Annotated in this window: 30 protein-coding genes and 2 pseudogenes; 28 read left to right on the forward strand and 4 right to left on the reverse strand. The window is 32.0% G+C overall.

The window, feature by feature from the left end; genetic code table 11:
- The 3 genes and pseudogenes from H527_RS0119890 to H527_RS0119900 form a co-directional block, all read left to right on the forward strand.
- Nucleotides 1–933, forward strand: a pseudogene (locus H527_RS0119890) (hypothetical protein); the annotation flags it as partial.
- A gap of 47 nt (nt 934–980) precedes the next feature.
- Nucleotides 981–15527 (forward strand): T9SS type B sorting domain-containing protein, encoded by a 14547-nt coding sequence (locus H527_RS0119895; RefSeq protein ID WP_162143836.1) that lies wholly within the window; start codon nt 981–983, stop codon nt 15525–15527.
- Between the two features lie 93 nt (nt 15528–15620).
- The gene (locus H527_RS0119900) at nt 15621–16577 is read left to right on the forward strand and encodes a PorP/SprF family type IX secretion system membrane protein (protein ID WP_027414264.1); all 957 of its coding nucleotides are present in this window, start codon (nt 15621–15623) and stop codon (nt 16575–16577) included.
- Between the two features lie 66 nt (nt 16578–16643).
- On the opposite strand, the gene H527_RS0119905 is transcribed toward H527_RS0119900, so the two are convergent.
- Together H527_RS0119905 and H527_RS0119910 are read right to left on the reverse strand one after the other, a co-directional pair.
- Nucleotides 16644–17042 carry a hypothetical protein gene (locus H527_RS0119905; protein ID WP_027414265.1) on the reverse strand — a complete coding sequence of 133 codons (399 nt, stop codon included), beginning with the start codon at nt 17040–17042 and terminating at the stop codon, nt 16644–16646.
- 113 nt (nt 17043–17155) lie between these two features.
- Entirely contained in the window at nt 17156–18307 is a 1152-nt protein-coding gene (locus H527_RS0119910) for a DNA polymerase III subunit (protein WP_027414266.1), read from the reverse strand.
- Nucleotides 18308–18554: 247 nt separating this feature from the next.
- Between H527_RS0119910 and H527_RS0119915 the strand changes: the two genes are divergently transcribed.
- The 4 genes from H527_RS0119915 to H527_RS0119930 all read left to right on the forward strand — a co-directional run bounded on the left by H527_RS0119915 (nt 18555) and on the right by H527_RS0119930 (nt 24856).
- On the forward strand, nt 18555–19739 hold the full coding sequence (locus H527_RS0119915) for a phosphoglycerate kinase (RefSeq protein ID WP_027414267.1): 1185 nt from the start codon (nt 18555–18557) through the stop codon (nt 19737–19739).
- Nucleotides 19740–19940: 201 nt separating this feature from the next.
- The gene (locus H527_RS0119920; protein WP_051316882.1) at nt 19941–21503 is read left to right on the forward strand and encodes a LysM peptidoglycan-binding domain-containing protein; all 1563 of its coding nucleotides are present in this window, start codon (nt 19941–19943) and stop codon (nt 21501–21503) included.
- Nucleotides 21504–21522: 19 nt separating this feature from the next.
- Nucleotides 21523–22515 carry a DUF4837 family protein gene (locus H527_RS0119925; protein ID WP_027414269.1) on the forward strand — a complete coding sequence of 331 codons (993 nt, stop codon included), beginning with the start codon at nt 21523–21525 and terminating at the stop codon, nt 22513–22515.
- A gap of 214 nt (nt 22516–22729) precedes the next feature.
- Nucleotides 22730–24856, forward strand: a complete 2127-nt coding sequence (locus H527_RS0119930; protein WP_027414270.1) for a Tex family protein — start codon at nt 22730–22732, stop codon at nt 24854–24856.
- Between the two features lie 143 nt (nt 24857–24999).
- Here the strand turns inward: H527_RS0119930 and H527_RS0119935 are convergent, their stop codons facing one another.
- A complete protein-coding gene (locus H527_RS0119935; protein WP_027414271.1) occupies nt 25000–25191 on the reverse strand; it encodes a Sec-independent protein translocase subunit TatA/TatB in 192 nt (63 codons plus the stop codon).
- A gap of 297 nt (nt 25192–25488) precedes the next feature.
- Here H527_RS0119935 and H527_RS0119940 point away from each other — a divergent pair, with 297 nt between their 5' ends.
- The 20 genes from H527_RS0119940 to H527_RS0120035 all read left to right on the forward strand — a co-directional run bounded on the left by H527_RS0119940 (nt 25489) and on the right by H527_RS0120035 (nt 45923).
- A complete protein-coding gene (locus H527_RS0119940; protein ID WP_027414272.1) occupies nt 25489–26361 on the forward strand; it encodes a M23 family metallopeptidase in 873 nt (290 codons plus the stop codon).
- A 6-nt stretch (nt 26362–26367) separates the two neighbouring features.
- Complete coding sequence (locus H527_RS0119945) at nt 26368–27867, forward strand: GH3 auxin-responsive promoter family protein (RefSeq protein WP_027414273.1); 1500 nt, start codon at nt 26368–26370, stop codon at nt 27865–27867.
- A 23-nt stretch (nt 27868–27890) separates the two neighbouring features.
- Nucleotides 27891–29585, forward strand: coding sequence for a DUF6909 family protein (locus H527_RS0119950; protein ID WP_027414274.1), 1695 nt, complete (start codon nt 27891–27893; stop codon nt 29583–29585).
- A 10-nt stretch (nt 29586–29595) separates the two neighbouring features.
- Entirely contained in the window at nt 29596–30603 is a 1008-nt protein-coding gene (locus tag H527_RS0119955) for a hypothetical protein (protein WP_027414275.1), read from the forward strand.
- A gap of 53 nt (nt 30604–30656) precedes the next feature.
- The gene (locus tag H527_RS0119960; RefSeq protein ID WP_035089265.1) at nt 30657–31628 is read left to right on the forward strand and encodes a type I phosphomannose isomerase catalytic subunit; all 972 of its coding nucleotides are present in this window, start codon (nt 30657–30659) and stop codon (nt 31626–31628) included.
- A gap of 8 nt (nt 31629–31636) precedes the next feature.
- The gene (gene rfbB, locus H527_RS0119965; protein ID WP_027414277.1) at nt 31637–32650 is read left to right on the forward strand and encodes a dTDP-glucose 4,6-dehydratase; all 1014 of its coding nucleotides are present in this window, start codon (nt 31637–31639) and stop codon (nt 32648–32650) included.
- 120 nt (nt 32651–32770) lie between these two features.
- Entirely contained in the window at nt 32771–33628 is an 858-nt protein-coding gene (gene rfbA, locus H527_RS0119970) for a glucose-1-phosphate thymidylyltransferase RfbA (RefSeq protein ID WP_027414278.1), read from the forward strand.
- A gap of 1 nt (nt 33629) precedes the next feature.
- On the forward strand, nt 33630–34178 hold the full coding sequence (rfbC, locus tag H527_RS0119975; protein WP_027414279.1) for a dTDP-4-dehydrorhamnose 3,5-epimerase: 549 nt from the start codon (nt 33630–33632) through the stop codon (nt 34176–34178).
- The gene (gene rfbD / locus H527_RS0119980) at nt 34171–35037 is read left to right on the forward strand and encodes a dTDP-4-dehydrorhamnose reductase (RefSeq protein WP_155837968.1); all 867 of its coding nucleotides are present in this window, start codon (nt 34171–34173) and stop codon (nt 35035–35037) included. The genes rfbC and rfbD overlap by 8 nt, the downstream gene beginning before the upstream one ends.
- Nucleotides 35038–35111: 74 nt before the next feature.
- Nucleotides 35112–35699, forward strand: coding sequence for an acyltransferase (locus tag H527_RS0119985; RefSeq protein WP_027414281.1), 588 nt, complete (start codon nt 35112–35114; stop codon nt 35697–35699).
- A gap of 133 nt (nt 35700–35832) precedes the next feature.
- Nucleotides 35833–36780: a Gfo/Idh/MocA family protein gene (locus H527_RS0119990; protein ID WP_027414282.1), complete on the forward strand. Its 948-nt coding sequence runs from the start codon at nt 35833–35835 to the stop codon at nt 36778–36780.
- Nucleotides 36781–36851: 71 nt separating this feature from the next.
- Complete coding sequence (locus H527_RS0119995; RefSeq protein WP_027414283.1) at nt 36852–38138, forward strand: lipopolysaccharide biosynthesis protein; 1287 nt, start codon at nt 36852–36854, stop codon at nt 38136–38138.
- Entirely contained in the window at nt 38139–38756 is a 618-nt protein-coding gene (locus H527_RS24755; protein WP_051316883.1) for an acyltransferase, read from the forward strand.
- A 21-nt stretch (nt 38757–38777) separates the two neighbouring features.
- The gene (gene hisH / locus H527_RS0120005; protein WP_027414284.1) at nt 38778–39386 is read left to right on the forward strand and encodes an imidazole glycerol phosphate synthase subunit HisH; all 609 of its coding nucleotides are present in this window, start codon (nt 38778–38780) and stop codon (nt 39384–39386) included.
- A gap of 3 nt (nt 39387–39389) precedes the next feature.
- Nucleotides 39390–40154 (forward strand): AglZ/HisF2 family acetamidino modification protein, encoded by a 765-nt coding sequence (locus H527_RS0120010; protein WP_027414285.1) that lies wholly within the window; start codon nt 39390–39392, stop codon nt 40152–40154.
- The gene (locus H527_RS0120015) at nt 40147–41283 is read left to right on the forward strand and encodes an N-acetyl sugar amidotransferase (RefSeq protein ID WP_027414286.1); all 1137 of its coding nucleotides are present in this window, start codon (nt 40147–40149) and stop codon (nt 41281–41283) included. Before H527_RS0120010 ends, H527_RS0120015 begins: the two co-directional genes overlap by 8 nt.
- Nucleotides 41284–41318: 35 nt before the next feature.
- Nucleotides 41319–42401 carry a non-hydrolyzing UDP-N-acetylglucosamine 2-epimerase gene (gene wecB, locus H527_RS0120020; RefSeq protein WP_027414287.1) on the forward strand — a complete coding sequence of 361 codons (1083 nt, stop codon included), beginning with the start codon at nt 41319–41321 and terminating at the stop codon, nt 42399–42401.
- Complete coding sequence (locus H527_RS0120025) at nt 42398–43534, forward strand: glycosyltransferase (protein ID WP_027414288.1); 1137 nt, start codon at nt 42398–42400, stop codon at nt 43532–43534. Before wecB ends, H527_RS0120025 begins: the two co-directional genes overlap by 4 nt.
- 704 nt (nt 43535–44238) lie before the next feature.
- Nucleotides 44239–44694, forward strand: a complete 456-nt coding sequence (locus H527_RS24135; protein WP_155837969.1) for a hypothetical protein — start codon at nt 44239–44241, stop codon at nt 44692–44694.
- 215 nt (nt 44695–44909) lie between these two features.
- Nucleotides 44910–45923 (forward strand): O-antigen ligase family protein, encoded by a 1014-nt coding sequence (locus H527_RS0120035; protein ID WP_155837970.1) that lies wholly within the window; start codon nt 44910–44912, stop codon nt 45921–45923.
- Between the two features lie 115 nt (nt 45924–46038).
- Here the strand turns inward: H527_RS0120035 and H527_RS0120040 are convergent, their stop codons facing one another.
- A complete protein-coding gene (locus tag H527_RS0120040) occupies nt 46039–47442 on the reverse strand; it encodes a PKD domain-containing protein (RefSeq protein ID WP_027414290.1) in 1404 nt (467 codons plus the stop codon).
- 502 nt (nt 47443–47944) lie between these two features.
- Between H527_RS0120040 and H527_RS0120045 the strand changes: the two are divergent.
- A pseudogene (locus H527_RS0120045) lies at nt 47945–48199 on the forward strand (hypothetical protein); the annotation flags it as partial.

Consider the following 48199-nt stretch of genomic DNA (forward strand, 5'->3'; position numbering starts at 1 on the left):
GCACGATTAGCTGAGCAAGAGCGATTAGAGCAAGAAGCTGCGAAAGCAAAAGAAGTAAAAGAAGAAGGTTTAGAAGAAATCAAAAAAGAATTAGATAATAGCAGTCGAATTACAGATAAAATATTTGCTCGTAGAGACTCCTTATTAAATACAAGTTTAAATGTAGATAAACGAGAATTTAGCAAGCTTTTAGAATCTCTTGTTAGTATGAATAATGATGCAGAAGAAGCTAAAAAAGAAGCTGATCCAGCTAGTTCTAAAAAATTAACTGCAAAAAACAGGTTCGTAAAATTTGCGGAAACATCTAGACCTGAGGCGCAAATAGCTACCAAGTTTATACCAGGATATCCAGAAGGATACTACTTAATTGGTAATGTATTTAAAGGAGGAGCATATGCAGATAAGTTTACTGGTACCTTAAAAGATCTTGGATTTAACGATTCTCAGATTATTCTTAACCCAGAAAACCAATTTCAATATGTAGCAATAGAAAGCTATAGCAATAAAGATGAGGCGACAGAAAAGTATTTTAATAATATTGATAATAGATATTTTGGAGATATGTGGATATTACATATTGCCAAAAGTAGAGTGGAGTCTTATAAAAAATTATTACAAGAAACACGATTAATTAAAGACACAGTAAAAGACGATACTGTATTGACCGAAAGCTTATCTTATATTGGAGGTCATAATATTGAAAACGGATATTATTTAATTACTAATATTTTCAAAAGAGAAAATTATTTTGAAAGAGGTATGGAGAAGTTACGATCATTAGGATTAGAACCTCAATATTTCAGGAACCCAAAAGACAACTATATATACGTATATCTTAAGAGATTAGATAGCCTTGATGAGGCTAAGCAAACCTTATTCTCTAACGTAAACAATTCGTATGATGGAGATCTTTATATATTGAAAATTCAATAATGTAAGAAAGAGATATGACGACTAAATACCCAAACACCCCGATGCTTATGAAACTTAGATTTAAATCTACTATCATTTTAGTGTTTTTAATGATAGGAACGCAGCTATTTGCTCAGGTTCCCTTTGATTCAGTTCCTAATAGTACTTTAAGAATTAATGGAGAACTTAAAATAATAGGTAATGCTATTGTAGGACTAAATCAAAGATTAAGTAATGACAATAACTGTTCTTCATCCTACGGACCTGTTTATACTCCAAATGATGATTATAATGGTACATGTTCAAATAATCAAAGAATCTTTGGTTATATAGATATAGATGGAGATCCAAGCACATTTAGTTCTAGTAGCGCAGACCTTATCTTAACTTCTGGATGTGAAAAAATAGCATATGCTGGATTATATTGGTCTGCATCTTATTTTGTACAGCGAAATCCTAATAATAATGATTATGTTCAATATACTGGGCTACCGCTTCCAGATAATAGACCTGATTTTAGAACTATTAAAATTAGACCTCCTGGAGGTTCATATATTACAATTCCTCCTTCTCAAACACAAGTTATTTATAATGGATACCGTAATACCGCTACAAACCCAAGCAATCGTGCAGCAGATGATATACCTTATGTATGTTATGCTGATGTTACTAGTATTATACAAGGATTAGGCACAGGAAATGCGAATGGCACCTATACTGTTGGAGATATGCGTGCTGCTACAGGACATTCAGGAAATAATGCAAATGGTATCTCAGGAGGTTGGGTATTAGTAGTAGCCTATGAAGATCCTAATCTATCTGCAAAATTTATTAGCACAAATAATGGGTATTTGGTAATTAGACCAGGGGGACCTCTTTTACCTTTTCAATATACTGGTTTTAACACTTTGCCAGCGCCACTACCAGTAAGAGCAAGGTATGCAATTGCTACTTTAGAAGGAGATAGGCGTTTTTCAGGAGATGAATTTGAGGTACAAAAACCAGATAATGATTGGCACCCTATTTTTACAACGCCTGCCAATCCTGATAATAATTTTTATGACAGTTCTATTTCTGTTAATGGTCAATATGTAACCACAAGAAACCCAGCTTCTAGAAATACTTTGGGTTTCGATGCTGATATTTTTAACATTGACAACCCTTCAAATACAATTATTGGGAATAGTCAAACAACAGCTAATTTTCGAACAGCTTCAGCTGGAGATAAATATAGTGTATTTTTCAATTCTTTTCAAATAGAAATTATTGAGCCAGAACTAACAGTAAAGAAAAGAGTATTAGATGTTAATGGTATAGATATAACAGGGCAACCAGTAAATTTTGCAGATCAATTATTTTATGAGCTAACCATAGAAAATCAAGGTAATGAAGCTATTACAGCTGCTTCTATTTTAGATGTTTTACCTGCAAATGTAGATTTTACTTTAGGGAGTATTACTACAAGTAATCCTGGTATAGTTGCTACACCCAATGGTACGAATAGAGAGATTGATATTACTATTGATGATGCTCTTATAGTACGAAATGGAGGAGTTCATACCGTTCGTTTTGGAGTTAGTGTTGTGGCTACTTGTGCAGATTTAAGAGATGCTTGTTCTAATGAAATAAATAATACCGCCATTTCTACCTATACCGGGATAGAGTCTGGTATTACAAAAACAGGAGAAGAAAGTATTTTGGATCAGGATGCTTGTCAATCAGATATTATAGGTTCCTCTAATGTTTTGATTAATAATGGTATATGTTTTACAGAAACTCAACCTGCATTTATTTGTACAGGATCTTTAACCCTTACTGCAGGAGCTGGTTTTACAAGATACGAATGGGTTAATGCAAATAATCCAGGAGTGATTATTGGGACTAATAGAGAATTGGTAGTTACTGTTGCAGGAACCTATATAGTAACGGAGTTTGGAGCACCTACTTGTCAGGATTCTCAACAAACTTTTGAAGTCGATGCTTTTAATACGATACAGCATCCTGTAGTAGATATAGTAAATGGTTTAGATTCGAATCCTAATGTAAACGGTAATTTACGTACATGTACGGTAACAGGAGAAGAATTACCAGAAATATTTTTGTGTGGTACAGGCACTAGTCTAAATATACCTATAAATTTTCCAGTAGGCACCACTGTTGTTTGGGAACGTATGGATCCAGCAGCTTGTCCTTCTGTAGTTAGAGACCCTGATTGTCCTACTATAGATGCAGCTTGTAATGGAGATTGGGTACAAGTAAGTACAGATATAGGTAGTTATACAGTTACACAAGCAGGAGAATATAGAATAAGGGCTACGTTTGATAGCAACTGTACAATTCCTTTTTATTTTAATGTATTTCAAAATAATTTTGATCCCGATCTTGTTGTTATACGACAAATTATTTGTGGCACCCCAGGAACGATTCGGGTTCAAAATTCGTCTAATCAATATGAGTACCAATTAATAACCCCTTCTGGAGGAACTATAGCGTATCAAGATTTGGCAGAATTTACTGGTCTAACTGCGGTTGGAAACTATACAGTAAACGTTCGCCAAAAAGGGGGACTACCAACAGCTTGTGTTTTTCAGGATGCTGTATTTTTAGATGAATTAGATGCTACAGAAACGGTAACTGCTACCTCACCAACATGTCCTGGAGATAGAGGTGAAATCTCTATAACAGTTGCAGATTCACAAATTAACTATACCTATATTATTAACAGTACCACAACTGCATTTACAGATACTGAGGGTCCTACAACTATTCCTAGCCATGTGTTTACAGGTTTAGTTCCTGATACTTATGAAGTACAAGTGTTATCTGCGGATGGTAGTTGCTCAGAGGTATTTACCAGAACAGTTAACGCAATAGCACCTTTTTCTGCTACAATAAGATTAGTAGAGGATTTACATTGTAACCCTGATTATCAGCCAGATATTAATCTCGCTGATTATGATCCAGATCAATTTATAGCGATTTATGAGGTTACAGTAATAGGAGGTTCAACTAATTTTTCATTTAATAATCAAATAGATTTCTTAGGCACTACATTAGTACCGTTAACTGCTACTACTTATCAATTTAGAGCGACTACTGCGGGTAATTATCCTGTTTATGTTAATGATTTAGATAATAGTTGTACTATTTTTGCAGGTAGTGTAGATGTAAATCCTTATACATCGATTGCCGCAACAGCTGCACCGACGGATCCTGTATGTCCTACGGGAACAGGCTCTATTTTAGTAAACATCACTGCTGGCGAAGGTCCTTTTACTTATATTTTAGATCAGGGAACAGCAAACGAAGTTACTATAGGACCTACCGTTAGTACTTCTGAGACATTTAATAATGTAGATACCTCTATATCGCATGTGGTTACTGTTCAAGATCAATTTGGTTGTGATCTACAATTACCACCAATTAATTTTACAGCTCCAACTGCAATTACTGCCAATATAGCCTTAACACAAGATTATCAATGTAATGCTACAGGTTCTAGTGTTCCTGCTATATTAGGAGAGATTACGGTTTCTGGGGCATCAGGAGGAAACGGTAGTTATGAATATAGTATTGATGGTGTTGATTTTACGAATACTACAGGAGTATTTACAGGCTTAACAGATGGTACTTATACATTATACATTCGGGATACGAATACAGCAGCTTGTCCTGTTAATTTAGGATCTATAACAATAGAGCCACTTCAGGTAGTTACAGATCTTACTTTCGCACAAACACAAGTTCAATGTCCAGGACTTACATCAGATATTACATTAACAGCTACAGGATCTAACGGAGCTGTACCCCCTACAAATTTTGAATATCAAATTACTGCTCCTATTGTTAGACCATGGCAAGCTTCTAATGTATTTACAGGCATACCAGCAGGAGCTACGTATACCTTTGAATCGAGAATACTAAGAAACGGAGGAGCATCAAATGCATGTGTATATTCAGAAAGATATACTATTGATGCCATAGATGCTATTTCGGTTTCTGCAAGTATTACAGCAGAGCCTACTTGTGACACAGATCCTGATGCTTCATTTACCTTTACTGTTACTGGTATTGATTTAACATCTACTACGTATAGTTACGATGTAAGTGGAGGAACCATTGCAGGTTCTCTTACAGGAAATACTCTTACCACTGTTCCAGTATCCATACCAGGTATCGGAGCAGGTACTTATGATATTGTAGTTACAGATGATACGACACTTTGTACAGCGACAACGCAGGTAATAATTACAGACCCTGCAGATTTAACGATAGATCCACCTACAACCACTCCTGCGGGTTGTGGTATTAATGATGGTACCATTACCGTTACTGCTAATGGAGGTAGAGGAGGTTATCAATATGAATTAAGAAATGCTGCGGGTACATTACCAGCTATTGTTGCCTATCAAGGAACTAATTCATTTACTGGTCTAGCACCAGGCACTTATACTGTTTTTGTTAGAGATGGGAATACACTTGCTGCATGTGAGGAAAATATACAAGCAATTGTTGGAGAAGAATTGGCACCTGTAATTGTACTTGCAACAGGAGGAGATGCTTGTTACGACCCAATTAATCGTGCAACACAATGGATTACGATAACTCCAGGTGTAGCTGCTCCTATTGGACCATTTACGTATAGTTTAGATGGAGGCGCACCAGTAGCGGTTACCTTTTTAAGTGCACCAGCACCTGCAAATACATTTGAGATTCCTAACCTTACTCCAGGAGCACATACAATAAGTGTTATTAATACAGTAAGTGTGTGTCCATCCAATACGATTAATTTTACTATTAATCCAGAATTAATTATAACAGCTAATCTGGATAAAGATATAGATTGTAATTCGGGAGCAGAAATATCTTTTACTGCAACTGGAGGAGATGGATCTTATACTTTTAATTTATTGGGACCAGCTCCACAGAGTGGAATAACTTCTCCTATAACTGGAATAACTACTCCGGGAACTTATCAGATAGAAGTTGAAGATGGTTTAAGTTGTACAGCAGTATCTAATACTATAACTATAAACCCATACGAAGCATTAACAGGAAATCTTGTTCCAATAGATCCTGCATGTCCGACAGATAATGGTGGTATTACAGTAAATACTACTGCGGGAGAAGGACCATTTACTTATATTCTAGATGGAACCATAACTTTTGGTCCAACAAGTAATGTTTCTCATACATTTAATGGCGTAGATGCAACAGTGCCACATAATGTAGTAATACGGGATAGGTTTAATTGTGATTTGGCATTAGGTCCAATATCATTAGCTCCTCCAGCCACAATTGCAGCTACAATAAACGATGATTTTAGACTATTAAGTTGTACAGCTACTCCAGGTGCTCAAGCACAAGTAACGGCTATTACAGGAGGTTCAGGAACTTACGAATGGAGTTTGAATGCTGCAGGTCCTTTTACAGCAGTGGCAGCAATTCCTTTTGAGATAGATTTTGCAACTGCAGGATCTTATACTCTGTATATTAGAAATGAGGCTACCGATGATTGTGTGCAGTCTTTCCCAATTACTATAGATCCACTTTTAGAAGTAGATGATATTACTTTTGTATTAGGAACATCTGATTGTTCTGTACAAACCTATGAGGTAACAGCAACGGCTGCTCCTGTTGGTCCGACATATACGTATAGTGTGGTTCCGGCACCAGTATCTGGTGATGCTACTACAGGAGTATTTGTATTAAACAGAGATGTAACTTATACTTTTACTGCGACAAGAGGGGATAGCCAATGCACCTACAGTGAAGATTATAGACAAGAACTGGTTCCTGAGATACAAATTACTAACGCAGTCGAGACCAGTCCAACAACGTGTATTGCAGGTAGTGATGGTTCACTTTCATTTACGGTTGGTAATAGTGCTAACTTTACATATACAATTACTGGTCCAATTGCAGTACCTTCAGGTTCAGGAACAGGAGTTACACCAGTAGCTGTTGGTTCATTAGAGGCAGGAGTTTATACGATTACTGTAACAGATTCAAATCTTGCAGGAGGTTCACCACCTAATTGTCAAGCTACTACTACAGTCACCATTACACAACCAGATCCTATTACATTTACTATAGATCCAGTAGATCAAGATTGTGCTGCGGATACAAATACAGTGACAATTAGTGGTGTAGCAGGAGGTAGCGGAGCTGGATACACTTATGTTTTGAGTGATTCTGGTGGAACTGCAGTAGGTCCTAGCAGACCTGTAAACCAACCGTATAACAATGTTCCAAATGCTTTAGGATATCAGATTGTTGTTACAGATGGAGCTGGTTGCCCATCAGCACCTCAAACATTAAATATAAATCAATTAGATCAACTAAATGCTACGGTTAATACTGGTTCTGATTTCTGTTTAGATGATGGAGCGGTGAGTTTTACCATAGATATTGATGCTACAAATTCAGGTACTCCAGATTACATATATAATGTAACCAGAAGTGGCGTGGTAGTTATTCCAGATACTAATGTCGGTGCTGCAACAACTTTTACTACAACGCCAAACCTTACTATACCAGGAGATTATATAATTACAATTACAGACAGTAACGGCTGTCCTGTAGTATTACCAACCCAAACCATAGCTCCTGCTGTAGAGTTAATTGCTACTCCAGTTGCTGATATTACATGTGATGCACTAGGTAACCCTGTAGATGCAGAATTTTCATTTGTAGTTAATGGGGGCTATACACCTTTTGATATAGCAGTTTCTTTTAATAGTGGAGCATTTACAGATCATATAACAAATGGGATTGCTCCATTTGCAAATTATACAGCTACTTCTGGTGCGGGATCTTATGTATTTAGAGTTACAGATGATAGAGGATGTGCGTTTACTACAACTCCATTTACAGTAACAGATCCAGATGCACCAACGATAACTGCGCCAACAGTAGATTTGGATTGTGATGGGGATACAGGAACGGCTGTAGTGAATGTTACAGGTACCGAAACCCCTTATGAGATAGATTTTCAAAATACAGGAACGTTTGTGACCATAACAGGGACTCAAATAAGTTTTCCTAATCTAACTGCTAATACGTATGATTTTACAGTTAGAAGTAGCCGAGGATGTCTTACTACAGGAAGTGTGATTATCAATCAACCAGACCCTATAACTGCCACAGAGCTTTTAACACCTATTAGGTGTAGTGGTACTATTGGTGGTGGTAACACTCCAGGTTCTATATTACTTACTTTGGCTGGAGGTACTCCTGCAGCCGATGCAGCAAGTTATACTTATATTTTAACTCGAGATGGTTCGGTGATAGCCCCACCAGTACCAGTTTCTTTTCCGAGTGCTGATCAAGTATTTTTTGACGGTTTAGTCTTTGGGTTTTATACTATTGAAGTAGTAGATACGAATGGTTGTCTTACATTAGTTGGATCTTATCAAATTGAAAATGAAATTGATTCACTTTCTTTTGTTCCAACAACTGTAAATGGCACATGTGCAGGAGGTTTTGATTTACAAGTTGACATTATACAAGGTTCTGGGATAGATCCAGGTCCACCAAGAACAGTTCCTGGTTTTAGAGTAGAAATTATTGGTGATCCAGGATCTGTAAGAAACTTAGGAGATGACGGAGCTGCAACACCATTACCAATAAGAACCACTACATATAATGGTTTGGCGTATGGGGTAGTATACACTATATTGGCTACAGATTTAGCAACACAGTGTACATATCAGGAACAGTTTACACCTACACCACCTAGTGAGCCTATAGTAACTATTACCAGTGTGACACCATCCACTTGTAAAGATGCGGATAATGGTCAAGTAACTTTTGAAGTAAGTGCTTATGATTCTAATGGAGGAACTCAATCATTTACATGGGAGATTTTAAACGCCTTTAATGGTGTTGTGGTAGAAACATCACCAGGATCAGTTCCAGCAACGGGTAACCCAGCACCAGTAAGCATTGGTCCTGTTGGTACATTGGCACAAGGAACTTATATAGTAAGAGTTACAGAAGACCTAGGTACTTTATGTCCAGGACTTTCAGCCGAGTTTACAATTACAGAACCTACTGCGGTAACGGCAACAGCAGGTACTCCAACTCCAGCTAATAGCTGTGGTACCAATGCACAAGTAGTTATTAGTACTAACGGAGGAACATTATTCAGCATTCCTCCAACGGCAGATGGATATCAATATGCGCTAATAGCAGATGACGGAGGCGGATCTCCTATAACAACACCAACGGTATTTGCAGATTTTCCATTTACTAATAATGTGATTGATTTAGGAAATACAAATGGACAAGTACAACATATATTTGTTGTAGATGCTAATGAGTGTACATTTGGTCCGATTACAGTTACTACAGTAGTGAATCCATTACCTACAGTAACGGCACCACCCTTTGTGGATGACCCATGTATTTATGATAATAATTATACTTTTCAGGTTGTAGGTACTGGTTTAGGTACATTAACGTACCAACTTAATGGTGGTACTGCTGTAACGGGAAGCATAGATAATTTTAATCATGTATTTACCGTATCTTCTGCAGGAACATATACTATTACCATTACAGATGAAACAGGATGTACAAATACAGATAGTATAGAGGTATATGATCCTTTAGAAATTGTTGCAGAATTTACAACGGCACCAGATTGTCTTAACCCTACAGGAGTAATTACTACGACACTAAGTGGTACTTCTCCTGCAGCAGCAGGAACATTAAGCTATATATTACAAGATTCTGGGGGTACACCAACAGGAAATACAACAGGAGCTGCAACAGGAATATTTACAGGAGTTGCTCCTGGTAGTTATATTGTAGAAGTTACAGACGATGGCAGAGGGCCAGCACCAGGATGTCCATTTACAGGACCAGTAAGTATAGAGGCACCTACGCTACCTATTTTATTAGCGCAACCTCCTACAAGTGTAACTTGTAATGGAGATGCCGATGGTGTGATTAATGCAGTTTTGGATCCAGCTACAGAAGATGCTACCGCTACATATCAATATGAAATTACAGCAGGACCAGCAACTAGACCACTACAAACAAGCCCACAATTTACAGGTCTTGCAGCAGGTACTTATACTGTTCGAGTTACAGCTACAGAAGCAAACGTATCTCTATCGGTATTATGTACAGACGATCAGGACTATACTATAGGTGATCCAACGGTAGTTATTGCAACAGGAACACCTCAAGACCCATTAACTTGTGGAGCTGGTAATACAACAAGCCCAGGAACGATTGCTATTACTATTGATGCTACAACAGGTACGGGGCCAGATTATTTTGTAACAGTTACTCAACCAGATGGAGTGGTACGAACAAGAATACCTGTGCCAACACCAATACCAGCACCACCAGCAACAGCGTTGCTTATTGATGCACCAGTAGATGGCGCATATAATATTACTGTTTTTGATTCTAATAATTGTCCGGTTATATTGCCACCTGTAAATGTCGCTCCATTACCTGTAATGAGTGATCCTACAGTAACTCCAGGTACCCCTATAGATTGTGTTACTAATGTTCAACAAGTTACAGTTTCTATAACAGGAGGTACAGGACCATTTGATTTTGCAGAAACTAGTGGAGCTGTTACAACTCAAACAGGAATTGTAGCAGGAACAGGAGATACTGCAGCACCAGGTGTTCAAACTACTGCAACATTTAATTTACCTGGCGTAGGGAATTATGTATTTGAAATCACAGATACCGCTACAGGATGCACAATCCAAACATTACCGTTTGATGTTCCAGAATACGATACTATTGAAGCTACTATTACTCCTTCAGTAAACGTTGCTTGTGCTGGAGATGCTACAGGAGAGATTATTTTAACAGTAACTGGATACCCAGTGGCACCAGTAGCACCAGGAACATATGATTATCAAGTAACCAATACTACTACAGGTACTATTACCAATGGTACAGGAGATGTTGGATCAGGACCACTTACTATTACAGGTTTGGAAGCAGGAGAGGTAGTAGTGGTAGTAACGGCAACACAAACACCTTTGTGTGATGCTACTACAAACATTGTAACGATATCAGAACCAGATGCATTAACATTAGATGCTTTAAGCATAAGTACTCCGGATTGTAATAATGGATTATCTGTGGTAACAATGGATGCCAGTGGAGGAGTTGGGCCATATAATTATGCGGCAGAAGCAGGAACTTTAGTTCCTGGACCAGCACCAGTTACTCCTGGAGTATTTCCGCTAAGTGATACATTTAGTTTAGATCCAGTAACAAGTTTGGATTGGGTAATCTACGTGCAAGACGCTAATGGTTGTATAACCCCAAGACAAATTGCAATACCACCAGTTACTGCACCACCTACTTTAGATCTAATACCTGAATTTGTAGATGATGCTTGTGACTTTGATAATAACTATACATTTACAGTTACTGCAACAAGCAATGTACCTGCACCAGGAACAGGAGCTTTAACCTACCAATTAAATACGGTAGCACCTGTTGCAGCGGTTGGTCCACAAGTGCCAGGAAATGTAAATAATAATACACACCAGTTTACAGTTACTGCACCAGGTAGATATAGAGTGTTTGTATATGACGAAAATGGTTGCCCATCTGCTTCGCAAGATATTACAGTATATCCAGAATTGTTAGTAATAGCTACAATGACAGTGCCTACCTGTCGTGATAATGATGCTACCATTGTAGCTACAGTAAGTGGAGGTTCAGATATTACGGCGAATCCAGGAAACTTTACTTTTGATTTAGTAGATGCTGGTACAGGCATAACCGTATCAGGAGTTACACAGACACCAGGTCCGGGCGCAGACCAAATTACTTTTAGTAGTACCGTTGCAGGTACAGATGGTATTTTCCCAGGAGATTATCGAGTAGAAGTTATAGATAGTGCTATTGGTCTTGCACCAGGATGCCCAGCAAACTTTGATATAACAGTACCTACGTTCTTAGATCCAATTCCATCGGGTGCACCTACACCAGTTTCCTGTTTTGGAGGGAATGATGGTACCATTTTGGTAAGTTTGGATCCTGCAGCAGATGTTGATACACCGTATCAATATCAAATTGTAGCAGGCCCTGAAACAAGACCTTTACAATTAGACCCATTATTTGAAAACTTACCAGCAGGAACATATGATATTGTAGTTGTTTCTGATAAAGGTTGTTCTAACACGCCAGCGATTCAGGTAATAGTTGGTGGTCCTACAGCAGCACTTGATGTGGTTCCAAGCCAAACGGCATATGGTTGTAGTACGTCTAACGTAGAGGTGTTCCCTATAATTACATTAACTATTACAGATGGCACACCTGATTATGATGTTTCTTATACAGGAGCAGCTACTGGATCAGAGACAGATGTTGCAGATGCAGATGGAGGAACTGCGGGAGTACAGTATAATGTTACTGCTACAGTTGCAGGAACCTACACCTTTACAGTTACCGATAATAATAATTGTGCATTTGCCAATTTTGATGTTATAGTTCCGGCGTTCCCGATTATGACAGATCCTACAGTGACTAGAGATACAGCAGCAGTTAATGCAGGATTTATTTCATGTGATAATCCAGAAACGGTTATTGTTTCTATAACAGGAGGTACAGGTCCATTTGATTTTGTAGAAATAAGTGGAAGTGGTACACCGCCAGTTCCTTCTCAGTTAGGAGTGGTTGCAGGAACAGGTAATGTAGACCCTCCTGTAGGAGTACAGACTACAGCTACTTTTGCATTACCAAGTATTGGAAATTATAAGTTTAAAATTACTGATCAGGGTACAGGATGTTTTATAGAAACCTCAGAATATACGATAGCAGCATTTGATGATATTACTGTTGCGCTTACTACACTTACAGATGTATTGTGTGCAGGAGCTACTACAGGAGAGTTATCATTGAATATTGGAGGGTATACAGGAGCATATAATTATACAGTAACAAATACGGGTACAGGAGCTGTGGTAGTACCTAGCACTGCTGCTAATACTACTACGAATCCATTAACTATAGGGTCATTATCCGGAGGTACTTACCAAGTATCAGTAGAGGCATTAGATACGCCTTTCTGTGATGAAGTTTCTAATACAACTACAATCAACCAACCAACACCTATACTAGTTACTGTAAATCAAATACAAGATGAAACATGTAATCCTGGTGATGATGCAACGGTAGAAGCTGTTGCAGCAGGAGGTACAGGTGCATTCCAATATCAGTTAGAAACTTCAGGTGGAGCTATCTTAGTGCCTTTTGGTACAGATCCAAGATTTGGAGGACTTGGACTAGATGCAGGAGTTGCTCCAGCAGGACTAGATTATGTGGTTAGAGTTAGAGATGCGAATAACTGTGAGGCTACAGGAAATATAAATATCCAACCACCTGCACCAATAGGATTAGATCCTATTGCACCAACTATATTGGCTTGTGCAGATAGTGAAGATGGTGTAATTGTAGCAACTGCTACAGGAGGTCAAGGAGCAGGAACGTATTTCTTTATGTTAACCTTCCCTGATGGATCACAATCCGGACGTTTGTCTAGCACTACAGATACGTATAGATGGGAGGACCTTAAACCAGGAAATTATATAGTTACAGTTTCAGATAACCTTAATTGTGAAATCGATCAAAATCCAGTAATTATTGATGCACCACCAGCAGTAACTATAGATATTAACCCTACAGGTGTAAGCTGTCTTACAGCAAACCCTAATAACATTCAAGTGATTCCTGGAGGAGGAACTTTAGTAGGATACGAATTTGGGGTTAGTAGTGATAATGGAGTTACTATAACATGGCAAGTAAGCGATACCTTCTTAAATTTACCTGAAGGAGACTATGATTTTTATGTAAGAGATAGTAACCTATGTGAATCTCCAGCTTCTACTAGAGTTCAGGTTAGAGATCCAGAGCCTTTTGTGGTAACATTAGATTTGAATAATACATCAATTATATGTTTTAGTCAACCTACAGGCTCGATTGATGCAGTTGCAACAGGAGGATTAGGTAACTATATGTATAGTATTGCAGGAACAGATTATTTAGGAGGAGTGGTTACTATTGGTCCACAAACCACTAGTTTCTTTGGAGACTTATTAGCTGGTAATTATACATATACTGTAACTAGTGGGGATTGTGTAGATAGTGTTACTCCATTTACAATTACGCAACCGTTAGAATTTATAATAGATGTAGTAGAAACACCTATTTCATGTAATGGAGATACAGATGGTAGTATCCGTGTATTTGTTGAAGTAATTACTCCTCCAGGTTCACCAGGAGGTACCGCACCATATTTTTATTCGTTGTATAATAGTGCAGGTAATGCGGTGTACACTTTCTTAGAAGATGATATAGATGGCATAACCGCGGAACATACATTTATAGATCTTCCTGCAGACACCTATAGAGTAGAGGTAGAAGACAATAATGGATGTCCAAGAGAAGTAACAGATATTATTATTATAGAACCAGAAGCGATTGTAGCTACTATAACAGCAACAACTCCAGAAGATTGTGCAGGAGATATGAATGGTACAGCAAACGTATCTATAACAGGAGGATTACCACCAGCTAACCCTGCAGATCCAAGTTATTTCTGGAGTATTGATGGAGTAAATTATCAGCCAGTATTAGATCCTGCTAACTTATTTATTGATAACCTTCCAGGAGGAACTACTACATTATTTATTAGAGATTCTCAAAATAATGCAAATTGTCAAGGAGCATTTAATATCGAAATTGAATCTGGAGTTAATCTAGGAGCTACTTTAATACCAAGATTGGTATGTCCTGTATATGATTATACAGATCCTAGAAACCCGATAATGACAAGAGAAGAGCAGTATTTTGTAGAGTTTAGTATTATCGATGAATCCAGAGATTTAGGTATAATCTATACCCTAAATGGTGTCAATGGTACTCCTAATCCTGCTAATAACTCTAATTTAACAGGTATTTTTGAAGTAGTTCCAGGAGAATATGAAGGAGTTATGGAGTTCCAAGGATGTACAAGAACGGTAGATACGATTGAAATCTTTGATTACACTCCGCTAGCAATACCAGTTGCTCAGATGACAGGTAATTCACAAGATCCTAATGAGTATCAGATTATAGCTTCTGGAGGAAGAAGATTTGATAGAGAACCTTTTTATTCTTTCTCGTTTACAATTTTGGAAGAAGGCACAACTCTAGAAGAACTAGTACCATCAGACTTTACAGAGTTAGACGGTAATATTTTTACTATACGAGAAACTGCTGATTATGTATTAAGAGTTGTAGATGCAGATGGTTGTGAAGTTTTAACAGTACAGAATATCACATATATTAATATTCGTATTCCAAATTATTTCACACCAGATAGCCCAAATACTAGTATAGAAGAAAGATTCTGGTATCCAAGACAAATCACCCCTAACTTAGATGATCCTTTCTTCTTTGAAAATATGGAAGTAATGGTATTTGACAGGTATGGTAGAATGTTGGCAGAATTTAAAGGAGACCAACAGGGTTGGGATGGACTTTACCAAGGAAAACAACTTCCATCTGGAGATTATTGGTATACCATTATCCTTAATGATATAGACAACAGAGAGTTTACAGGTCACTTTACATTATATAGATAATATTTAATAGTCTGGGTGAGTTATAAACTATATGGGCAAAACCATAAGATATAGAAAGAGAAATAGTTAATGATCTGTAATTTTTAATGTTAGATGAAGAAGTATATTGTAATATTTAGTCTATTTGCAACCTATTGCACTTTTGCACAGGAGTTTTTTGCACCTGTACAAAATCAATATATAGCAGATAACCCGTATTTGATATCCTCTGCGTATGCAGGTATTGGAGATTGCTGGCAGATCAGAGGTTCTGGTTTTGAACAATGGGTGAGTATAGAAGATTCCCCAGGAACACAATCTTTATCTATAGATGGTAGGATATCTGACCGTTCTGGAGTAGGTGCAATTCTTTTTAATGACCAAAATGGTTTTACCACACAAAAAGGTATTCAATTATCTTTTGCGCACCATTTAACATTAAGCGAATACGATAATCAATACCTTTCTTTTGGTATTAGTTATAAGTTTACCCAGTTTGGTATTGATACTTCTGAGTTTAATAATGGAGATCCAGATAACCCATTTAATCCAGGATTAGCAGATATAAGTGTAAATGATTCTAATTTTGATATAGGATTATTATATCGATTGGGAAGATTCTTTTTAAGTGCGAACGCGGTAAATTTATTACAGAAACAGATAGATGATTTTAATCCTACAGAGCCTTCTCAAATACAGAATTACTATTTATATTCAGGATATACGTTTTATCATAAATTTAGCGATATAGAAGTAGAACCATCTGTACTATATCAAAATTTTGCTGGAGATGGTCGTTCTACGACAGATCTTAACTTAAAAGTACGCAAAATGCATAGAGGAGATTATTATTGGGCAGGGATTAGTCTTCGATCTTTGGTAGATCAAGATTTTAAACCTTTATCGGTATCTCCCATGGTAGGAATTAAAAAAGCTAATTTTTATGTGGCTTATGGATATCAAGTTAATGTTAATGAGGTATTACAACCAACAACAGCTGCAGGATCTCATATGATTACATTAGGATTTGATTTTGGATGTAGACAAAGTAAATGTGGATGTACGTATTAAGATAATAGATAATTAAACAATAAAAGCGCCTTTTGGCGCTTTTATTGTTTAATTATCTTAATGATTCTATAACGAAATCACATATAATCCAAAAATGGAAACTATAAAGTAACAGGTAATCGTTAAAGCTCCAGGATAATCTTTTGCTACTCTTTGCCCAAATAGCAACATTAAAAGTGTAATACAAGCTAAAAACATAGCTAAAACCCCAAAAAAGACATCGTTATTTGCAATAAGGGTATATACTCCTATAACACAGCATATAGCTGTAATCATTTCAATAATTAAAACAACAGCCAATAGCAAAGGAACTGCATTGCCCATAAAAGTCTTTGCAAAATGCTCTTTTAACCAACTTAAGTTTCCTTTCCAATCGGTTATTTTATCTATTCCAGATTGCAAAAATGTAATAAGGAGAAATAATAAAATGGTTATTGAAACAATATTATTTATAAAGTTATCCATGTGTGAGTAGTTTAGTAGATCAAATATAGAACAAGATTTTTAAAACAAAATATCAAATTTGTGTTTAATAAAACTCAGAAAGTATAATATACCTTAATAAAATACAGGCGCAGTTAATTTTTTTTATGAAGAAGTCGAGTTAATTTTATGGATAGATCTGTAAGAATTATTTTTGCATTACCATTTCGTTCTATATGATATGTTGCATCCTGCAATTCATTACAAATGTCCATAATATTAGCCCCATGAATAAAAGGTGCAAAATTTTCTAATTTAAAGCCCTTGGTGCTAGGCTCTAAAAAAACTAAATCTTTAGCACCATAATTAAGTAACATTGCCTGTCTAAAAAAATCTAAACAATAATTTAAAAATTTTTTTTGCGTTTCTCTTCCTGTAGAAGCGATAGATTCACTCCAGAAAATTAAATCATTTATAGCAGATTTATTTCCTTTAGCTTTAAAAGCAGTGCGTACCCATTGTATGAACCATTCTTCAAATTGGTCGTCACCGCCATCGTGATGTAATAGATGTAAAGCTTTACTGTAATCTCCATTTGCCTGATGCGCTATTTTTAAAGCTTCGCTATCCGATAGGTTTTCTTTTTTCTGAAGGGCTTCTTTTATTACCTGCTCTCCTAATGGGGGGAAATGTAAAACCTGACACCTCGATCTAATAGTTTGTATAAGCTGCTCTTCATCTTCGGTTATAAGTATAAAAATAGTTTTAGCAGGAGGCTCTTCAATTAATTTAAGTAATTTATTAGAGGCAGCAGTATTCATTTTATCTGCCATCCAGATTAGCATTATTTTATATCCACCTTCATAACTTTTAAGCGAAAGCTTCTTTACAATTTCTAATGCTTCATCTACTCCAATTTGCCCTTGTTTATTTTCAACTCCTAGAGAAAGATACCAATCAAAAATACTACCATAAGGATTTTCTCTAACAAATTTTCTCCATTCTTCTGCAAAATGATCAGATGTAGGATGTTTTTTTACTTTATCATTTACAGCTACAGGGTATACAAAATGTAAGTCAGGATGTGCAAGATGATCGAATTTAATATTGCAGGAGTGATTACCTTCTGTATTTTCGCTATTTTGGTTTTTACAAAGCACATATTGTGCATATGCTATAGCCATAGGTAGAGTTCCACTACCATTTGCGCCTACAAAAAGTTGCGCATGAGGAATCCTGTTGCGGTTAGCACTTGTGGTCAAATAACTTTTAATATGTGTAAGTCCTAATATGTCAGAAAAAAGCATAAGACAAATATAAAAAGAAGAACGATGTGTAGTATAGGATTCGTAAATTTATAATTGTAAAAAATACTATTTAGTGAAAAGAGATAAAATCATAAATAAGATAAGATTTTTTTATTGAAGAAGGACTTTTTATAAAAATTCAATAAAAGTGAAAATTTGCTCTGATTTCGAAGTAATTTTTCTTTTAGATTTAACTTTTTTTGATGAAATAGAATTATTTTCGTTAATGAAAAACCAATCCATTAAGATGAAGACAATCCACGATTTTAATTTCGAAAATAAAAAAGCATTAATACGAGTAGATTTTAATGTTCCTTTAAACGAAAAATTTGAAGTAACAGATGATACTAGAATACAAGCTGCCAAACCAACTATAATAAAAATTTTGGAAGATGGAGGTAGTGCTATTTTAATGTCTCACTTAGGAAGACCAAAAGGGGTAGAAGAAGAATTTTCGTTAAAACATATAGTAAATAGAGTTTCATATATTCTTGGAGTACAAGTTAAATATATAGCAAATTGCGTAGGAAAAGATGCAGAAGATGCAGTTGCAACTATAAATCCAGGAGAAGTTTTATTATTAGAAAATTTAAGGTTTCACCCAGAAGAAACTAGTGGAGATGTTATTTTTGCTGAACAATTATCAAAATTAGGAGATATTTATGTTAATGATGCTTTTGGTACAGCACATAGGGCACATGCTTCTACGACCATTGTAGCACAGTTTTTTACAGATAATAAATGTTTTGGTAGTTTATTAGCAAAAGAAATAGAAAGTATCGATAAAATTTTAAAAAGTGGAGAAAAACCAGTTACCGCCATATTAGGAGGATCAAAAGTATCCTCAAAGATCACGATTATCGAAAATATTTTAGATAAAATAGATCACTTAATTATTGGAGGAGGAATGACATATACTTTTATTAAAGCACAAGGAGGGCAAATAGGAGACTCAATTTGTGAAGATGATAAACAAGAGTTAGCGTTAGAAATTTTAAGAAAAGCAAAAGAAAAAGGAGTACAAGTTCATCTTCCTGTAGATGTGATAGGAGCAGATGCTTTTAGCAATGATGCAAATACAGATGTGATGGATGTAAACATGATTCCTAATGGTTGGCAAGGATTAGATGTAGGACCCGAAACTATAAAGATATTTCATGAAGTAGTTTTACAATCTAAAACAATATTATGGAATGGACCTCTTGGAGTTTTTGAAATGGAAAATTTTGCTAAAGGCACCATAGCTCTTGGAAACTCTATTGCAGAATCAACAGATAACGGAGCATTTTCATTAGTAGGAGGAGGAGACTCTGTAGCAGCGGTAAAGCAGTTTGGTTTTGGAGATAAAGTTAGTTATGTTTCTACTGGAGGAGGGGCAATGCTAGAAAGCCTTGAAGGTAAAACATTGCCAGGAATTGCAGCAATAGAATAAATTTTGTAAGAAAATACATATTTTAAATATATATAAAACCGGTTTTTTACCGGTTTTTTTAATGTTTTTAACGCATTGGTTTTTTGTGATTTAGAAAAAAAACACGATTTTCGCTATTGTGTTGTTGATAACATGTTAAAAACAACACAAATTATCAAATAAATATAAATTTTAAACAATTTCACCAAACGAATTTGTACAATGAATAAATACCATATATTTTTATTTTCTTTCCTATTTTTATCTATTTCTTTAACCGGACAAGAACAAATTGATTCTAAACAACATAAGGTTGTAAAAGACACAACTAAGGCGATTAAAATAAAAGGAGAGTTACAAGCTATAACAATAACACCTACTAGTATAAAAGATAGTGTAACATATGTGGTAAAAGATCATCCAAGAATGTCACAATTCGATTCTCTATGGAAACAAGAATTGTATAATTCTGATTTATATGATACTATTTATAACTCTGTAACAACTCTAAAGTATGAACCGATAGAGTATGTAGATCTTCCTACAGATACCTTAAAAGCCAGATTAAAAGAACTGAATGCACGTACTCCTTTTAATGTAGAGTATAATCCTTCTTTAGAAAGTGTAATAAAAAGATATTTAAAATACAGACATAAACACTTGGAGCGATTAATGGCGCTTAGCGAATTTTACTTCCCGCTTTTTGAGCAAGAACTTGATAATCAAAATATCCCATTAGAAATAAAATATCTGGCTATTGTAGAGTCCGCATTAAAACCTAGAGCGAAATCTAGAGTTGGGGCTACAGGATTATGGCAGTTTATGTTTGGTACTGGAAAAATGTTTGGACTAGAGGTGAGTTCTTATGTAGATGAGCGTATGGATCCTATTATGGCAACTAAAGCGGCATGTAAATATTTAGCTAATTTATATAAAGTATTTGGAGACTGGGATCTTGCATTAGCATCCTATAATTCTGGACCAGGTAACGTTACTAAGGCAATTCGACGTAGTGGTGGATATACAAATTATTGGAATATTAGGCATAATTTACCTAGAGAAACAGCAGGATACCTACCAGCATTTTTAGCTACAATGTATATTTTTGAATATGCAGATAAGCACGGTTTTAAATCTAGAAAACCAGAGTTTGCTTATTTTGAAACCGATACAATACGAGTAAAACAAATGATATCTCTAGATCAAGTATCTAAATACATGAATATAGATATCGAAGAGTTACAGTTTTTAAACCCTTCTTATAAATTAGATATTATTCCATATGTTAAAGATGAGGACTATGTATTACGATTACCACTAGATAAAATAGGGCCATTTGTAGCAAACGAAAATCAAATATACAGCTTAGCCAAGACAGAACTTGATAAGCGAGAAAAACCATTGCCTAAGTATTTCGAAGCTAATGATAGAGTTCGATATAGAGTTCGTAGTGGTGATTTTTTAGGAAAAATTGCTAGAAAATACGGAGTCAGAGTAAGCCAAATTAAAAAATGGAATGGTTTGCGAAGTAACAATCTTAGAATTGGCCAACGTTTAACAATTCATGCACGTAGACCAGTTGTAAATAAATCGCAAAAAACAACCAAAACAATGACTAAGGTTGTAAATAATAGTTCTGAAATATATACCGTTAGAACAGGGGATACTTTATGGAGTATTTCTCAAAAATTTAAAGGTGTATCTGTCGAGAATCTTAAAAATTGGAACGATATTAGTGGTAGTGGTATAAAACCAGGTATGAAATTGAAACTTTCAAAATCATAACCGAAAACAGGATCGCCTTATGAAAAAACTATCCCTTATAGTAACAGCTATTTGCTTACTTTGTATAATAAGTTGTACACAGAGTAAAAAAAATGAAAACAAAGCACCTATGGGTGCAATGGCACATTCTGTAGGAAAAATAAACGAACTTTCTGTAGTTGTGGATAATGAGTTATGGAAAAGTAGTGTTGGAGATACTATCCGCAAATTTTTTGGAGGAGAAGTACCAGGTTTACCTCAAGAAGAACCTTTGTTTTCGATGCGACAAATGCCAGAAGAAGCATTTTATGGTTTAGCAAGAAAAAACAGAACTTTTCTTTGGATAAAAAAAGGAGAAAAAAGTAAGTACACTATATTAACTAATAAATTCGCTACGCCACAAGTAGGCGCAGTAATTACAGGAGAAACAGATGATGAAATTTCTAGCTTAATCAATAAGCATTATAAAACGATTATTTCAAAATATAAACTTGCAGAAACAAAAGAAAAACAAAGACGAATCAAAAAGTCTTTAGAGAAAATTCCTCAATTACAAGAAAAATTAGGAATAACATTAAATATCCCAACTGCCTATAGAGTAGCTATAGAAGAAGACAAATTTTTCTGGATTAGAAAAGATATCCCCCATGGCAGTATGAACCTAATGATATACGAACTGCCTATTGGTACTGTATCTAAAGATTCAAACACTATTTCTAGCATTATAAAAATGAGAGATTCTATAGGTACTGTGAAAATACCAACCTCTGAAGTCGGTAATTTTATTACAGAAGAGGCATATGCTCCCTATATTTATGAGACTACATTAGACAACAAATTTACTTTTGAAACTAAAGGAACATGGGAAATAAAAGATCGTTTTATGGCAGGCCCATTTGTGAATTACGTTATAGAGGATGCTGTTAACAATAGATTGATGGTTTTAGAAGGCTTTGTATTTGCTCCTTCCGTAAACAAAAGAGACAATATGTTTGAGCTAGAAGCTATCATCAAAACAGTACATTTTGAATAATACATTTCTTTTGTAATCTATGTAAACCTTCTTGAAGATTTAATTCTTAAAGGCTTGCCTCGAAAAAAAAGAACTATACCTTACGAGTTTGTTCTCAGACTATTTGCTGATTGTAAGAACTATTCTTTTTATAAAATTGTAGAAAACTTTCTTTTTTTCATAAAATAATGTCTTCAATTTGGCATTATATTTATCGATTCTAAAAATTGATTTTATGAGTATTATTTCTTTTATAACGAAACAGATCCCTGTTTCAGACAAACAAATTACTAAAACTATCTCTCTTTTAAATGATGGGGCTACAATACCTTTCATTGCTAGATATCGTAAAGAAATGACAGGAGATCTGGATGAGGTAGCGATTGGTGAAATTGTAAAATATAAAGCAGTTTTTGAAGCATTAGAAAAAAGAAAAGAAAGTGTACTTGCTGCTATTAAAGAACAAGATGCTTTGACTCCAGAGTTAAAGAAGAGAATTTTATTAGCAGAGACTCTTACAGAAGTAGAGGATATTTATCTGCCATACAAGAAAAAGAAAAAGACGAAAGCAACTATAGCAAAAGAAAAGGGTTTAGAGCCTTTAGCAAAAATAATTATGCAACAAAAGGAAGAAGAGGTTCTTTTTGTTGCATCCAAATACTTAAATGATACCGTTGCATCTGAAGAAGAAGCACTACAAGGAGCAAGAGATATCATTGCAGAATGGATTAACGAAGATGAGAAAATCAGAAATGGACTAAGAAGACTTTATCAACGAAAAGCAACAATAGCTTCTACTGTTATAAAAACCAAAAAGGAAGACGAAAATGCTCAAAAATACCAACAATATTTTGATTGGGAAGAGCCAGTACATAAATGTCCATCACATAGATTATTGGCAATTTTAAGAGCTGAAAATGAAAAAATAGTAAGAGTAAAAATTGCAGTACCAGAGGAAGATGCGTTAGATATTATAGATGGTGTGATGATAAAAACTAATGTTGAAGCATGCACAGATCATCTGTTTTTAGCAATATCGGATGCTTATAAACGATTATTAGCTCCTGCAATTTCTACAGAAATATTAAACCAATTTAAAGAAAAAGCAGATGATAATGCCATACATGTTTTTGCCCAAAATCTAAAACAACTCTTATTGGCCTCTCCACTAGGTCAAAAAAGGATATTAGCCTTAGACCCAGGTTTTAAATCTGGATGTAAGGTGGTTTGTTTAGATGAACAAGGAGACTTATTACATAATGAAAATATCTATCCACATCCACCACAGCGAGAAACTACAGCTTCTATAAAAAAAATACGATCCTTGGTAAATGCTTATAAAATTGAAGCCATTAGTATTGGTAATGGAACAGCTGCTAGAGAAACAGAAGCCTTTATTAAGAAAATCCCATTCGAACAACCAATACAAGTATTCATGGTTAACGAAAGTGGTGCTTCTGTCTATTCTGCATCTAAAATTGCAAGAGCAGAGTTTCCTAACTATGATGTTACTGTACGTGGTGCGGTATCTATAGGAAGAAGATTAGCAGACCCTCTTGCAGAATTAGTAAAAATAGACCCTAAAGCGATTGGGGTAGGGCAATATCAGCATGATGTAGATCAAACTAAACTTAAAAACGAGTTAGATACGGTAGTAATGAGTTGTGTGAATAGTGTAGGAATTAATGTAAATACTGCTAGTGTACCTTTATTAAGTTATGTTTCAGGTATTGGAGAAAAACTGGCAGAAAATATTGTTACGTATAGATCTGAAAATGGAGCATTAAAATCTCGAGAGGAACTAAAAAAAGTACCAAGATTAGGAGGTAAGTCTTATGAGCAAGCAGCAGCATTTTTAAGAATTACGAGCCCTAAAAACCCACTGGATAATTCTGCAGTACACCCAGAACGATATCAATTGGTATCTAAAATGGCTAAAGACACTGGGGTTCCTATAAGTGAACTAATAGGAAATAAAGAAGCGATTTCAAAAATAAAATTACAAAGTTATATTACCGAAGAGGTTGGACTTCCTACATTAACAGACATTATTAAGGAGCTCGAAAAACCAGGGGTAGATCCCAGAAAAAAAGTAACTGTCTTTGAATTTGATCCTAATGTAAAGTCTATTGCAGATATAAAAGCAGGAATGAAATTACCAGGAATCGTGAATAATATTACAAATTTTGGTTGTTTTGTAGATATAGGAGTCAAAGAAAGTGGTTTGATTCATATCTCAAAATTAGCAAACGAATTTATTAGCGATGTTAATGCAGTAGTACAATTACATCAACACTTAATGGTAACAGTATTGGAGGTAGATATGAGTAGAAAAAGAATTCAACTCTCTCTTATTGATTAATGATATGGAATATAATTAATTAGTATGAGTTGTTTAAATTTATTGGAAAAAACTAATATTTTTTGTTTCAATGAGGTAAAAAAATAGAAATAAAAAACCCCAACGATTACAGTTGGGGTTTATAATATGTAGTAATACAAAAATTATTTTTTTTCATCTATTTTAGGGTCTTCATCATCTTCTTTTGTAGCATCTTTAAATTCTTTTATACCACTACCAAGCCCTCTCATTAATTCAGGGATTTTCTTTCCTCCAAACAAAAGTAATAAAGCTCCTACAATTAGAGCAATTTGCCATGGACCTATCATTCCTAAAAATATACTAGATAATATCATGATCTTAAACTATTAGAATACAAAGTTAGTAAGAAATGATGAAACCGACACAATTTAAATAGTTTTTAACCATTAAAGAAGTGTTATTTGCTGCATATTTAAGGATCTGTAAAAAAGAATTAAGAAATAAACAAGATTTTTAGAAATAAATTGGTCTTTAAAATTACATTTTAGAATGATTTTATAAATTTTTTAGACGATTTATATATCTAAAACGTTATATTTTTGATATTGGTAGATTACGTATATTTGCGATTAATAATACCGATTTGAGAACATTCTTTATAGAAGATGTCTATGGCAAAAAAGAATAAAGAGCAAAAAAAGATAACTAAAAAGCTACTTAATAAGTATCGCTTGGTAATTCTTAATGAGGATACTTTTGAAGAGCGAATATCGTTTAAACTTAATAGACTTAATGTTTTTGTAATGGTTACTATTACCTCAATAGTTCTTGTAGCAGGAACAATATTTTTAATTGCTTTTACTCCATTAAGAGAATATATACCTGGATATTCTTCTACTTCTCTAAATTTAAGAGCTACCCGACTAGCGGCAACTACAGACTCTTTAGAATCGGTAATTGCGATTAATCAAGAATATTATAAATCTATAAGAAAAGTACTTATCGGGGATGTGAAAACTGTAGAATTTGATGTGGATTCGGCAATACAATCTCAAAAAATTAGTCCAGAAGAGGTAGATCTTAAACCTTCAGAACAAGATATAAAGCTTCGCGAAGAGGTTTCAAAAGAAGATAAATATAGTTTATTTGAAAGCGAAAAATCAAACTCTGACTTTTCTTTATTTCCACCAGTAAAAGGTAATATTACTTCGGGTTATAATGTAAATGAAAAACATTATGGTGTCGATATAGCAGTGGCAAAAGATACTCCAGTAAAAGCAGCATCTTCTGGAACGGTTATTTTTTCTGAATGGACAGCAGAGACAGGTCATGTAATTATATTAGAGCATAATAATAATTTAATTACTGTATATAAACACAATGCCTCATTATCTAAACAGCAAGGAGAACAAGTTCAAACAGGAGAAGTAATCGCTACAGTAGGTTCTACAGGAGAGTTATCTACGGGTCCTCATTTACATTTTGAATTATGGAGAGATGGATATCCAACAGATCCGTCTAACTTTATTGATTTTGAACAATAATTATATATGTCTTTAAAAGGAGTAGGAGCTAAAATCTTTGCCAAACGTATTCGTAAAAAAATAGATAAGTGGGCATCTAACCCTATAAAAACTCAGGAAAAAGTTTTTAAGAGTCTGATTGGTCAATCAAAACATACTGTTTTTGGAAAAGATCATAATTTTCAAAACATCAAAACATATTCAGATTTTGCAAAAAATGTACCGATTAGGGATTATGAAAAATTAAAAGGATATGTAAATAGGGTTGTAGAAGGGGAGAAAGATATTCTTTGGCCTGGTAAACCATTATATTTTGCAAAAACATCAGGGACTACTAGTGGTGCAAAATACATTCCTTTAACCAAAGACTCTATGCCTACTCATATAAAAGCGGCACGTAATGCTATTTTATGTTATATAGAGGAAACAGGCAAAACCAATTTTGTGGATGGTAAGATGATATTTCTTCAGGGAAGCCCAGAAATGGAAGAAAAAAACGGTATAATGTTAGGAAGGCTCTCAGGAATTGTAGCACATTATGTTCCTAAATATCTTCAAAAAAATAGAATGCCTACTTGGGAGACTAATTGTATTGAAGATTGGGAACAAAAAGTAGATGCTATTGTTGAAGAAACAGTAGATCAAAATATGGCAGTAATTAGTGGTATTCCACCTTGGGTGCAGATGTATTTTGAAAAACTACAACAAAAAACTAATAAGACAATAGGAGAGCTTTTTAAAGGATTTGAGCTTTTTATATACGGAGGAGTGAATTTCGAACCTTATAAAAAAACTTTTGAAAAACTGATTGGCAAAAAAGTTGCTGGAATAGAATTATATCCAGCTTCAGAAGGGTTTTTTGCGTTTCAAGACAGTCAAAACGAAAAAGGGATGCTATTACAACTGGATTCGGGGATGTTTTATGAATTTGTGAAAGCAGATAAATTTTTTGAAAAGAACCCCAAAAGATTAACTATTGGTGAGGTAGAAAAAGGAGTTAATTATGTGATGTTGATTTCTACTAATGCAGGATTGTGGGCTTATAATGTTGGTGATACAGTACAGTTTACAAGTGTTTCACCATACAGAGTTATAGTTTCAGGAAGAATAAAACATTTTATATCTGCTTTTGGAGAACATGTTATCGGCAAAGAAGTAGATGAGGCAATTCGCATTGGAGCAGAAAAAACAGGAGTAATAATTAATGATTTTACTGTTGCACCACAAGTAAATCCAAAAGATGGAAAATTACCTTATCATGAATGGTTTATAGAATTTAGAGAAGCTCCAAAAGATATAAAAACATTAACTTTAGAGATAGAAAATTCCTTACGAAAACAAAATTCATATTATAATGATTTGATAGAAGGAAAAATACTAAGAGCACTAAAAATAACCATTGTTCCAAAAGATGGGTTTAAAAGTTATATGAAATCTATTGGTAAATTAGGAGGACAAAATAAGCTTCCCAGACTCTCTAATGACAGAAAAATAGCAGATGCTCTTACCACTATAATAGACAAATAAACTATATTTGTTAGGAAAAATTTATGGCAAATCTAATAAGACAAGGAAGAACTAGAGCTCAGGAAAGTTCAAGCGCAATAGAACGCATGTATATTACTATGCGGCATCTTTTTAATAGAGGTTTCTATAAGCCTATGGGAGTTTCTGGAGATACTCTTAGAGAAGCATTATTGATTCTTCGGCCAGAAATTTATGGCTCTATAGCAGAAGAAAAGGTAGAGCTTAATGGGCTATTATATGTTATAGATCGCCTACCTTATGGTATTGAAGAATGTCAATATATTAATTTAACTAGTGAAGAGGGGTATAAAAACTCTCATTTTAAAGCCATAGTACCTCCCAAAAGACGTAGAAATTGTTACCGTATTGATGAAGAGCAAATGAATATAGAGATCACCCGCGGACGATCTGAGATTTATGATATTCTTACTCATCTTACATTTTTATTTATAGAATCTCACAAGATAATGAATCGTGTTGTGATCAATGAACAAGGTAATGTAACGAGAGACTGGCAAAAGTTAGAGAAGGCAGTGCTTTCAAAAAAAGACTTAACCAAAGCAGAAAGAGAGGTAGCTTTAACCCATACTGCTAATATTTTAGGAAGAACCTTTGAAGAAGTTTCTTCTGTTTATAGTAGTTTTTCGTGTTTAGAAAACAAGGAAAGGTTTTTACATATTATCTATTGGTTAGGCAAATTAGCTATAGAAGAATCTATTGAAGACAATAAGCGAATTGTAACATTTAGTCCTGTATTAAGAGAAAGACTTGGGCACCATATTCATGGAGAAATTTGGGCGAATACAATTAAAAATAAATTAGAACAATTAGATTTATTAGAAAGACCAATTCATATTATTAGTGCAAATATGCATAGTGTTATGAATACACTATATGTGCCTATAGCTTTAAAAACAGAGCTCAAAAATAAAAAAACATTTGATGTATATGAATCCTTAAGTGATAAAGTAAATGATCGTTTAAGAGCAAAGGTGCAAAAAATAGCATTGCAGCAGGGGATGACTTATATTGAAGACCAAAGCGGAGCTAATATTAATGTACAAATATTTGATACTTCAAAATATAACAATGGTCAATTCAAAGAGTTTATTTCGGATGTTGAGGATAAGAATAAGCCTGTAATTATAGTAATGGATTATGCTTTTGGAGAGCAAGCTTATGAAACTATGGATGAGTTATTAAAACCATATTTCAATAAGCAAAAAACAAAAACTCATATAGATGTTAAATCCATATCTATAATGGGGAAAGCAGGAATTCTAGAAGGAGGTAAAGGAGATATTATGATACCTTCTGCTCATGTTTTTGAAGGAACTGCGGATAATTATCCATTTAAAAATGAGCTTAAAAAAGAAGAGTTAGAAGGTAATGGAATTGAGATATATGACGGCGCTATGATAACCGTTTTAGGAACATCTTTACAAAACAGAGATATTCTAAAGTTTTTTCACGATTCTACCTGGAATGTGATTGGATTAGAAATGGAAGGAGCACATTATCAAAAAGCAATACAGTCGGCATCAAAGTTAAGAAGTAGTATAAGCCCAAAAGTTAAAGTAAGATATGCTTATTATGCATCTGATAATCCATTAGAAACAGGAAGTACATTAGCTTCAGGAGGATTAGGAACAACAGGAGTAAAACCAACGTATCTAATTACCGAAAAAATAATAGAACAAATATTTAAAGAAAGATAATCAACATAACATGAATAAAGAAAACAATACTGATGAAATAGATTTAATACAAGTTTTTGGAATGATAAAAAATACATTTAAGAATTTTTTGAAATTAGTTATTTCTATAGTTTTATTTTATAAGAAAAAAGCAATTTTATTCCTTGTTTTATTAGTAATAGGTGTTGCAATAGGATATTTTTTAGATCAAAATCAAAATGCAAAAAACAATTTTGTTCAGGAGATTATAATTGAACCAAATTACAATAGTGTAAAATATATTTATGATTTTGTTGAAGAACTAGAATATAACTTTAGAGACAATAATTTCTTGAAAAAATTAAGTTTAAATCAAGAGAATATTAAAAATGTAAAAAAGATAAGTATTGAACCTATTGTAAAAGGTACTGATGTATTAGATAATTTAGAGAAGAGGTATGAAAACAGGGAATTCTTTAAGGATATCATGGAAGCTTATGACGATGGAAAGGTAGAAGAAGAAAAATTTAGAGATTTTTATAAACACCATAAAGTTACTTTTGAGTTTAATAAAGAAAGTAAGTATAATAGTAAAATCATATCTTCTGTTTTAAACTATATAAAATCCAACAAGTACTATCAAGACATATCAGAACTTACACTAAAGCAAAAGAAAATAGATATCGAAAGAAATAAAAAATCTTTACAGTTTATAGATACGTATTTGAATAACCTTGAAAAAACTCCTTTAAAGGCAGAAAATGAAGCCATTATTTTTTCCTCTGAATCAGAAAAACTACCAATGGTTTCTGTAGCTTCTTTATTACAAAAAAAAGAACTTTTAATAGAATTGATTAATGAACAAGAACATGATTTAGTTTTTAATAAAGAAATTTTTTCTGTAGTAGATTATGGAGGTATTATTTCTAAACGCAAGGAATTGTATAATAGAATGCTTTTTACTATTCCAATGTTTCTTATAGGACTAGTTTCTTTATTCTATTTCTTTAAACATATGTCTAAATCTATAAATAATTTTGTTAAAGAAGAGGAGCAATAAATTCTTAATTTATTTTTCTTAATATATTAAGAAAAGTACTAAAAAATGAAACTATGTTATATCCTATAAAATTTCACCCTATTCTTAAAGAAAAAATTTGGGGAGGAGGTAAATTAAAAACTATTCTTAATAAGCCCACAGAAACAGAAAATGTAGGAGAAAGTTGGGAAATATCGACGGTAGGAGATGATATTTCAATAGTTTGTAATGGAGAGTTTACAGGAAAAACACTAAACGACCTAATAAAGGAGTACAAAGACAAATTATTAGGAAAAAAAGTATATAAAGAATTTGGAAATCAATTTCCTCTATTGATAAAATTCATTGATGCTAAAGAAGACTTATCTGTTCAATTACATCCTGATGATGAATTAGCAAAAAAACGACATAACTCTTTTGGAAAAACAGAAATGTGGTATGTCGTTCAAGCAGATCCTGAAGCAAAATTAATTGTTGGCTTTAATAAAGATACAACAAAAGAAGAATATGAAGATTTTTTAGAAAAAGGAGAAATAACAAAATTACTCAATTTTGAAAGTATATCTAAAGGAGACAGTTATTTTATAAAAGCAGGCAGAATACATGCAATTGGAGGGGGATCATTAATTGCAGAAATCCAACAAACATCAGATATTACCTATAGAGTGTATGATTGGGACCGTAAAGACTCTGAAGGAAACGAAAGAGAATTACACACAGATTTAGCTTTGGATGCATTAGATTATAATGCAGATAAAACTTTTAAATTAAAATATAGTAAAGATAAAAACAAGATCAATAATCTTATTTCTGGAACCTATTTTACAACTAGTGTTATCGAGATAGAAAATAGTTTTGAAAGAAACTATAAAGATCTAGATTCCTTTAAGATATTAATGTGTGTAGAAGGTAGTGGTACAATTAATACTCAAGAGTATTCTTTACCAGTGTCTTTTGGAGAGACTGTATTAATTCCTGCAGCTATAGAAAATGTATTTATTGAAAGCACCTCTCAAGGAATAAAATTATTAGAAGTATACATTTAATGTAAACGATGAAAAAGAATGTTTTAATAACGGGAGGAGCAGGGTTTATAGGATCAAATTATATAAATTATATTTCAGAAGATTCTGATTTGCAAATTATAAATTTAGATAAACTAACTTACGCAGCAGATCTTTCTAATATTAAAATAGAAAACAACAAAAATTACACTTTTATCGAAGGAGATATTTGTGATATAGGAATAGTTGAAGATATTTTTAAAAAGTATAAAATTGATACCGTTGTACATTTTGCAGCAGAATCACATGTGGATAATTCTATAACAGGCCCAAAACAATTTATAGACACTAATATTGTAGGAACGTTTAATGTATTACAACAGGCATATCAAACATGGATGAGTTCTCCCAATGAAATAAAACCAAAATTTAAGCATGCACGTTTTTTACATATTTCAACAGATGAGGTGTATGGAACATTAGGAAAAACGGGGCTTTTTACAGAAAAGACACCATACGCTCCCAACAGCCCTTATAGTGCTTCAAAAGCATCTTCGGATATGTTAGTTCGAAGTTATTTCCATACGTATGGTTTACCTGTAGTTACAACTAATTGTTCAAATAATTATGGACCAAGACAACACGATGAAAAATTGATTCCTACAATTATAAGAAAAGCAATTAAAGAAGAAAGTATACCTATCTACGGTACAGGTAAAAATATACGAGATTGGCTGTATGTTTTAGATCATTGTAAAGGAATAGATTTGGTATTAAATTCAGGAAAAAAAGGAGAAACCTATAATATAGGAGGGAAAAATGAGAAGGAGAACATATATATAGCTACTATTATTTGTGAAATTTTAGATACAATGATTCCAAGAAGTAATGATAAATCATATAAAGACCTTATTACTTTTGTAAAAGATAGACCTGGGCACGATTATAGATACGCTATTGACGCTACTAAAATTGAAAATGAATTAGGGTGGACAGCCGAAGAAAATTTTGAATCAGGTATCAAAAAAACAGTAACTTGGTATTTAGAAAAATATACTATTTAAGCCTGAAACATTGGATTATATGACCGCGATGCATTTATCTGAAGCTAAACTGATTTTAGAAACTCAAAAATCATATAATTACATCTGGTTTGATCTTCTGATTTCAGAAAAAACTTAAAAATGAAAGGAATTATATTAGCAGGAGGTTCAGGAACACGTTTGCATCCGCTTACACTAGCAGTTAGTAAACAACTAATGCCAGTTTATGATAAACCAATGATTTATTACCCACTTTCAACTTTAATTTCGGCGGGTATTAATGAAATTTTAATCATATCTACTCCAAAAGACTTACCATTATTTAAAAAACTTCTTGGTTCAGGAAAAAGCTATGGTTGTAAATTTGAATATGCCATTCAAGAACATCCAAATGGATTAGCAGAAGCTTTTATTATTGGAGAAGAGTTTATAGGAGAGGAAAAGGTAGCTTTAATATTGGGAGATAATATATTTTATGGATCAGGATTAGAAAACCTTTTAGAGAGCAATAATAATCCAGATGGAGGAATTATATATGCGTATCATGTTCAAGATCCAGAACGATATGGAGTTGTGGATTTTGATAAAAATGGAAATGTTACCTCTATAGAAGAAAAACCGAAATATCCCAAATCAAATTATGCTGTTCCAGGAATTTACTTTTATGATAATGAAGTTATAAAAATAGCCAAAGCAATTAAACCAAGTACAAGAGGAGAGCTTGAAATTACAGATATAAATAATGCATATTTTAAAAAAGGAAAATTAAAAGTAAGTATTTTAGATAAAGGTACAGCGTGGTTAGATACAGGAACATTTAATGCCTTAATGCAAGCCAGCCAATTTGTTCAGGTTATAGAAGAGAGACAGGGTTTAAAAATTGGAGCGATAGAAGAAGTTGCATTTAAAAAAGGGTTTATAAACAAACAACAGCTTCATAAACTAGCAGAACCGTTATTAAAAAGTGGTTATGGTGAATATTTATTAGAATTAGAATAAAATGGAAATTCAATCTACTTTTATAGAAGGATGTTTTATAATTAAGCCCAAAGTATTTAAGGATGAAAGAGGTTTGTTTTTAGAAACTTTCAATAAAAAAATATTCGAAGAGATTTCTGGAGTTAAAGTTGACTTTGTTCAGGATAATCAATCTATTTCTAAAAAAGGGGTACTAAGAGGACTACATTTTCAAACTGGGGAATATGCGCAAGCTAAACTTGTACATGTTATAAAAGGAGAAGTACTGGACGTTGCAGTAGATTTAAGACCAGGTTCTAAAACATATAAAAAGTATTTTTCTATAATTTTAAACGATCATAATAATTTACAATTATTTATACCAAGAGGTTTTGCCCATGGGTTTTTAACTTTAAGTGAGAGTGCAGTTTTTGCATATAAATGTGATAATTATTATTGTCAATCCGCTGAATCAGGAATTATATATAACGATCCTGACATTGAAATAGACTGGAAATTAAGTGATTACGATATTATTTTGTCTCAAAAAGATCGAAAACTATTATTTCTAAAAGATATAGAAAATGTATAATGAATCCAATAAAATTAAAATTCTTGTTACAGGTTCAAATGGCCAATTAGGACAATGCTTGCAAAAAATAGAGCAAAATTATACTTCTTTAGAATTACATTTTTATAAATCAAAAGATTTAGATATTACCAATAAAGATGCAATATCTCAGGTTTTTAAAGATGATTCATTTGATTTTGTAATTAATTGCGCAGGGTACACCAATGTAGAGCAAGCAGAAAAAGAATCAGAAAAAGCTTTTCTTATAAATGAAGAAGGAGTCAGGAATTTGGCGCAAACTTGTAAAAAGCAAAATAGTATACTCATTCATATATCTACAGACTACGTTTTTGATGGTAAAAAAGAAACTCCATATACTGAAGAGGATATACCTAACCCAATAAATGAATATGGTAAGTCAAAATTAGCGGGAGAACAATGTATTCAGGAAATTTTGGAAACCTTTTTTATTATAAGAACCTCATGGTTGTATTCTGAATTTGGACATAACTTTTTTAAAACAATTTTAAAAAAATCAGAAACAGAAACAGAACTCACCATTACAACTTCTCAAAAAGGAACTCCAACAAATGCAAATGATTTAGCTACGTTTATTCTTGATTTAATTTTAATAAATAATCAAAAGTATGGAATTTATCATTTTAGTAACTCTGGCGAAGCTACTTGGTATGATTTTGCTAAAGAAATTCTTAGTGTTTCAGGTAAATTGGACACTATAACACTTAAAAAAACCGATAATTATCCTACTTTTGCACAAAGACCAAAATATAGTGTATTGAATATAATAAAGATTAAACATATTTTTACAATTTCTCCGATCGAATGGAAAAAGACTCTTTCCCAGTTTTTGAATAAATAATTAACAAGGGTTATTTGATAAGGATTTATATTTTTTTGTTTTTTAGTTATACATTAAATACAAATTTTTAAAACATGAGTGATAAAAAATATTATGCTCACGAGACTTCAATAATTGATAGTAATTGTAGTATTGGTAGAGATACTAAAATATGGCACTTTTCTCATATAATGTCCGATTGTGAGATAGGAGAATCTTGTAATATAGGTCAGAATGTTGTGGTATCTCCTAAAGTAAAATTAGGAAAAAATGTGAAGGTTCAAAATAATGTCTCTATTTATACAGGAGTGGTTTGTGAAGATGATGTTTTTCTAGGCCCCTCAATGGTATTTACTAATGTGATAAATCCTAGAAGTGCAATCAATAGACGAGGGCAATATGCAGAAACTATTGTTAAAAAAGGCGCATCTATTGGGGCGAATGCTACTATTATTTGTGGTAATAATATTGGTGAATATGCGTTAATAGGAGCAGGTGCGGTGGTTACGAAACCTACAAAGCCATATGCACTAATAGTAGGAAACCCCGCAAAACAAATTGGTTGGGTAAGTGAATACGGGCATAGGCTTAATTTTAACAAAAATAATGAAGCTGTTTGTTTAGAAAGCGGACAAAAATATATTTTAGATATAAAAAAAGAACAGGTAGAAAGAGTTAAATAATAACAGTTGGAATAGTTAAGATACAAAAAAGTTGATTTTCTTGTTTCCTAAATTTATATTCAAAAAAAACAAGTTATTCGCAAATCTTTAATTTAAAAGATAAAGCAAATTATTATATAACAAAAGAACTAATATGAAGAACTTTGCACTAATTGGAGCAGCAGGTTATATTGCTCCAAGACACATGAAAGCAATTAAGGATACTAATAATCTATTATTGGCAGCATACGATAAAAACGATAGTGTTGGTATTATAGATTCTCACTTTCCTACTGCTGATTTTTTTGTTGAGTTTGAAAGATTTGATAGACATATTGAAAAATTGAAATATGAACAAGATTTATTTTTGGATTATGTAAGTATATGTTCCCCTAATTATTTACATGATGCACATATTAGATTTGCATTACGAAGTGGAGCTGATGCAATATGTGAAAAACCACTTGTTTTGAATCCTTGGAATATTGATAAGCTCCAAAAAGTAGAAGAAAAGACAGGTAAAAAAGTTTATAATATTCTCCAACTTAGGGTGCATCCATCTATAATAGCTTTAAAAGAAAAGGTAAAAAACGCTAAAAAAGATACCAAATTTGAAGTAGATTTAACATATTTAACTTCTAGAGGCAATTGGTATCACACTTCTTGGAAAGGAGATAAGAGTAAATCAGGAGGAATTGCAACAAATATTGGAGTTCATTTTTATGATATGTTATCTTGGATTTTTGGTGATATTCAAGAAAATGTAGTGCATGTTCATGAAGAAGATAGAGCTGCGGGATACTTAGAATTTGAAAATGCACGTGTTAAATGGTTTTTATCTATAAATGCTGAATATTTACCTAAGGAAGTAAAAGAAAAGGGAAACACAACATATAGATCTATAACAATTGATGGTGAAGAATTGGAGTTTAGTGGTGGATTTACCGATTTACATACAATGGTATATAAAGATATATTAGAAGGAAAAGGGTATGGTTTGGATGCTGCAAAAACAGCAATACAAATTGTACATGATATTAGAAATACAAAACCTATCGGAGCTAAGGGAGATTATCATTCTTTAATAACATTAAAAAAATAGTTTTACAAGGTTTTATAATTGTGTCTTTAATTTTAATTAAAAAAGCAATTTAATCTGATATTTTCGTTTGAATGAAATTTAATCTGAGAAAAATAGCCTTAAAATCTGAGTTTTTGAAAAATGTTGCTACTGTAATGACAGGTACAACTATTTCTTTAGTGATTTCTTTGGTATTAACACCAGTGCTTACTAGAAACTATTCTCCAGAGGATTTTGGGTTTTTGTTAGTCTATACAAGTATATTAATGATTTTTGGCACATTTTCTACAGGAAAATTTGAAAGAGTTATTCTTTTGCTAGAATCGGAAAAACATATTAATAAAATTGTTTTTTTATCATCACTTACCTCTGTTATTGCAGGGATACTTCTTTTAGCTATATTATTTTTCGGAAAAACATTCTTTATTAATAAACTCTCTTTAGATATAACTTTGTATCACTGGTTATATTCTCTCCCAATATTATTAATATTTTATTCTTATTATACTGTTTTTATGGTAATCTCTAACTATAGAAGAGAGTATAAACAATTATCTATTACAAGAATTATTAGAACGTTATTAAGTATTACATTTAATATTATTTTTATTTTTTATTTTGGAGATGCAAGAGGACTAGTTTTAGGTGAATTTCTTGGTTATTTTAGCGCAACGATATATATTGTTTATGTAAATAGAAACTTTTTAATATTTGAGAGGGGTATTATTCAAAAATCTAAAGAATTAGCATTAAAATATAAAGAATTTCCCATTTACAATATTCCATCAGATTTTATAAATATGGGTTCCTCTCAAATGCCGGCTTTTTTTTTAACAAATTATTTTGGGGCTAACGTTACTGGTTTTTACTCTTTAATGAAAAGAACTTTAGACGCTCCAATAGTATTGTTTTCTAATTCTGTACTTGAAGTTTTTAGACAGAAAGCGGCAGAACATTATATTAAAAAAGGAAATTGCAAAGAATTATTTGTTAAAACAGCTGGAAGTTTATCACTTCTTTCAATTTTACCATTTACAATACTGTTTTTTTATGCCCCAGAATTGTTTTCTTTTGTCTTTGGTGATGGGTGGACGACTGCTGGAGAATATGCTAGAATTTTTTCGATTTATTACTATTTCAAATTCATCTCTAGCCCATTAAGTTATATGTTCTATATTGCAGAGAAGCAGAAACAAGATTTTTTATTACATATTTATGTTTTTTGTTCAACCTTAATCATTCTGGTTTTACCAGAATTTTTTAGCTTATCAGACAAAGTTATATTGTGGATATATTGTGTCAATTTTATTTTAATTTATTTCACTTATTTTATCATTTCACTTAAGTTATCGTTAGGACCAAATAAAAAAGAGGCATAGATGAAGGTTATAAAAGAAATATTGTGGATGATTTTCAAAATCATTCCTTTTACACGTTGTTTTTATGAAACTAGAAATACACAAACACCAATAACTCTAAAATTTTGGTTTTTTCAAAAATTTTTAGGATTTAATAGAAAGGCATATTGGCCTGTTCATTTTACAAGTATTATTGGTAATTATAAAAATATTTATGCAGGAATAGATACGGCACCAGGGTATTCTCCTGGATGCTATATTCAAGGAGGAGGTAAAGTGTATGTAGGAGACTATACCCAGATTGCACCTAATGTTGGTATTATTAGTGCTAACCATAATTTGCATGATACTAGAAAGCATGTAGCAGGAGAAGTACATATCGGGAAATATTGTTGGATAGGGATGAATGTGGTGATATTACCTAATGTGCGTATTGGAGATTTTACAATAGTTGCAGCAGGAGCAGTAGTTACCAAGCCTTTTCCTGAAGGGTATTGTGTTTTGGCAGGTAATCCTGCCAAAGTAATTAAATCTTTAGATAGGGAAAAATGTGTTCCTTTTTACAATGATTATGAATATAATGGGTATGTGAAAAAGAAAAATTTTAAAGTATTTCGAAAGAAAAAACTGAATATTTAAAGTATAGGAGAAACAATCTAGATGATAACAATAGTAGATTATAAAGTTGGAAACTTAGGGTCAATTCAGAATATGCTCAAAAAAATTGGAACACCATCTGAAATTACTTCTGATCCAAATAAAATTTCCTCCGCAACAAAATTAATTTTGCCTGGGGTAGGTGCATTTGATTCAGGGATAGAAAACCTAAAAAAGTACAATTTATGGAGTGTTTTGAATGAAAAAGTAATAACAGAAAAAATACCAGTATTAGGAATTTGTTTGGGATCACAATTACTTTGCGAGAGTAGCGAGGAAGGTAAAGAAAAAGGTTTTGGCTGGATTAAAGCTAAAGTGAAGAAGTTTGAGTTTGAAAACAAATCATTTAAAGTACCACATATAGGGTGGAATTATACAACATTGCAAAAAAATAGTAAACTATTTGAAGATATGTATGAAGATCCTAAATTTTATTTTGTGCATTCATTTTACATGGATGTTAAAGATGAGTCGAGTTTAACCAAAACAAACTATAATTTTAATTTTGATTCCTCAGTAGAAAAGGATAATATAATAGGTGTACAATTTCATCCTGAAAAAAGCCATAAATTTGGTATGAAATTATTAGAAAATTTTGTCAAACATTTCTAAATTATGGCACTTAAACGAATTATTCCTTGTTTATTATTGAGAGATAACGGACTTGTTAAAACAATTAAATTCAAAAACCCAACATATATAGGAGATCCTATAAATGCAGTAAAAATTTTTAATGAAAAGGAGGTAGATGAATTAGTATTTCTTGATATAGACGCAACTAAAAATGAGAAAGAACCACCATATGAATTGATTCGGGATATTGCAACAGAATGCTTTATGCCTTTTTGTTATGGAGGAGGTATTACAAATGTTGAACAAATACGAAGACTAATTGCTTCAGGCGCAGAGAAAGTTGCTATTAATTCTGCGGCTTATCATAACCCACAATTAATTAAAGAAGCGGCATCTATTTTTGGGAGTTCTACTATAGTTGGATCAATAGATTACAAAAAAAACGTATTCGGAAAATATACTGTGTATATTAATGGAGGAAAAAAGAACATAAAAAAGCATCCAGTGGTATATGCTAAAGAATTGGAAAAACTTGGAGCTGGAGAAATATTTTTAAATTCTATAGAGAAAGATGGATGTATGCAAGGCTATGATATTGTGATGATTAAAGAAGTGGTAGACGCAGTTTCTATACCAGTAATCGCATCTGGTGGTGCTGGTAAGATCTCACATTTTAAAGAAGCTTTTCAAGAAGGAAAAGCATCTGCACTTGCAGCAGGTAGTCTATTTGTCTTTCAAGGAAGAAAGAAAGGTGTATTGATCTCATATCCATCGCCAAAAGACATTAGAAGCATCATAAATGAATAACAAAATTGATGAAGTTATGGAGTATAAAATTTGTAAACGGTGTATTATGGACACCACAGATCCTGAAATTACTTTTAGTAAAGAAGGATACTGTAATCATTGTATCGATGCTTTTGAAAAAGCAAAAATAGAATGGTTCCCTAATGAAGAGGGAGAGAAAAGGCTTCAAGAAATAACAAAAAAAATAAAAAAAGAAACTAAGAATAAAGAATACGACTGTATTATTGGACTAAGCGGGGGAATAGATAGTTCTTATCTGGCGTATATGTTAGTCAAAAAATTAAAGTTAAGACCCCTGGTAGTGCATATTGATTGTGGATGGAATTCAGAGCAAGCAGTAAGGAATATAGAAAATATCGTAAAGAAATTAGATTTAGATCTTCATACGCATGTAGTAGATTGGCAAGAAATGAAAGATTTACAACTAGCATATTTTAAAGCAAATATTGCAAATCAAGATGTTCCTCAAGATCATGCTATATTTGGAGCTTTATATTCTTACGCTGTAAAAAATAATATTCGTTACGTTTTTAATGGCTCTAATTTTGCTACAGAGTCTATTTTGCCAAAGGCATGGGGTTATAATGCATTGGATTATAAGAATCTCAAGGGTATTCATAAAACCTTTGGAACTATAAAATTAAAAAAATATCCATACGTAACTTTTTTTAAGAGGTATGTTTACTTTCCGTATATACGCAAAATGAAAATTGTAATGCCACTTAATTTAATGGATTACGATAAACAAAAGGCTATAGAAATAATGCAAAATGAATTAGATTGGGAATATTACGGAGGGAAACATCATGAATCTCGTTTCACCAAATATTTTCAGGCACGTTATTTACCTACAAAATTTGGTTATGATAAAAGAAGAGCTCATTTGTCTAGTTTAATAGTATCAGGTCAATTAACTAGAGAGGAGGCATTGAAAGAGATGGAAACAGAAATATATTCTAATAACTCTTATATCGATGATATGGAATATATAGCAAAAAAACTAGGTGTATCGTTAGAAGAATTTCAGAAAATAATAAACTCTCCAAATAAAACATATAAAGATTATCCTAATAATGAAGACTTATTTAGGCTAGCTTATAAAATTAAAGATAAATTATTTTTTAAATAAGATTAATAAAGATTTTAGTTTGAAATCTATAGAATATGAAAATTGTAACAATAATAGGGGCACGTCCTCAATTTATAAAAGCGGCAACGGTTTCTAGAGAAATAAATAACGTTGAAAATGTTAAAGAAATATTAGTTCATACAGGTCAACATTTTGATAGTAATATGTCTGATGTTTTCTTTGAAGAGATGGAAATTCCAAAACCAGATTATTATCTGGGTGTTGGAGGAGGAAATCATGGAAATCAAACAGGTAAAATGCTTATAAAAATTGAAGAAGTTCTTTTGAAAGAGAAGCCAGATTGGGTATTAGTTTATGGAGATACTAATAGTACGTTAGCCGGAGCTTTAGCTGCCGTAAAGTTACATATCCCGTTAGCTCACATAGAGGCAGGATTGAGATCTTTTAACAGAAGAATGCCCGAAGAGATTAATAGGGTTTTAACAGATCAAATTTCTACTATTCTGTTTACACCCACGAAAATCGCGGATATTAATTTAAATAATGAGGGAGTTTCAGAAAACATAATTGTAAATGTAGGCGATGTGATGTTGGATGCATCTTTATTTTACTTAAAGAAAGCAGAAGAAAAAAGCACTATTTTAAAAGATTTAAGTCTAGAAAAAGGAAATTTTGTATTAAGTACGATTCATAGAGCAAACAATACAGATAATATAAATAGACTTAAGATTATTTTTGAAAATCTTGAGAGAGTAGCAAATAGCGATTTGATTGTATTACCACTTCATCCTAGAACTAAAAAATCACTATTAGAAATTAATTTTGATTTTAATTCTTCCAAAATTAAATTTATAGAGCCGATAGGTTACCTAGACATGGTTATACTTCAAAAAAACTGTAAATTGATAATTACAGATTCTGGAGGAGTACAAAAAGAAGCTTATTTTCATAAGAAGCCTTGTATTACTTTAAGAAATGAAACAGAATGGGTAGAATTAGTTGATAAAGGATATAATTTTTTATGGAATGAAAATATTGATCTTATTGAATTAATTAATAAAGTGGAATATTTAGAATTTGATGATACAGAATATTTATATGGAAATGGAGATGCATCCAAAAAAATAGTTAATAAATTATCTATGATTCAGGTATGAAAATAGCATATGTATGTGTTTTAGACTTAGATAAATATGAAGGAGTGAGTAAAAAAATATTCTCTCAAGTTAATCAGTGGATAGAATATGGCCATAATGTAAGATTATTTTGTAAAATAAATTCTATAAATAAAATAGAAAAGTCATCGTTATCAAAATTAAAAAATCAAAATGTCAGTTTCTTTTTTAATGATAGATCTAATACAAAAAATATAATCTCAAATTGGTTAGGGAATGAATCTATATATGATGAAATATATAAGTCTTTAATTGATTTTAACCCAGACATAGTATATTATAGAAGTAGCTTCACTCTTCCATTTTTCTTAAAAATAAATAAAAACTTTAAGTCAGTTGTAGAAATTAATACTATTGAAAAAAAAGAATATAAGATTCTAGCAAAAGATAGCTTAAGTTATTTTTTAAAATATCTTTACTTTTTGCTTACCATTAAAATGAAATTTAATAATGTTAATGGATTTGTAGCGGTCACGACAGAAATTGCAAATGAATTAGAACGAGATTTTTTAAATATAAAAACTTTTGTGGTTCCTAATTCCATTGACCTAGAAAACAAGGAGAGATATCATAATGTAGATACAGATGGACATCCAAATGCAGTTTTTTTAGGTACTCCAAATTTACCTTGGCATGGTTTAGATATTATTTTAGAACTTGCAAAAAAAATACCATCAATCAAGTTTCATATAATTGGATTTAAATCAATTGAAATTGAAAAAGAAATAGATAATGTAATAACTTATGGTTACTTAAATAAAAAGGAATATTCTAAAGTTTTAGAAAAGTGTGATTTTGCTATTGGTTCCTTGGCAATGTATAGAAATCATATGAATGAAGCGTGTCCTTTAAAAATCAGAGAATATCTAGCTTTTGGGTTGCCGATTATTATCTCATTTAAAGAAACGGCTTTTGAGTTAAGCAATTATCCTGATTGGGTGTTAAGATTACCTAATAATAGAAAAGAAATTATTGATTCTCATGAGAAAATTAAAGCTTTTGCTCATAAATTTAAAGGTAAAAAAATTCCTATAGATGAGGTTTATACTTACATAAGTACCGAAATAGTTGAAAACAAAAGGTTAAATTTTTTTAATAATATAATTAATGAATAATTTTTTTAAAGATTTATTATTTTAAGATATTAATATTCCAAAAATAAGTTTTGAGAACAACTCTATTTAAATCACTTTATATTGTATTATTAATTGGGTTGATAACATTTTCTCAAAACCCTTTATTTAATATTTTTTTCGAATTTTTTCTTTTATTAATGACTTTTTTTAGTCTAGGGAGAATTGTAATAAATAAGCAGATTGCAGGATTTTTATTGGTTAATATAATCTACGTATTTTCTAGTTTTTTTTATTCGGTTTTTTTTAAAGGAGATCATATTCTTGATTTTCTATTAGTCTACAAAATATTTTTTTATTTCTTTTTTATTTCTTTTTTGACGGGTAAATATTTTTTGGAAAAAAAGGATTTTTCAAGATTTTTCAAGATCATATTATTAATATTTTTCATCAAATATTTAATAAGCCTTCTTGTTTTTAACAATACTAGACCAATATTGTTTTACGAAAACAACTTTGAAATTATGTTTTTATCATTGTTGTTTTACTTATACTATATCCTCAATGGTAAAGTTCACTTTGTATATCAATTTTTGTTATCTTCTATATTTCTAATCTCAGGATCAAGATCAGGACTCTTAATTTTATTTTTTGTTTTAGCTATTGTTAATTATAGGCTTATTATTAAAAGAATCTTTTTTATAATACCAATATTTCTATCTCTATTGTTTATTACAATCTTTATTTTGGAGCAAAGAACAGGAGGAGCACCTTTCGAAATAGAATCAATTGATCGTTTTAAGTTTATGTTAGTTTTTATTGATGAAACAAAAGAATGGTCTTTTCTTAAATTTCTAATTGGTTCAGATAGGATTTCAGCTTTAAGCGAAGGAGCGTGTATTGAATTAGGGTATTATGAGAGTTTATTTAGCTTTAAGAATAATGGAGATTGCTATTCTGTAATATTGCATTCCTACTTGCTAAGAGTTATATATGATCATGGAGTGCTAGGGTTTATATTTATAATTGGATTCATTTATAAAATTCTCCGTTCATCAGGATATAGTTATATAAATATAATTGTAGTTCTAGGAATTGTTATGATAAATGGATTATCTGTTTCGTCTTTTAATAGTATTTATTTTATTTTAGGCTTACTGTTTTTTATCATAATAAAAAACAGTAAGCCTAAAATAAATTAGGTAACAAAATATAATATTTGAATTAAATTATGATTGAGTCGATATTGAAAAAAACGAATATTTTTGCATTTTTCTTAATTCCAATTGGTCTTTTTTTAAGAGAACACTGGAGTAGTAAGTTTCTATTGTTCTTTGTAATAACGTCTATAATAATTTATAGAAAAAATTTAATATACAATTTTTTGTGTTTATTCAAAGAGTTTTGGTATAAAGCTTTGCTACTATTCTTATTGATCAATTTGATATCATTAAGCTATTCTGATAATGTTCTTCTTGGAACAGAAAGATTGAGTTTTGTGGGGTTATCTTTAATTTTTCCAATTTTCTTTTTGTCTATAAAAAACAATGTTTTAATAAAAGAATATTTCTTAATTTTTTTCTCATTATCAACACTAATACACGCTTCTTTAGTTGTTTTTTTCTTAACATATCAGCATATAATTAATGATTTAACTTTTATAGATATATACAATAAATATGGATATCTAAATTTTGAAAATTTTTTTGGATTTTCAGGCATTAATGGAATGTATTATTCCTTAGTTTTAGTGTTTTCATACACACATTTTTTATTTTATTTAAAAGATAATAAGATAAAAAATGTAGTTAAATACGGTTTATTTTTTCTATCAACAACTATTACTTTTTTAGTACTACTTTTAATAGATATTAAAATGGCATATGCAGGTTTGTTATTAGCAATTATTTATTTTATTTTAACTTTAAAAATAAAAACTTTTTTTAAGATATTTTTCCTATCCTTTGTAGCTTTAATAGGAGTGTATAAAACTATAATTTCGCCATCACCAAGAATTAAAAGATTTATTGAAATAGGCGATCCAACAAGACTCAATAATTATAAATCAAGCTTTGACGTAATTTGGGATAATTTGTTTTTAGGAGTTGGTCTTGGAGATGAGTTAACCGAAATTCAAAAAGTCAGAAAGGATTTTTATATTGTAGAAAGTAAACATAATGCTCATAATGAATTTATTGAAATTACTTTAGGATCTGGAGTAATTGGTTTAACCATGTTTATTTTCTTTTTGGTTAATATTTATTTAAGAGCATTTAGAAATAAAAATCATCTATTCATCATTTTTTTATTTTTAATTAGCGGTTTCTTCATGATAGAATCAGTCTTAGTTAGACATTATGGAATATTGTTTACTTCATTTTTTCTATCTTATTTTCTACTTTTTGAAAATAAAGAAAAAGAAGAGATGTAATTATTTTGCCATTTTTTTGAGTATCATTTTGGACATCTAAATAAATGACGTAAGATTTTATGACAGAGATTTAGAGTAAAAACTCCCTTTTTTCTCTACTGGATTAGGTGTTTTTTTAATAAAAAGAATATTCCCTAAAATTAATTATACCATTATTTTGGCATTCTTTTTCCTCCAATAAGACTTTGGTTTTTTCAGAGTTTGAATCTAATAGTATTTTGTGAATTTTAACATTTTCAGGAAATAATTTTTCTTTCAATAAGTTAGCGTTACTATCAAACTTTTTTAATAATATAGTATTCCTTTGTTTACAACCAGATACAAAAAACTCATCTCCTGAAGTGAAAGTTAGATTAGAACAAGATATGTGAAAGTCAACAGATTTGGGGATATTCAATTCACCTCCCTCAAAATTTAAAGCATAAATCCTAAATTCATTTTCTGGAGGAACAATATAAACCCGTTGATTCTTCTCGTTAAAATCAAACATATTTAAGTTATAATAAGATTGATAATATGTACTCAAATCAGAATAATTAGGATTTCTAGTCCAAATAGTAGATAAAAAAGAGGAGTCCATTCTTAAAACTTTAACAGAAACTCTAAAATCTACAGTTCCAATAATCCAATCACCATTATTGGCTTTTGCCATTTTAATGCCAGTTCCTCCTTGTTCAGATATTATTTTATCTTCTATAATGTCTCCTTCAAGGTTTAGTTTCAAAAGCCAAGTGTTACGACTATTTATTCCTTTTCCACCAATGAAAAATAACTCTTCATTAAATAAATAACTGGATGATATATAATGATCATCATATCTATTCTCATTATTTTCATATTTATAGTCTTTAACAAAATTTCCATTATTATCAATTACTACAAAATAACTTAACCATCCATCTTGTTTACGACCTGTTTCAGTTTCGTATCTATGACGAATATTATAACTCACAAAAACTTTATCATTTATTACTGTAATACTTCCAAAACTTATATAGAGTATAGTTTTATTTAATGGTAAAAAAAATGTTGAAGTTGTATATAACTCACTTCCTGATGAATCATATTTGGTGAGATTTAATTTATTTTTCTCATTTTCAAATAAAACATAAAGGTTGTTTTCTTCAGAAATAGTCCAATCAATAATATTTGTATTTTCTTCACAGGAAATGGAATTTTGTATTTCACCTATACCTTCTTGATTTTCTATTATTTTAATTTTTTTTTCTACAGTATCAGATTTATCTTGTTTAAAAGAAGTTAATTTTATATTGTAATCTCCAACTTTTGTATAAGAAAATGTAGGATTTTTTTCTTCTGATGTACTTACCTCAAAGTCCCATATGTATTTTTCGGAGTTTGTAGAACAATTCTCGAAAGAGATTTCTTCCCCTGTAAAATATGTTGTTTCAGAAGTTTCAAAACAAGCTTTTGGATTTAATTCAATTGTTTTATCATCATCATTGTCACATTGATATAAAAGTACAACTATTGGAAGCCACTTAATAATTTTTTTCATAATTTGATTACTTAATAAATTTAGGGGTATTAGTTACTACTTGACCTGACACTTCGAAAAGAGCTTTTAAGCTATCTAATACAATTAGATTTTCTTTTACTAAAAGTACACTTAATTTTGAAAATCTGCAAAGGCATTTTTCCCTAGCATTATTTTCCAGTGTGCACTCTTTCACAATTATATCATTCTATCCACTGATTCAGATTGGTTTGTAATTTTTCGATGGTGTTTATACTTTTTTCGAAAAGCTCCCTAGAAGAACTCTTGTTGCATGGTTTTATGGAATCGCTCACAAATACCTTTGGTTTGTAGGTTTTTTGCTTCGGTTTTTAGTATGAGCTACGTTTTCTATTGTAAGATATAGCTGATATTAGTGATGTTACTGTTTACCAAAATATTCAGTGCCTCTATCAGTTAAACCTGAATTATGCAATAGGGTTTAAATTATTGCTATTCCTATTGATTATTACTAGCTTTAGGTTATATTTTAAATTTCACCCATATGGTTAACCTTCCTATTGAGTATTCAGATAAACAAGTCACTCCTTTTGGGGGTATGAGTTTGATGAAAAGATTTATAGATCAAACAGGGATTCGGGAGTATATGTCTGAATTAGATTTACCTGAACCCGGTTCTAATCGTGGCTATTCACCGGAGCATATTATAGAATCTTTTTGGTTAGGTATTTGGACAGGAGCTTCTCGTTATATTCATTGTGATTGGTTGCGTTATGATAAGACACTTCATTCCATTTTT

The organism is Aquimarina muelleri DSM 19832, from assembly GCF_000430665.1.
In the GTDB taxonomy this organism is placed as follows: domain Bacteria; phylum Bacteroidota; class Bacteroidia; order Flavobacteriales; family Flavobacteriaceae; genus Aquimarina; species Aquimarina muelleri.

Bases quoted from the DNA above. Each gene is read 5' to 3' on its own strand.
- H527_RS0120015 (WP_027414286.1), top strand. From the start codon at position 40,147: ATGAATAACAAAATTGATGAAGTTATGGAGTATAAAATTTGTAAACGG.
- H527_RS0119955 (WP_027414275.1), top strand. From the start codon at position 29,596: ATGAATAAAGAAAACAATACTGATGAAATAGATTTAATACAAGTTTTT.
- H527_RS0119895 (WP_162143836.1), top strand. From the start codon at position 981: ATGAAACTTAGATTTAAATCTACTATCATTTTAGTGTTTTTAATGATA.
- H527_RS0119995 (WP_027414283.1), top strand. From the start codon at position 36,852: ATGAAATTTAATCTGAGAAAAATAGCCTTAAAATCTGAGTTTTTGAAA.
- H527_RS0119985 (WP_027414281.1), top strand. From the start codon at position 35,112: ATGAGTGATAAAAAATATTATGCTCACGAGACTTCAATAATTGATAGT.
- H527_RS0119990 (WP_027414282.1), top strand. From the start codon at position 35,833: ATGAAGAACTTTGCACTAATTGGAGCAGCAGGTTATATTGCTCCAAGA.
- rfbA (WP_027414278.1), top strand. From the start codon at position 32,771: ATGAAAGGAATTATATTAGCAGGAGGTTCAGGAACACGTTTGCATCCG.
- H527_RS0119940 (WP_027414272.1), top strand. From the start codon at position 25,489: ATGGCAAAAAAGAATAAAGAGCAAAAAAAGATAACTAAAAAGCTACTT.
- H527_RS0119920 (WP_051316882.1), top strand. From the start codon at position 19,941: ATGAATAAATACCATATATTTTTATTTTCTTTCCTATTTTTATCTATT.
- H527_RS0119925 (WP_027414269.1), top strand. From the start codon at position 21,523: ATGAAAAAACTATCCCTTATAGTAACAGCTATTTGCTTACTTTGTATA.
- H527_RS24755 (WP_051316883.1), top strand. From the start codon at position 38,139: ATGAAGGTTATAAAAGAAATATTGTGGATGATTTTCAAAATCATTCCT.
- H527_RS0119915 (WP_027414267.1), top strand. From the start codon at position 18,555: ATGAAGACAATCCACGATTTTAATTTCGAAAATAAAAAAGCATTAATA.
- H527_RS0119960 (WP_035089265.1), top strand. From the start codon at position 30,657: ATGTTATATCCTATAAAATTTCACCCTATTCTTAAAGAAAAAATTTGG.
- hisH (WP_027414284.1), top strand. From the start codon at position 38,778: ATGATAACAATAGTAGATTATAAAGTTGGAAACTTAGGGTCAATTCAG.
- H527_RS0119935 (WP_027414271.1), bottom strand. From the start codon at position 25,191: ATGATATTATCTAGTATATTTTTAGGAATGATAGGTCCATGGCAAATT.
- H527_RS0119900 (WP_027414264.1), top strand. From the start codon at position 15,621: ATGAAGAAGTATATTGTAATATTTAGTCTATTTGCAACCTATTGCACT.
- H527_RS0119945 (WP_027414273.1), top strand. From the start codon at position 26,368: ATGTCTTTAAAAGGAGTAGGAGCTAAAATCTTTGCCAAACGTATTCGT.
- H527_RS0119910 (WP_027414266.1), bottom strand. From the start codon at position 18,307: ATGCTTTTTTCTGACATATTAGGACTTACACATATTAAAAGTTATTTG.
- rfbD (WP_155837968.1), top strand. From the start codon at position 34,171: ATGTATAATGAATCCAATAAAATTAAAATTCTTGTTACAGGTTCAAAT.
- H527_RS0119905 (WP_027414265.1), bottom strand. From the start codon at position 17,042: ATGGATAACTTTATAAATAATATTGTTTCAATAACCATTTTATTATTT.
- H527_RS0120025 (WP_027414288.1), top strand. From the start codon at position 42,398: ATGAAAATAGCATATGTATGTGTTTTAGACTTAGATAAATATGAAGGA.
- H527_RS0120040 (WP_027414290.1), bottom strand. From the start codon at position 47,442: ATGAAAAAAATTATTAAGTGGCTTCCAATAGTTGTACTTTTATATCAA.
- rfbC (WP_027414279.1), top strand. From the start codon at position 33,630: ATGGAAATTCAATCTACTTTTATAGAAGGATGTTTTATAATTAAGCCC.
- H527_RS0119930 (WP_027414270.1), top strand. From the start codon at position 22,730: ATGAGTATTATTTCTTTTATAACGAAACAGATCCCTGTTTCAGACAAA.
- rfbB (WP_027414277.1), top strand. From the start codon at position 31,637: ATGAAAAAGAATGTTTTAATAACGGGAGGAGCAGGGTTTATAGGATCA.
- H527_RS0120010 (WP_027414285.1), top strand. From the start codon at position 39,390: ATGGCACTTAAACGAATTATTCCTTGTTTATTATTGAGAGATAACGGA.
- H527_RS0119950 (WP_027414274.1), top strand. From the start codon at position 27,891: ATGGCAAATCTAATAAGACAAGGAAGAACTAGAGCTCAGGAAAGTTCA.
- wecB (WP_027414287.1), top strand. From the start codon at position 41,319: ATGAAAATTGTAACAATAATAGGGGCACGTCCTCAATTTATAAAAGCG.